Below are 57,671 nucleotides of genomic sequence, written 5' to 3'. Positions count from 1 at the left end.
GTGTGGTCGTGCCCTGCCCGGTGACCGGGGCGCCGCTGGTCGTCCCGACACTGCGCACACCCTCCCTCATGAAAGGTTCCCCATGCGCCGCAGAGTCATCACCCTTGTCGCCGTCGCCGCCCTCGGTGCCGGCCTGACCGGTTGCAGCAGCGACCCGGTCAGCGGGGGAGCCGCCGGAGGTGAGACCCGGACCATCACCCACGCGATGGGCACCACGCAGGTGCCGGCGCATCCGGAGCGGGTGGTGGTGCTGGACACCGACAAGATCGACACGGCGCTGTCCCTCGGCGTGACCCCGGTCGGTGCGGCGAAGGCCAGCGACAGCGAGGCGTTCCCCACCTACTTCGGGGCCGACAAGATCGCCACGATCAAGCCGGTCGGCCTGCTCACCGAGCCTGACCTGGAGGCGATCAGCGCCCTGCACCCGGACCTGATCCTGGGCAGCAAGTTTCGCCAGGAGAAGTTCTACGACGAGCTCTCGGCCATCGCGCCGACGGTCTTCACCGAGCGGGTCGGCATCACCTGGAAGGAGAACTTCCTGCTCGACGGGGACGCGCTCGGCAAGGCACCGGAGGCGAAGGACCTGCTCGCCGGGTACGAGAAGCGGGCCAAGGACCTCGGCACCAAGCTCGGCAACCCGGGGCAGCGGAAGATCTCCGTGGTCCGGTTCCGGCCGACCGAGATCCGGGTGTACGGCCCGGAGTCGTTCTGCGGCATCGTGCTCGGTGACGTCGGGCTGGGCCGGCCGGAGCGGCAGCTGCTGGCGAACAAGGAGGACAAGCGGTTCGACGCGGTCAGCCCGGAGCGGATCTCCGAGGTGGACGGCGACATCATCTTCGTGACCGCGTTCGGCGCCAAGGCCGAGGCGGAGCAGAGCAAGGTGACCGGCGGCAGCCTGTGGAAGAACCTCTCGGCGGTCAAGGCCGGCAGGGCGTACCCGGTCGCCGACGAGACCTGGATGCTCGGCATCGGTGTCACCGCCGCCGGGAAGATCCTCGACGACCTCGAGAAGTACGTGACCGCGGCCTGATCCGCGGCGGCGCGAACCGTACGACGGCCCGGTCTCCCCGCCGGAACTCAGGTGGGGAGACCGGGCCGTCGTCGTGGTCCTGTGCTCGGTGGGCTCAGTCGACGACCGGCGGTGCCGTCCGGGCCGCCTCCCTCAACGCCGCCGCCTCGTTCGCGTACGGGTTGTAGGTGTACGCCCGGGACAGGTTGCCGGGCACGGAGAAGTACTCGGCGGAGAGCTTCGCCGGGTCGGTGGCGATCTCACCCCGGCCGGGCAGGTCGTTACCGTCGTCCCAACCCCACGGCGCGTTCGCTGAGTTGGACGAGCAGGCGTAGGTGCCGACGCCGCAGTCGCCGGAGTTGTCGCCGGCGAAGGTGCCGAGCCCCGCGAAGAGGCTCGGGTTGTCCCGCTGCGCCCACAGGCCGCCACTGGCGAACATGTCGACCAGCGCGTACCGCACGTCCCGGTCGTTGCCGCCGCTCGGCGTCTCGGCGACCGTCGACGGGTAGTACACGATGCCGTCGCCGTCGATGTTGTACTGCGGGTACGCCTTGAGTCCGTGGCCGCCCCGCTCCTGCGCGGTGACCGGGTGCAGGAAGGCGTCGTGCGGTGAACCGTGCATCTCCAGCGTGCCGTCGAGGTTCTCCCGCCCGCTGGACCAGCTGCTGCCACCGGGGACGTACGAGTAGAAGTCGCTGTGCGCCACGGTGACCGCGCCCCGCAGTGTGCCGTACTCGGAACCGTCCCGCTCGATGGCGAGCATCAGGCCCTCGCCGTCGTTCTCGTGCTCGGTCTCGAAGAACGGGTGGTCGATCCAGTCCCGGGGGTGGAAGAACAGGTACGTGATGTACCAGTGGGTGCTGGTCTCCAGCACCGAGTAGTAGGCGTGCGCGGCGAACGAGACGTCGCTGCGGGCGGCGTTGTCCCAGTTGTTCCGGCCGTTCAGGTCACCGTCGAAGTCGACCTTGGTGAGGTAGTCGGATCGGCCGCCGAGGGCGTGTGCCCCGGTGGCGTCGACGTCCTGGTAGTGGATCGGTGCCCAGCGCAGGGCCAGTTGGGCCCGGCTGACCGCCGCGCCCGCCGGGGTGGGCACGCTGATCCCCAGGGTCACCAGTGCCGCCGTCAGGACCGTCGCCAGGGTTCTCCCGGCGGTCCGCTTGTTGTCGGGCATGTGTGCTCCCACGTCCGAAATGGATAGACGGCCGGAAATCTACGTGATCCACCTCGTACGCCGCGTGTCCGGGGGACGACACGTACGTGGATGCCGGTCGACGGCTCGGTCACCGGTGGCCCGGGTGTCGCCGGGCGGCGTGGGCCCCGACCCTCCGGGCGTCGGCGGACGGCTCGGTCACCGGCTGACGCTCGGCCACCGATGACGGCTCGGTCACCGGGTGCCGAGCACGGCGTAGAGGAGCGGGATCCGGGGCGCGCTCTCCGGCAGCCGCCACCAGCCCCGCTCCGTCCGGGTCATCTGCGGCCAGCGGGGCCACGGGATCTCGTCGCTCTCCCGGAGCCGCCGGACGCCGATCCCCGCACCGGCCAGCGCGGTGACCACCTCGCCGAGCCCGTGTGCCCACTCGTAACTGACGGTCGCCTCCCGCAGCGCCGGCCCGTCGGTGTAGGTGTACGTCGCGTCGAGTTCGATCGCACCCCGGCCCCCGAGGTAGTCGTTGCGCAGCAGCAGGTCACGCTCGTCCGGTCCGGCGGGGACCAGGCCGAGCGAGGTCAGCACCGGATGGAACTCGACGACGTACACCCGGCCGCCGGGGCGGAGCAGGCCGGCGATCACCTGGGCCCAGCGGTCCAGGTCGGGCAGGTAACAGAGGGCGCCCTTGCCGGTGTAGACCACGTCGAAGCGCCGGCCGGCCAGGGCCGCCCGGGCGTCGTAGACGTTCGCCCGGACGTACTCGATCTCCAGCCCGGCGTCGGCGGCGATCCGCCGGGCCGTGTCGACCGCCGCGCCGGACAGGTCGAGACCGACGGTACGGGCCCCGCGCCGGGCGAAGGCCGCGGTCTCGGTGCCGAGGTGGCACTGCAGGTGGAGTACGTCGCGTCCGGCGAGGTCGCCGAGGTCCTCCCACTCGTGATCGGCGAACCAGTCCGCCGGGTCGCGGCCGCCGACGTCGTAGAAGCGGCTGGCGGCGTGGATGGGGGTGCGTTCGTCCCAGTTCGCCGCGATCCGGGCCATCCGCTCCCGGGTGACGTCGTCGAAGCCGTGGGTCATCGCCCCATCCAGCCACAGCCCGTCCGGCTGGTCCAGCCGCCACGGCGCGGCACCGTAGTATGCCCGGATGACCGCCACCTGGGAACCGGACGCCCTCGGTGTCCTGCGGCTGCCCTCCGGCCGGCTGGTCCGGGGGCGGGGTCTGCGTCGGCCGCTCCCGGACGGGCAACTGCCGACCTTCGGTCTCTACCTGCTCGGCCGGACACCTCCGCGGACCGACTGGGAGAGCCGGTGGCTGCGCTGGCCCGACTTCCGGCTGCCCGCCGACCGGGCACAGGCGGTGGAACTGCTGCGCGAGAGCTGGGAACGGTCAGCCGAGGAACGGGTCGAGATCGCCTGCGGCGGAGGTCGCGGCCGGACCGGCACCGCACTGGCCTGCATCGCGATCCTCGACGGTGTGCCGCCCGGCGACGCGGTGGCGTACGTCCGCCAGCACTACGACCGGCACGCGGTGGAGACGCCCTGGCAGCGGCGTTACGTCAGCCGGTTCACGGTTCGCTGACCGGCCGTCCGCCCGACTCGGGGCGGAAATGTCGGTGCCGGCCGGCACAATCACGTCGACGAGGTGGCCGACGTGGGTTCGTCCGCCTGTGGTGAACCGGGAGCCGTGCCGTGGCGACGGCGAATTCCCCTGTCGTGCCGCCGGCGTATGACATCATCGCCACGGTCGCGGGCTGAGGGGAACGGACATGGGCAGCACCACGGGGGAGCGCGCGGACGGCTGGCTGCGTGGCCCGCTCCGACCGTTCCGCAGCGGGCAGTACCGGCTGCTGGCCGGCTCGTTGACGATGTCGTTGTTCGCCGCCGGCGTCTGGATGATCGCCATCGTCTGGCAGGTCATCGCCATGGACGGCGGGCCGGGTGAACTCTCCTTCGTCTCCGCCTCGATGGCCGGCGGCATGCTCGTCAGCACGCTGCTCGGCGGGGTGCTGGCGGACCGGGTCCCGCAGCGTCAGATCCTGATCGCCGTCGCCGCCACCCGGACCGGAGGCGTCGGCCTGGTCACGTTGCTGGCGGTGGCGGACTGGCTGACCCTGTGGCACCTGGCGGCGGTCGCGCTGCTGATCGGGGTCGGAAACGGCTTCACCTACCCGGCGTACTCGGCCCTGCTGCCGTCGATCCTGCGCCCCGAGGAGTTGATGGCCGCCAACGGGGTCGAGGGGATGCTGCGGCCGACCATCATGCAGGCTGCCGGTCCCGCGGTGGCGAGTGCGATGATCGCCGCCTCGTCGCCGGCCGCCGCACTGGTCGTGGTGACCGTGCTGGAGGCGGCCGGGGTCGTGTTCCTGCTCGCCATGCGGCCGATGCCGCTGCGGCACGACCGCGTCGGAGCGCCGACCCATCCGGTCCGGTCCACCCTGGTCGACCTGCGGGACGGCTTCGTCTACATGGCCCGCACCCCGTGGTTGCTCGCCACGCTGCTCTTCGCCTCCGTGCTGATCCTGCTGATCATGGGCCCGATCGAGGTGCTGATCCCGTTCGTGATCAAGGACAGCGCCGGTGGCGGTCCCGGCGACCACGCCCTGGTGATGGCGGCGTTCGGGGTCGGCGGCGCGATCGGTTCGCTCGGGATGGCCTCGCTGCGGATGCCCCGGCGCTACCTGACCATCATGAACCTGTTCTGGGGGTTCGGCTGTCTGCCGCTGGTGCTCGTCGGCATCGCGACCGACATCTGGCTGATCGCCGTCGGCGTCTTCCTCGTCGGGATCTGCTTCTCCGCGCCGATGGTCATCTGGGGCACCCTGCTGCAACGACGCGTCCCGCCGCACATGCTGGGTCGGGTCTCCAGCCTCGACTTCTTCGTCTCCCTCGTCTTCATGCCGCTTTCGATGGCCATCGCCGGTCCGGTCAGCGCCGCCGTCGGGCTCGGTACGACGTTCGCGATCGCCGGCCTGCTGCCCGCGGCCATCGCCGTACTGGCGATCGTGCTGGCCCGGATGCCGCGCGACGAGTTGGCGCACCCACTCGACCCTCCGGCGGAACAGGCGGAACCGGAGGAGCCGCGACCGGACGACCTGGCCGGGTCCGCCGTCCCAGTCGGTCGCACCTGAGTCGCCTCCCCGTCCCGGGGCTGGGGTCGGTCAGACCTGGTCGCGGAACGGGTCGTGTCCGACGTCGGCTATCCCTCCCGGGACTGACGTCCGTCAGACCTGGTCGCGGAACGGGTCGTGTCCGATCAGTTCGAGGAACGCCTCCCGGACGTCGACCCGGATCGGCTCGTCCCGGTCGAGGTGCGCCCGGACCCGCTCGAACAGCGGCATCAGCAGCCGGATCTCGTCGGCGGAGACGACCGCGACCAGCGGAACCGAACCACCCCGGTCGATCTCGATGCCGACGATGGTGGTGCCGGGAATGGCGGAGAACCGGAACGGCCCCAGGCGTTCCACCGCCACCGCCGGTGCCTGTTCCACATCGGACAGCCCTCCGCTGGCGCGAAGCGCCGCGATGCGTTCGAGTTGGTACTGTGCCAGCGCGCGCAGGGTCGTCGACTTCTCGGGATTGTCGCGTATGGCCCGCAGGCGGCGCTCCACGTCGTTGAGGCCGGTCGGGTCGTCAGCGTCGGATGAGCCGGGCATGACCGAACCCTATCGACGTCGATCGGTCCGGATCGCACACCTGGTGCGAGGCCGAGACGCGTGTCGGCCGGACCTGTACGGCGCCGACCGGGTGCCGGACCGGACGGCGGCCCCTCGACGTCCACCGACGCGGTCGCCGCCGGGTGCCCGGGGGACTTGTCAACCCTCGAGTTCGGCCCGGATCCGCTCGGTGGTGATGGGCAGGTCGCGGACCCGTACCGACAGTGCGTCGGCGACCGCGTTGGCGATGGCCGCCGCCGTCGGACCCTGGGCCGCCTCGCCGGCGCCGACCGAGGGCTCGTCGGGTCGGTCCAGCAGTTCCACGTCCACTTCGGGCACCTCGGTGAAGCGCAGGATCGGATAACTCTCCCAGTCGGTGCTGGTGACCCGCCAACGGTCGAACCGGACCCGTTCCCGCAGCGTCCAGCTGGCCGCCTGGACGGCTCCGCCCTCGATCTGGTTGCGGACACCGTCCGGGTTGACCACCCGACCCACGTCCACGACCACCGCCAACCGTCGGATCCGGACCTCGTGTACGGCCACCACCTCCGCGACCACCGCACAGTACGCGCCCCGGTCCTTGTACCGGGCGAAACCCAGGCCGTATCCGACGCCCTCCTCCGTACCGCGCCGTGCCCAGCGGCCGGAGCGGGCGGCGGCGGTCACCACCGCCCGGGCCCGGGGGTCGGCGAGCTGGGCCAGCCGGTACTCCACCGGGTCCACGCCGGCGGACAGGGCGAGTTCGTCCATGAAGGACTCGATCGCGAAGACGTTGGTGAACGCGCCCAACGAGCGCAGCGACGACGACCGCAGCGGCGTCCGGAGCACCCGGTGGCCGTGTACCCGTACGCCGGGGAAGGTGTAGCCGGGTCGGGCGTTGCGGGTGATCCCGCCGCCTGCCTCCGGAGGTGGGTCGGCCGCCGGAGGTACCGGTCGGGACCGGTCCCGGTGCGCCGCACCGAGCAGGCCCGGGCTGCCGGCGTAACCGGGACGGGCCACGTGTCCCTGGCTCCACACGTCGTAGGACCAGGAGACCACCGTCCCGTCGGCGTCCACGCCGGCCTCGACGTCGGCCACCATCGCCGGACCGAACGGTGCCCAGGACAGCTCGTCCCGTCGGCTCCAGCACACCCGTACCGGTCGGCCCGGCACGGCCCGGGCCAGCAGCACCGCGTCGAAAGCCGCGTCGTCGGCGGCGTTGTGCCCGTAACTCCCGGCGCTCTCCACGTGCTGTACGACGATCCGCTCCGGATCGAGGTCGAGCGCCGCCGCGACGGCGTCCCGGAGCCGGTGGATGCCCTGACTGTGGCTCCAGACCCGGAGCGTCCCCTCCTCCCAGCGGGCCACCCCGCAGCTCGGTGCCACCGACGCGTGCGCCAGGTACGGGCGGCTGTAGCTGGCCCGGAGCCGCCGCACGACGCGGTCGGCCGGTGCGGTCGGCGTCGACTCGGCCGCCACGAACGACTCCACCGGGCTGCTCCGCAGGAAACGGGGCAGGTCGTCCTCGTCCGGCAGGGTCGGCTCCTCGTGCCAGCGCGCGGCGTCGGTCAACCCCCGGGCGGCCCGCTCGGCGCTCGGCTCGTCCTCGGCGACCACACCGAGGAAGTCACCGTCCCGGAGGACGGCGACAACACCCGGCAGTACGCGGACCGCAGCGGTGTCGACGGTGCTCAGGGTCGCCCCCGGTGACGGCGGTCGGACCACCCGGCCGACGAGCTGGTCCGGCAGGACCAGGTCCTGGATGAACCGGGGACGGCCGGTGACCTTGTCGGGCAGGTCCAGGCGGGGGACGCTGGTCCCGACCAGTCGCGCCGCGCCGACCGCCTTCGGCCGGGCCGAACCGTTCGCGTCCCGGTCGAGGCTGACCCGGTCGGCCAGTTCGGCGTAGCTGGTCCACCGGTCCCCGGCCGCGTCGGTGATCACCCCGCCGGCCACCCGGACGGTCTGCGGGTCCAGCGCCAGCGCGCGTACGGCCTCGGCGAGGAACCGGGCCCGGACCTCGGCGCAGACCTGGGCGACGGCGGCACCGGAGTCGGCCACCGACCGGCTGCCCGCGGTCAACCCCTCGTCCGGCCCGTCGGCGGTGTTCGCCGCGGCCACCCGGACCGCGGCGAGGTCGACGTCGAGCTCGTCGGCGGCGATCTGGGCGAGCGCGGTGAGGATGCCCTGCCCGAGTTCGACCTTGCCGATCCGCAGCGTGACGCCGCCGTCCCGGTGGATCTCCACCCAGCGGTCGAGCCGGGGATTGGCGAGCAGCCCGGGTGGCAGCGGTACGGCGGACGGCGGAACCGCCGTCCGGTCGTCCACCGGCTCGGCTCCGGCCTGGTGTCCCGCCGGCTCGGCTCCGGCCTGGTGTCCCGCCGGCTCGGCTCCGGCCTGGTGCGCCGCCGGCCCGGCCGTGTGGTGGGCCCGTTTCGGGTCAGGCATCGGTGTCGCCGTCCGGTCGACCGGTCGGATCGATGTCCCGGCCGGCGCGGACGACGGCCCGGACCATCCGGGGCTGCGCTCCGCAGCGACAGAGGTGCCGGTCGAGCGCGGCGGCCACGGTCGCCTCGTCCGGCTGCGGATGTTCGGCGAGCAGCGCGGCGGCCCGGACCAGGATCCCGGAGAGGCAGTAGCCGCACTGCGCGGCCTGCTCCGTCAGGAACGCCCGCTGGACCGGATGTGGTGTGTCGCCGTCGGCGAGCCCCTCGACGGTGGTCACCGTCCGGTCGGCAGCCGACCGGGCCGGCGTGTCGCAGGCGGACACCGGACGGCCGTCCAGCAGCACGACACACGCCCCGCACTGGCCGAGGCCGCAGCCGAACCGGCTGCCCCGCAGGCCGAGGTCGTCCCGGAGCAGGTGCAGCAGGGTGGCGTCAGGATCAGTGGCGAGCTGGTGCCGCTCGCCGTTGACGGTCAGCGTGATGGTCTGCCTCATCGTCCCGGTTCCCGGCGCCCGCCGTACGCATGATCCACAACTGGTCGGGTCAAGCGTCGCGTACCGTCGTCCCACTCGTCAATCCGGCGCGGTCGGATCCTGACCAGTGGTGTCGCCCGGAGCGGGATGCTCGACTGCGGTGGCGCGGTGGAAGCGTTCGGCCCACTCCCGGATCTGGCTGGCGAGCGCGGGCGGGGAGACGACCTCGAACTCCGCGCCCAGCGCACCGAGCATCATGACCGGCCAGTCCAGGTTGTCGGTGGACATCCGCAGTCGGCACCGGTCCGGATCGACCTCCTCGACGGTGCCCCACCGGTCGAACTCGGTCCGGACCCGGGCCGCCGGGGCGTGCACCAGCACCTCGACCTGGTACGGCCCCGGGATGTTCTCGATGCCGGCCCGGACGAACGCGGCGGCGTCCTCGGCCGGCAGCGCCCGGGGACGGAACCGGGCACCGGTGCCGCGCGGGTCGGCGAGCCGGTCGAGTCGGAAGCTGCGCCAGTCCTGCCGGTCGAGGTCGTAGCCGACCAGGTACCAGCGCCGGCCGAGCGAGACCAGCCGGTGCGGCTCCACGTACCGATCGGTCCGCTCACCGCCCCGGGCGGTGTAGCCGAACCGGAGCCGCTCGGTGTCCCGACAGGTCTGGGCGACGGTGGTGAGGACGGCCGCCTCGACGGTCGGTCCGCCGCCGCCCCAGACCGCCGGTACGGTCACCGCGCGCAGCGCGTCGACCCGGTGTCGCAGTCGCGCCGGCATCACCTGCACCACCTTGGCGAACGCCCGGATCGACGCCTCCGCGATCCCGGCCACCGCGCCCTGGGCGGCGGCCTGCAACCCGACCGCGAGGGCGACCGCCTCCTCGTCGTCGACGACCAGCGGCGGCAGCACGGCGCCCGGGGACAACTGGTAGCCGCCGTCCACGCCACGGTGTGCCTGTACCGGATAGCCCAGCTCCCGGAGTCGGTCGACGTCGCGCCGCAGGGTACGGACCGAGACGCCGAGCCGGTGCGCCAGTTCGCCGCCCGGCCAGTAGCGGTGGGTCTGCAGCAGGGAGAGCAGCTGCAGCGTGCGCGAGCTGGTGTTCGCCATGCCGCCATCTTGCCCGGAATTCCGGTCAGGAAGTGACCGCTGATCTCCCTACCGTGTTGACATGACCTCAGGGACAAACGTTCGGCGCGAGGTGGACGAATGATTCACACTCACGCCTTGACCAGGGATTTTGTGCTGGGACGCGGCCAGACCGTGCACGCCGTGCGGGGCATCGGCCTGCACGTCGATGCGGGTGAGCTGGTTGCCGTACTCGGTCCGAACGGTGCCGGCAAGACGACCACGATGCGGATGCTGACGACGCTGATCACACCGACCTCCGGCACCGCCACGGTCGCCGGACACGACGTGGTACGCGAGCCCGGCCAGGTCCGCCGGCGGATCGGGTACGTCGGCCAGGGCAACGGCGCCGGCCACGCCCAGCGGGTCCGTGACGAGCTGACCACCCAGGGCCGGATCTACGGCCTGGACCGTCGGGACGCGCGTCGTCGGGCCGACGAGCTGCTCGATGCGCTCGACCTCGGCGACCTCGCCACCCGCAAGGTCTCCGACCTCTCCGGCGGCCAGCGGCGTCGGCTGGACGTGGCGATGGGACTCGTGCACCGTCCTCCGCTGCTCTTCCTCGACGAGCCCTCCACCGGGCTGGATCCGCAGAACCGGGCCAACCTGTGGGACCACGTGCTGCGGATGCGCGCGGCCGCCGACATGACGATCGTGCTGACCACGCACTACATGGACGAGGCCGACTCGATGGCGGAGCGGGTCGTCATCGTCGACCACGGCGAGATCATCGCCGACGACTCGGCCGCCGCGTTGAAGGCGAAACTCGCGGGTGACCGGATCGTGCTGACCGTCGAAGGTGCGGACGCCGCCCGGCTCGCCGGGCTTCTCGAACGACTGCCGGGCGCCCGGGACGTGGTGGTCGACGGTGGCCGGGTGGCGGCACACGTCGGGAACGGGCCCGCCGCGCTCCCCGAGCTGCTGCGCGCCGCGGTGGCGGCCGACGTACGGGTCGGCACCGCGTTGCTGCACCAGCCGACCCTGGACGACGTTTTCCTCGCTCTCACCGGCCGCAGCCTCCGCGAGGGGGAGCCCGGCGGTGCCGCGGACCCGCAGGACCGGAAGGTGGCCGCATGACCACGGTTGGCGTCTCCGACCTGTCGCCCGCTCCGGTGTCGGTCCGCCCCGGCCGACTCGGTCCGCTCCGGGACATCGGCATCGTGCTGGTCCGGGAGTTGCGCCCGTTGCTGCACGACCCGTTCTCGGTGATCTTCGGCATGGTGCAGCCGATCGTCTTCCTCGCCCTGTTCGGTCCGCTGCTGGTCGGCTCGCTCGGTGCCCAGGCCGGCGTGGCCCTCGGGCAGGGCGGGGTCTGGCAGTGGTTCGTCCCGGCGATCCTGGTCATGACCGCGCTGTTCGGCACCTCGGCCACCGGGGCCAACCTGCTGTTCGAGTTCCAGACCGGTGCGCACGAAAGAATGTTGGTCACCCCGCTGTCCCGGTCGTCGTTGCTGATCGGGCGGGCGCTCAAGGAGATGGTGCCGCTGGCCGGGCAGGCGCTGATCATCGTTGTGGTGATGCTGCCGTTCGGCTTCCGGCTGTATCCGGTGGGCGCCCTGGTCGGGCTGGCCCTGCTCGCGCTCTTCGGGGTCGGGCTCGGTGCGCTCAGTTACGCGTTGGCGATCGCGGTACGCAAGCAGGACTGGATGTTCTGGGGCGTCCAGCAGACCCTGATCTTCCCGCTCATGCTGCTGTCCGGGATGTTGCTGCCGCTGGAGACCGGTCCCGACTGGATGCGGACGGCGGCCCGGTTCAATCCGCTCGCGTACCTGGTCGACGCGGAGCGCGCACTCTTCGCCGGCCAGCTCGGGTCCACGACCGTCCTGTGGGGATGGGTCGCGGCCCTGGTCACCGCCGTGCTCGGACTGACGGTCGGGGTACGGACGATGGCCCGTAGCGCGGGCTGACCGGCTTCGGAGCCGGTCAGCCCCGCAGGCTATCTTCCTAGGATGCCGTAGCCGGGGTGGGACGCACCACTGCGGTCCACCCCGGCACCTCGTCGAACCGACTGTGGCCAGGCGGCCCCGGGCCAACACCACCGACGGGCGGCTCGACGGCAGACGGGCACCGCCGGATCCTGCGGTACCCGGGTTGTCTCAGGACCGGCGCAAGTGGACGATCAGCTCTGCCGCCGGTGCGTGCCCTGGTGGTGGTACCGGTTCGCCGGTACGCGCGGTGTGGCCCCGAAAATGTCGTCCGCGCGTTCTATGTTCTCCCGGCATCGGACGGGAGGACGAGATCGTGGACGCGGTCAGACTCGGGTGGGAACGGCGGAGCGCGGTGCGGGTGTTGCCGCCCGTGCAGCCCCGCAAACTGGCGAAGGTGCCGTTCGTCGAACTGGCGGAGGGACGGCTGCAGGGCGTCGTGTCGAGCGGGTCGGACGTCGAGCGGGTGTACGTCTCGTCGATCTCCGCCGGATCACACGCCTACAACTGCAGCACCAACAACAACCGGCCCTGCGGCGGGCTGCGCGGTACGCCCTGCAAGCACCTGCACGCGCTGGCCGACGAGGCCGTGCTGCAGTACGGCCTCGACCGGGTGACCCGCTACCTGCGGGTCGACCCGGGGACCGGGGTGTCGTCCGGGGCCGAGCTGGTGGCCCGGCTGCGGGGCAGTCACGAGTCGGTGCCGGCGGCGGTGGTGTTCAGCCGTTTCCTGCGGCACCTGGCCTACCTGGAGCTGCCGGAGAGCACCGAGCCCATCCCCGAGCTGCACTGGTTTCCGGCGACGGGAGCGGCCCGCTGATGCACGCGACACACCTTGCCGCGCTGCTCGACGGTGTCGAGCCCGGTGTTCCGGAAACCCTCGACCTGGTGGCCGGGTTCGACGACGCGCTTGTGCCCGGCTTCGCCCGGCTGACCGGGGAGCAGCGGACGGCCCTGTCCGCGCTGGCCGGCGCGGTGGCGTCGACCCCGCTCGCCGACCGGGTCCGGGAGGCGGTGGAGAAGGTCAACGCCGGTTCGATCGCCGACGAGCACCTGACCGGACTGGCCGGCGCCCGGACGGCCCTGCTCGGCGCGGTCCACGATGCGCTGTCGAGCCGGTTGGACAGTGCACTCGGCCGGTCGCGGGACGGTTGGGCACCGGCTGCGGGCGCCCCGGACGGATCGGTGCCGGGGCCGGTGCCGGACAACCTGCTCGCCGGTTCCCGGGCCTGGCTGCGGGAGCTGGCCATCGCGGGGTGGCACGGGGTGGACCACGACGTTGTCGCCTTGGCGGCCCGGACCGTCGAGACGTTGCTGAAGGCGCCGGGCCTACGCCGGCTCGCGGTGCTGCTCGACGGGCTGGCGGCCGAGCTGGGGGCCTCGTGCCCGGTGGGGACGACGGGCCGGGTGCCGGTGCGGCGCTGGGCGGACCTCTGGTCGCGCGCCCTGCTGCTCACCCACGCCGCCGGCCGCCCCGACGGCGGGCCCGCCGTCGCCGTGTCGGGTCGTCTCCTGGTTCTCGGCGTGGACGTGCACGAACACGGTACGGCGGTGCAGATGCAGGTCCACGGTGTGTTCGAACCGGTCGGCGCGGACCCGCCGCGACTGGTCCGGACGAGTGTGTCCGCCGCGAAGGTGGACACGATCGTCGGGCCGGCGGTGTGGCGGTTGCTGCTGCGGAGCTGCCCCGTGCTGCTCGGCGCGCTCGCCGAGCGTCGTGTTCTGGAGGTCACGGACCTGCCGCTGCTGCCCGGCGGTGATCTGGTCTGGCGGGACGAGCAGGCCCGTCCGGGCGAACCCGTCGATCCGTTCGCGACGGCGCGACTGCGGCTCGCCGAGGCGCTGGCCCCGCCGGTGCCGCCGCTGGAGCGGCATCCGGTCCGGATCGCCGAACCCGTGCTGCTGGAGGGTTATCAGATCAGCGTGCGGGACGACGGTGAACTGGTCCTCGACCTGGGCGGCGCCGGGCTGCCGCTCGATGTCGCCCGGCTGCCGACCTGTGGTCCGCTCACCCCGGAGCTGGTGCGCGCCTCGTCCGCCTGCCTCGGACTGGTCCGCTGGGAGGACGGCCGCTGGTTGCTGCAACCGTTCGCGGTGCAGGTCAGTGGCAAGCGGGGGATCACGCAGGCGCACACTGGGGACTGGGCGCTCGGCCCCACGGACCCGAAGGTGGCCAAGGCCGAGGCCAGGGCCGGTGACGCCGTCGCCGTGCTGCGTGAGCGGGCCGGCAGGTTGCTGCGGCGATGAGCGAGCGGAACGATCAGACCGGCGCCGGGACCGCCGGGGACCACAGCGGCCGGCGCGCGACCGGCGGCGGCGGCGACGTTACGCGTCGGAACGGCTCCGACGGTGTGGCCGGGCAGGGCGGCGACGCCAACCGCCGGCAGGTGCTCTACTGGCGGCTGCTCGCCCGCCTCTTCGACCCGGACGAGCAGCCGAGGTTGGAGTCCGCGAGCGTGGCGATCGTCGACGACCTGGGTCTACCGGCGGCGCTGCTCGACCCGACCGTGTCGGCGGACACCGTCGTGCAGCGTTTTCCCGAGCTCGCCGACGAGTTTCGAGGGCTGATGGTGACGTCGGCCGGCGACGAGAGCTCGGCGCCGCCGGCCGAGGTCGCGGCGGTGGAGCGGGTCGGCAGCACGGAGGTCCGTCGAGCCGCCCTGGTGTCAAAACTGCTGCTGAACGTCTTCGCGACCGGCTCGGGCAACGTCACCGCCACCCAGTTGGCCCGCTGGCAGGCCGACGCCGGCTGGTTCGAGCAGGCGCTCGGCATGGAGCCGGGGGAGCTGCGGGGCCGCCCCGCCGCGAGTGAGCTGGGTGGTGTGCTGGCCGGGCTGGAGGGTGACCTCGTCGGGCGGATGCGGCTGCGCGAGGTGCTCGCCGATCCGGCGCTGGCCCGGCAGCTGACGCCGAGCATGTCGCTGATCGAGCAGTTGCTGCGGGACAAGGCCAACCTGTCGGGGGTGGCGTTGGCCAACGCCAAGGCGCTGATCCGGCGGTTCGTCGACGAGGTGGCCGAGGTGCTGCGTACCCAGGTCGAGAAGACGAGTGTCGGCGCGCTCGACCGTTCGGTGCCGCCGAAGCGGGTGTTCCGCAATCTCGACCTCGACCGCACCATCTGGAAGAACCTGACCAACTGGAGCCCGGAGGACCAGCGGCTCTACGTGGACCGGCTCTACTACCGGCACACCGCCCGGCGTACCACACCGGCCCGGTTGATCGTGGTGGTCGACCAGTCGGGGTCGATGGTCGACGCGATGGTGAACTGCACCATCCTCGCCTCGATCTTCGCCGGCCTGCCGAAGGTCGACGTGCACCTGGTCGCGTACGACACCCGGGCGCTGGACCTGACCCCATGGGTGCACGACCCGTTCGAGGTGCTGCTGCGTACCCGGTTGGGTGGCGGGACGGACGGCACGGCGGCGCTGAACCTGGTCCGGCCGAAGGTCGCGGAGCCGAAGAACACGGTCATCGTCTGGATCTCGGACTACTACGAGTCGAACCCGCAGGGTGTCTTCGACGGCCTGGAGGCCGCGCACCGTTCCGGGGTCCGGGTCATTCCGGTCGGCTCGGTGAGCAGCGGCGGCCAGCAGAGTGTGAACCCGTGGTTCCGGCAGCGGTTCAAGGACCTGGGTACGCCGGTGATCTCCGGCCACATCCGCAAACTCGTCTTCGAACTCAAGAGTTTCCTCAGCTAGGAGAGCCTTCTGATGACCAACGACATGCTGCGTGCCCCCGCCGAGGTGAAGTACGCCGAGGAACTCGACTGGCTGGAGTCGGTCGACGACGGGCCGAAGCCGTTCTCCTGGCGGCTGAGTCCGCGGATGGTGCGGTTGTTCGTGCTCGGCTCCGAACGGGCCGACGGGCTCGACCGGCAGATCTCCCAGAAGTGGTTCGGTGACCGCAGCTTCGTCGAGCGCAGCATCGTGACCCTCGCGTCAGACCGTGGGCTGCTGCTGATCGGCGACCCGGGCACCGGCAAGAGCTGGCTCGCCGAGCTGCTCGCCGCCGCGATCTGCCGTAACTCGACGCTGGTGGTCCAGGGCACCGCCGGCACCACCGAGGACCACATCAAGTACTCCTGGAACGTCTCGATGGTCATCGCCCGGGGCCAGTCCCGGGAGTCGATGATCCCGTCGCCGATCATGACGGCGATGGAACGGGGCGTGATCGGCCGGTTCGAGGAGCTGACCCGCTCGACCAGCGACGTGCAGGACGCGCTGATCTCGATCCTCTCCGAGAAGTACGTCTCCATTCCGGAACTCGACGACGACAACATCGTCTTCGCCCAGCCCGGTTTCTCGATCATCGCGACCGCCAACAGCCGGGACCGGGGCGTGAACGACCTCTCCTCGGCGCTGAAGCGGCGCTTCAACTTCGTCCGGATCCCGGTGGTGACGAACAGGCGCAGCGAGGCGGAGATCGTCCGGTTCCGGACCACGGAACTGCTCCGCCGGCACCGGATCGAACTGGACGTCCCACCCACGCTGTTGGACATCCTGTTGCAGAGTTTCGCCGACCTGCGGGCGGCGGCCGCCTCGGCGGGCAGCGACGACGAGAAGTTGGAGTCGGCGCTCTCCACCGCCGAACAGATCGGCGTGCTGGAGGACGCGATTCTGCACAGTCACTTCTTCGGCGACCGGACGCTGCGGGCGGCGACGCTGGCCGGTTCGCTGGTCGGTTCGCTCGCCCGGCGCACTCCGGAGGACCTGGCGATCCTGAACAAGTACTGGCACGGTGTGGTGGAACCACGCAGCAAGTCCGACGGTGGCCCGTGGCCGGAGTTCCTCGAGGGTGGCCGGCAGGCGATCGCGACCCTGTCATGAGCGACACCGCGATGACGGGCACCACGACCGGCGGCGGGGTGTCGACCGACGGTGTCGCCACGGACGTGTCGACAGGTGTCCCGGCGACCGACGGCGGTGCCACCCGCGACCTCGGCCCGGGCCGGTTGACCTTCACGCCGCTGCGTGACCAGTTGCGGGACGCCGCCGCCGCGTTCTCCGACGGGCCGGGGACGTTCGCCGACATCCTCACCGGCATGGTCGACGACGTCGACCGGGCGCTCGGTGAGGAACTGGAGGTCTTCCCGGTGTGCCACCACTCGCCGGCCTCGGCGCTGGCGATGGCGCGGCGGCTGCGGGAGAAGCAACCCGAGGTGATCTATCTCGAGTTGTGTGAGGACCTCCGACCGCTGTTGGACGAGTTGCGCAACTGCCGGCTTCCGGTCGCGTTGCAGGCGTTCGCCTCCGAACTCGAGGGCTTTCCGCCGGCCTGGGGCCCGCTCAGCGTCGTCGCGCCGATCACCGAGGCGTCGGCCGAGTACCAGGCGATCGCGTACGCGCTGGACACCCCGGGCGTCGAGATCGTCCTGGTCGACCGGTCGGCGGACCACGTCTTCCAGTGGCAGCCCGCCGAGCCGGGCGCCCCGTCCGGTGACGGCACCGGGTCCGGCGAGCCCGACGAGGACGCCGACCCGCCGGGCGAGACGGCGGCGTTGCACGGGGAGGCGGTCGGCATCGGTATCGGCGACCTGCGGCCGCGCTTCGCCGAACTGCGGTCGTACCTGCTGCACCACGGCAAGGTGCGGCACTGGTCGGAGTGGTGGGATCAGTACGTCGAGCAGCCGCTGGCCGGTGCCGACTACGACACCTACCGGCAGGTGATGGTCATGGTCGGCAGCCTGTTCCGGCGGCTGCGACCCGACGGCGACGACACCGACCGGGACGCCGATCGCGAGCGGTACATGTGGACCCGGGTGCGTCAGCACCTCGCCGCCTCCGGGATCGACCGGTCGCGCTGTCTCTACGTCTGCGGCGCCTTCCACGCTGCCAGCCCGGTGGCCGAGTTCGGGTCGGCGCCGGGCACCCCGGACTGGGAGATCAGCCCGAGGACGGAGACCCGCTGGCGGTACGGGCTGATCCCGTCCAGCCACTCGGCGATCGAGGCGCAGTTCGGCCTCGCCTCCGGTGCGGTGTCGATCGCCCAGGCGACGTGGGCCAAGGCGGTGACCCGGGGCGGTGTCACGCCGTACCGGTTGGTGGGGCAGCAGGCGGGCCGGAAGCGGACGAAACCCAGGGTCGCCCCGCGACCGGTGTCGGCGGCGCCGGCGCCGCCGGTGGCTGACCGGCTGACCGGGTTCCTGTCGCGGCCACCGGTCCTGGACGGTCTGGACGAGGCGGAACTGCTCGGCTGGTGTGTCGAGATCGTGCGGCTGGCCCGCCGCAACGGCTACCTGGCCAGCACGGCCGACGCGATCGCCGTCTTCGAGACCTCGATCCTGCTGGCCGGCATGCGGGGGCGGGCCCGGCCCACGCCGTACGACTTCGCCGACGCCGCGGTCACCTGTATCGAGAAGGACGTGGTGCCGGGGCGGCGGGACGTACGCCGGCTCTGCGAGATCCTGCTGGGCGGCGACCGGATCGGTCAGGTCGGCTACGACGCCCTTCCGCCGTTGGCCCGGGACGTCTTCGACCGGCTCGCGCCGCTCGGTGTCGCCCTGGACAAGCGCACCGTGCAGCGGACGCTGCTCGACCTGACCGCGCAGCCCGAACTGGTGCCCTGCTCGGATTTGTTGTGGGTGCTGCGTCGGCTGCTGCCGCCCGGGGTCGTGCGGCCCATCATGGGTGAGCGGCGGCTCGGCGAACGGTCGATCCAGGAGAGCTGGGATCTGGCGCTCGGCCGGGACCAACGCGCGATCATCGAGCTGGGGTACGAGGGAGTCACCGTCGAGCAGGTGCTGGAACAGCGGCTGCGTCGTGCGGTGTGGGCGCCGGACGCCACGGCGGCGGTCGCGCTGGCTGCGGTCGAGGACGCGATCCTGTTCCTCGGCGGGCGTCGGCTGGTCGACGAACTCGGTACCCGGGCGGTGGAGCTGCTGGCCGCCGAACGTACCGTCGACGACGCTCCGGAGGTGCTCCGCCGGATCCGGCGGCTGCTCGCGTACCACCGGGCCAGCGGGGCGGAGTTGCCGGCCTGGTGTGAGACGTTCGTGACCGCCGGGTACGCGCACTACTGCACGCTGCTGCCGACCGCGTTCGTGGCGGAGGAGAGCGGGGTCCGGCAGGTGGCGGCGATGCTCGGGTTCCTGTTCACGATGGAGAGTCTGGCGTTGGCGCTCGGCTGCGACCGGGCGCAGCTGGAGCTGGCGGTACGACAGTCCCATCCCGAAACGCCGGCCAAGGTGGCACTGCTCTGGGCAGCCCGGTTCCAGCTCGGGCTGCTGTCGCGTGCCGAACTGCGGTCCAGGTGCGCCGAGCTGCTCGCCAACCCGCTGGTCGTCCCGGCGTTCCCGCAGTACCTGAGTGGATTCGTGCAGGCGCTGGAACCGGTGCCGACGCTGGCCACCTTCGTGGTCGAGACGATCTCCGACGCCTTCGCCCGGCTGCCTGATCCGGTGCTGCTGCCCTGGCTGCCGACTCTGATCACGACGTTGCGCAGGGACGCCCCGGACCTGGTGCCGGTGTTGGTACGCGAGGCGGGCCGGACGTTCCCGGGCACCCTTGCCGCTCTCGACACCTGGTCACCGCCCTGGGCGTCGGGCGCGGCGGACCCGGGGCCCGGGACGATCGGAGTGGCGGAGACGGTACCGCCGCCGGTTGCGCCCCTCCGCACACTGCTGGCCGATCATCCGGTGACCTGCGACGCCGTCGCGTCCCTGCTCGGCTGCGCGGATGCCGGCTGGCGTGTGGTCGGGCCGTCGGACGGCGACCCGGCGCGGGTCGACGGGGTGTCGAGTGCCGCCGGGGGTTCCGGGGCGGTGGACGACGGTGCCGGTGCCGCGCTGGCCGGCGCGTTGCTCCGGCGGCATCCCGACACCACGGAGGCGGTGGCGGTGCTGGTCAGCCGATAGGTCAGGGAGTGGAGACGGGACACCCGGCGGAATCCGGAGGGGGGAGCGCGCCGAGGCAGTGCCTCCGGCGGCGAACGGGGATCGCCGTCGCCGCCGGAGGGCACTGCCGCAGACCACCGGGAACCGGCTCAACCTGGGCCGATCCCCGGTCGACCGGGGCAACCCGGTCAACACCGGCCGGCCATGTATGTCGATCTCGACAAGCGAACGATCCGCATGACATCGTCGTGACTCACCACCATCCGGGGAGGAGAAGGATGGCTCCGCTCAGCTCCCTCACTCGACGCTGTCCGGGGAGGGTCCGCCGACCCGGCCTCAGCGCGTTGGTGCGAGTGTCCACATCGGAGTCGCGGCCCAATGTGGTCCGTCGTGGCCGGGGCCCCCGTACCGTCGCCGCCTCGGCTGTTCTCGCGCTGACCACGTTGCTCAGCTTCGGTGTCGCCGTACCGGCTGCGGCCGGCGCCGGTGGCGGATCCGGCCAGCGACTCGGGATCGAGGTGCTGTCCAGCCGGGCGGACCAGGTCAGTGGTGGTGACGCGTTGATCCGGGTCTCGGTCGGCGGCCGGATCGACCCGGGCTCGGTCCGGGTCACCCGCAACGGTGCCGACGTCACCGGATCACTCCGGGCCGACGGGCGCGAGCTGCGGGGTGTGGTCGACGGGCTGCGGGACGGCTCGAACGTACTGCGGGCGACCGCGCGGGGTACCGGTGCCGGCACGCTTGTCATCCGCAACCATCCCGACTCCGGCCCGATCTTCTCCGGCCCGCGGCAGTACCCGTTCCTGTGCCGGACCGAGCAGAACGGCCTCGGCCAGCCCGTCGTGGACAACCAGGACGGCCAGGGCATGCGGGTGCGCGGCCCGGACGGCGGCGTGGTCGGCTGGAGCCGCGACTGCGCCGGGCGTACCGTCGTCGACCGGCTCTACCGGGCCACGGACGGCAGCTTCAAGCCGATGCCCTCCGACGGCTCCCGACCCGTCGACCTCACCACCACCACGACCCTGGACGGCCGGACCGTCGACTACGTGGTACGCCGGGAGCGGGGCACCATCAACCGGTTCGTCTATGCGATCACCCTCCTCGAGGAGGGCTGGAACCGTCGGGTGATCTACCGCTTCGACGGTGGGGTGGCGATCGGTCACGACCAGGGCCGGCTGCCCGGCGGTCACCTCTACCACGACGGTCTCGCCCGGGGCTACGCCGTCCTCTACTCCACCGGCACCCGCACCGCGACGCACTACAACCTCGTGCTCGGCGGCGAAACCGCGCTGATGCTCAAGGAGCACTTCGTCGAGGAGTACGGTGTCCCGCTCTACACCGTCGGGGTGGGTGGCTCCGGCGGCGGCATCCAGCAGTACATCTACGGGCAGAACCACGGCACCCGGGTCATCGACGCGGCGATCCCGCAGTACTCGTACCCGGACATGGCGACCCAGACCACCCATGTCGGCGACTGTGAGCTGCTCGAGTACTACATGGATGTCACCGACGCGGCCAACCCCAAGTGGCGGGACTGGGAGAACCGGACCTGGCTGATCGGTATGAACGCCAGCGCGACGGTGCCGAACCCGTACCGGGGTGGGGCGCCGGGTTCCACCGAGTGTGTCGAGGGCTGGCGTGGTCTCACCCCGCTGGCGCTCAATCCGCGATGGTTCCCCGGGGACCCGCTCTGGGAACAGATGGATCCGCCCGGCGTCACGGAGACGGTGCAGTGGACCCACTGGGCCGACCTGGTGAACATCTACGGCACGGACGCCTCCGGTTACGCCCGCTCGACCTGGGACAACGTCGGTGTCCAGTACGGCCTGTCGGCGCTGACCTCCGGGAAGATCACCCCGGCCGAGTTCCTCGACCTGAACGCCCGGGTCGGTTCGTGGCGACCCCAGTCGGAGATGGTGCCGGAGGGCTGTCCGTTCGTGTCGACGGCGTGTGCCGACCCGGCCCAGTTCGACCCGTGGTCGTCCCGGAACATGCGGCTCTCCTCCGACGGCGGGTCGACCCCGGCTCCGCGTACGACCGGGGACCGGCGGGCGATGCGGGCCGCGTACGACTCGGGGATCGTCTTCACCGGCGACATCGACCTTCCGATCATCGACTGGCGGCACTATCTCGAGGAACAACTCGACATGCACAACGCACACCAGTCGTTCGCGTCCCGGCAACGGATGCGTGACCATGACGGCCGGGCCGGCAACCAGGTCATCTGGTTCACCGACGCGCGTCCGGCGGAGGCGTCCGACCAGACGCCGGAGGCGTTGGCGGTGATCGACGAGTGGATGTCGAACCTGCGTAGCCAGCCGTGGCGGGGAGTGGTCGGCAACCGGCCGGCGCTCGCCGTGGACCGCTGCTTCCGTACCGACGGGGTGGAGATCGCGCGTGGCGACCACGTCTGGGACGGCGTCCTCGACAACCGTCCCGCCGGTCCCTGTACCCGGTACTTCCCCCTCTACGGCACGTCCCGGACGGTCGCCGGGGGACCGCTCGCCGGTGGTGTCTACGCCTGCGACCGGCAGCCGGTGCGGACGGCGATCGCCCGTGGTGTCTACGGCTCGTGGCGGCCCTCCGAGACGGAACGGCGCCGTCTGGAGCAGATCTTCCCGACCGGAGTCTGCGACTACCGCTGACCGACCAGACCGCTGAACGGGTGACGGTCCGACCGGCCCGCCGCTCCGAGAACGCACCCGCGGCCCGACCGGGCCCGCTGACGCACCGACGGACCCGACGACCGCCCGACCGAACCGCCGACCCGATCACCGGGGGCGGCCGACGCTCCGGAAAGGGAGCTTCGTGATGCTGAGCCGACGGACCATCCGGGACGACCAGCCCTCCCGACCGGAGGCCACTCGCGACGCCTCACCGGCCGACAATGACGCTCCGCCGTCGCTGCCACCGGTCGCCTGGCGACCGGTGGGTGCGGTGGCCGCCGTGGTCGCCACGCTGCTGCTGGTGACCAACGGCGGCTACGGCTACCACCGGGACGAGCTCTACTTCCTGATGCTCCGGCCGGCCTGGGGCTACCGGGACCAACCGCCGCTGACCCCGGCGCTCGCCCGGCTCGCCGACGCGGTCTCCGGCGGCTCGCTCTGGGGGCTGCGGGTGCCGGCGACGCTCTGCGTGGTGGGTGTGGTGCTGCTCGTCGCGTTGCTCACCCGCGAACTGGGTGGCCGGGCAACGGCGCAGACCCTGGCCGCGTTCGGCGTCGGCACCGGCGCGGCCACGCTGATCTTCGGTCACGTCCTGCTCACCGCCACGGTCGACCTGGTGGTGTGGCTCGCGCTGCTGCTCTGCGTCACCCGGGCACTGCTGCGCGACCAGCCACGTTGGTGGCTGCTCGCCGGGGCGGTGCTCGGCGTCGGCCTCTACAACAAACTGCTCGTGGTACTCCTCCTCGCCGGCCTCGGGATCGGGCTGCTCACGGTCGGGCCGCGTCGGGTGCTGCGTGACCGCCACCTCTGGGCCGGGGTGGGCATCGCCCTGCTCATCGGCGTGCCCAACCTGGTCTACCAGCTTGGGCACGAAATGCCCCAGGCCGAGATGGCCGGCGCGATCGCCGACGACCGGGGCGCCGAGTCGCGGACCACTTTCGTGCCGTTCCAGATCATCCTCATCGGTCCACCGCTGGCCGCCGTCTGGATCGCCGGTCTGATCGGGCTGCTGCGCCGTCCCCGGTGGCGTCCGGTACGGGCGCTCGCGGTCGCCTACCTGGCGCTCTGCGGGATCGTCCTGGTCACCGGCGGTCAGCCGTACTACAGCTACGGGCTGCTGGTGGTGCTCTTCGCGGCCGGATGTGTGGTCACCGTCGAGTGGTGCGGACGGGGCCGGGGCCGGACGCGGACCGGGCTGGTCGCCACGGCGGCCGTACTCAACGCGGCGGTGAGCGCGTTGATCGCACTGCCGCTGCTGCCGGTCGGCACGCTGGGCGGCACCCCGATCCCGGGAATCAACGTCACCGCCGCGGACTCCGTCGGCTGGCCCCGCTACGTCGACCAGGTGGTCCAGGCGTACGACGGACTCACCGCCGCCGAGCGGACCCGGACGGTGGTGCTGACCGCCAACTACGGCGAGGCGGGCGCACTCACCCGGTTCGGTGCCGACCGGCTGCCGCCGATCTACAGCGGCCACAACGAGCTCGGCTTCTACGGGCCGCCGCCGGAGTCGGCGACGGTGCTGCTCGGCGTGGGGGTGGGCGAGGCAGCCGAACTCGACCGCTTCTTCGGCGGCTGCACCCTGGTCGGCCGGCTCGACAACGAAGTCGACGTCGACAACGAGGAGCAGGAGACGCCGATCGTGGTCTGTCGGGAGCGGAGCCGACCGTGGGCCGAACTCTGGCCCCGGATCCGGCACTTCGACTGAGCGGGTGCCGTCAGCTCGGCCCGGTGTGGAGGGCCCACCGACCGGTCCACCGCGGCGGTCGGCGGAGTGAGGTCCGTCCGCACGGATGGCCGATGCCCGACGCCCGCAGCGTGCCGGCGGCGATGAGGCGGGCGTGCAAGCATAAGGTCGTGACCGAGGAGAGCCGGCCGGTCGGCGCTCGCATCGCCGATGCGGTCGACCTGCTTCGTGGTAGCGGAGTCACTGTCGAAACGTCCGCCCAGGCCGCCGCGACGATCTACACCGTGAAGCGCCCGGCGTACCACTTGGAGATCGTTGTCGATTCGGTGAGGTTCCTTGGACTGTCCTTCGACCTTCTGGGGTGCGACGGCTCCGTCATCGTTGGTTATGAGGTGGACACCGACCTCTACAGGATTTCGTTGCCGCGGCACCGGTGGTTTGCGACCGAGGTCGAGACAGACATCGTTGCCCTCGTGGAGGCGTTGATTCAGGGCAAGGTGTTGGTCGACACCGGTCCACCGCGAGCATCGATGGTGGTACCGACCGGCGACGGCCTCATGCTGGTCCAGCGCCGACGATTCCTCACCACGAGCAATCCATATGGTGGCGACGCATGTTCCGCCTTGGCCGCCGGATTCCGGCCGTTACCACCATGAGGTCCAACGGTCGGCCCACGCGATTTCAGGACGAGGAGGGCCGACGAGCGCGGGACGGACAGGTCGCGGATTGCCGAACGGGGCACATGATCGGCCCGACGCTCTGATTTGATACCGCAGTGACCCGTGCGGACGATCACACGCTGACGCGGACCTGTGCGGACCTCGTCGGAGCGGGACCAGCGGGATACGGAGAACCGGGTGTCGGCGTCCGCCGTCCGGCCGGTTGTCCGTCCGGGCGACGACGGTGGGGAGTAGCGGTGGGAAGACGATCACTACTGGGCACGGCTGCGCTGCTGGTGCTGCTGCCGCTGGCCGGTTGCCAGGAAGCGGCGCCGACACCCGAACCACCGGGCCTCGCCGCCCGCGGTACGACGATGACCACGGTGAAACCGACCCGCCAGGATCTCGACAACCGGCTGAGCCTGGCCGGCACCGTGACGATGAACCCGGTGTTCGGCGTGGCGGCTCCGGTCAGCGGTCAGATTCGGTATTTCGACGTCGATCCGCCGCAGAGCACCTCGACCAGGCCGACGAGGGTGGCGAACATCTGGAAGTCGGGGCAGGCACACCGGGTCGACGTGCCGTCCGGCGCGGTCTTCGCCGGCCGGCTGGTGGACGACCGGTCCACGGTGACCGCCGGGATGCCGGTGGTCTCGGCGAAACGGATCGGATACGGGCTCGTCGCCGACATCGACGGCGCACAGGCGTACCAGATCTCGGATGCCGTCGCGACGGTGCAGGCCCAGATCACGAACGGCCCGGGGCCGTTCGCCTGCAAGGTCCTCGGCACCATCGCGGCGCTGCCCGCCGGCACCCTCCCGGAACCACCGGTTGTCGAGCCCCCGGCGGCCGACCCGTCCGCGCCGCCGGTGGTCGTGCCGCCGCTCGATCCGAGGGAGCGGGTGGAGCCGTCGGAGCCGACCGGCATGCGCCTGGTCTGCACCGCCCCCGCCAAGGTGAAGCTGATCAACGGGGCCAGCGCCACCCTCCAGGTGGTGACCGCGCGGGCCAGCGACGCGCTGGTACTTCCGGTCGAGGCGGTGGCCGGGGGGCAGGGCAGCGGGAAGGTGGACGTGGTCGGGCCGGACGGCACCCGGGAGACCCGGGACGTCGTGCTGGGACTCAGTGACGGCAAGGTCGTGCAGATCAAGTCGGGGCTCACCGGCGACGAGAACGTCGCGGTGCCGGGCCCCGACCTGCCGGCGGCGCCGCCCGGCGAGCCGGGTGGCCCCGGCGACCCGAAGGGTGGGAAATGACGGCGCTGCTGGAACTCACCGGCATCACGAAGACGCTCCGGGGCCAGCGGGCTCCCCGCACCATCCTCGACGGTGTGGACCTGACGGTCGACCCGGGCGAGAGCCTCGCCATCCTCGGCCGCTCCGGCTCGGGCAAGAGCACCCTGCTGAGCCTGATCGGTCTCTTCGACCGGCCGGACAGTGGGCGCTACCTGTTGGGCGGTCGGGACATCAGCCGAATCCCCGAGCGCCGCGCGGCAGCCCTGCGCAGCGCCGAATTCGGTTTCGTCTTTCAACGGTTCTTCCTGCTCAAGCACCTCACCGCAGCGCAGAACGTCGCGATGGCACTGGTCAACGGGCAGGGCTGGCTGCCCCGGCGCAAACGGCGGGCCCGGACGATGGCGGCCCTCGACCAGGTCGGCATCGCGCACCTCGCCAGACACCGGCCGGCCCGACTCTCCGGCGGTGAGCAGCAGCGGGTGGCGGTCGCCCGCGCCCTGGTACGGGAACCTCGGCTGCTGCTGGCCGATGAGCCGACCGGCGCGCTGGACACCGAGACCGGCAACCTGGTGATCGAGGTGATGCGGGCGGCCACCGACCGGGGCTGTGGTCTCATCCTGGTCACCCACGACCAGGACCACGCGGACAAGATGCAACGGGTGTTGCGGCTGCAGGACGGGGTGCTCGCCCCGGCGACCGAGGCGGCGGGGTGATCCGACTCTCCGGGCGCTTCCGGTCGGCGCTGATCATCGGGATCCAGGGCATCCGGGCCCGCAAGATGCGCACCTTCCTGTCCATGGTGAGCCTGTTCCTGGGCGTACTGGCGGTGGTGGTCGTCCAGGCCGGTGCCGAGACCCTCGAACGGGCCCGGCTGGCCAACCTGGAACTACAGGTCGGCAAGGACGGGACCAGGGAGGCGTACCTGCCGGGCAACGGGGACACCCTGCCGATCGTGCACGACACGCTGACCGGCCGACCGGACGCGGTGGCTGTCGCCACCTACCAGGCGATCGTCGGCGAGCCGGGCGTCATGCCGATCAACCCCGGCGGGTCACCCTTCGACCAGCCCGGTGGCGGCTCGTACCCGGGGATGGGCGCACCGGTGTACTGCGACCCGTACGGCAACTGCCGGGTGGCCGAGTCTGCCGGTGGTGACACCCCCGAAGCACCCGTGCCCGGCCAGGCGATCGAGTTGACCCTGAACACGCTGACCGGCGACATCCGTCAGTTCAAACCGTTCCGGTTGATCTCCGGGGAATGGTTGGACTTCTCCTCTGTGCCCTCGCTCGCCCCCGGGCTGGTGCTCAACCGGGAGGCGGCCAAGGGGTTCGCCCGACACGAGGTACCCGCCGAACTCCGGCTCACCGGTGCGGCCACCAACCCGACACCACGCGTCGTCGGGGTGATTGACGACGGCAACTCTCAGCCGGTGGCGTACACCAGGGCCGACGAGGTGGCGAACTGGATGCCGAGCCCGGCGGGCGACCCGGCCTACGGGCCCGGGCTCCAGGTGCTGCTGGCACCGAGCGCGGGTGACCTGGAACGGCTGCTGCAGTTGCGGCTGGCGGCGCGTGGTACGCCGGCTGACCAGGTCCAGTTCCACACCATCCAGGCCCGCCAGGACATCGCCGGCGAGCTGGCTCTGATCCGCTGGGTCTTCCTCGGCATGGCGGCGCTGGTCCTGCTGATCGGGGTGGCCGGCATCCTCAACGTCGGGCTCGCCACCGTCGGTGAACGGGTCGAGGAGTTCGCACTGCGTCGCGCGGTCGGCACGTCACGGCTCCTGCTGGCCGGCATCGTCCTCGCCGAGACGCTGCTGACCGGTCTCCTGACCGCGGCGGCGGCCATCGGGGTGTCGGCGCTCGCCCTGAGCACGGCCGGTGCGGTGCTCGGCGACCGGGTGGGCGCGTTGCAGGATGTCGTGTTTCCGTGGCAGGCCGGGGTGGCCGGCGTCATCGCGGGTCTGGTCGCCGGACTGCTCGGTGGACTGATCCCGGCCATCCGGGCCGCCCGGATCCCCATCGCGGCCGTGATGCGCGCCTGAGCCGGGGTCGCCGGACCGTCCCGGATCGGTGCGGGCTGGCCGGTCACCACCCTGATCCGGCGGGTGACCGCTCTCGTCCCCTCCGGGTGCCTCCGGATCCCCAGTACCGGTTCGTGCCTGGCGTCCGTCATGTCCTGGCCACGGTCGGTCGCTGCGGCGGTGCTGTCCCTGTCATCGGCGCCTTTTCGAGCTTCGGCCGGTGGCCGGTGGCCGGTGGCGTTCCTGGCTGTCCTGGCCACGGTGGGTCGCTGCGGCGGTGCTGTCCCTGCCATCGGCGCCTTCTCGAGCTTTGGCCGATCGTCGGCCGGTGGCCGGCATGTCCGCCGAGTGGTGGGGAAACGGATACCGACCGGACGGATCACGAACGGACGTCCGATGACCCGGGCCGCCGGTGGCGCGGCGCGGACGACTCGGCACGGAGGTGGGGCGATGGGGGCGAGCGGACGTCCGACGGACGACGACGGGACCGGAGTCGGTCAGGAGCGTGGTCCCCAGTCGGTCCAACCGTGGGGGACCACCGGCGGGACGCAGGATCGGGACGCGCCCTGGGGCGCTGGCGAGGACTCCCCGCTGGACGAGGGGAGCGAGCAGGCCGGACTGCCGCCCGCCCGCCGTGGCGAGCGGCGGGCCGGCCCGGACCAGGTCGGTACACCGGAGGTCGACGAGGAGGCACCGGACGCTCCGCTGCCGTGGTCACCGGCCGCCGGCCGGCACGGCTTCGGATCGGTCGAACCGAGCAGGATTCCGGAGGCCGGTCCCGGTGGCGCCCCCTCCGAGCCGGCACCGGGGCGCAACCCGTTCCCGGACGACAGTGGGCTCGACGACCTGCGGGGCAGCCCACTCGAGGAACAGACCGGGATGCGTTCCGAAGGCGTGTCCCGACGGGAGTAGGCGGCACCCTGCCAGCGACCCGGCTGCCGGTTCGCGACGGGAGTAGCCGGTTCTCCGTCAGCACTACCGAGGCGGGAGGAGTCGACGGGGCAGGTGCCCGGGAGCCGACGCGTTGCCGGCGTCTGCCATGCTCGGGACGGTGACGACCGGCCACTCGACCAGAATCCGTACCCGCCGCCGTGTGCGTAGTCGCGGGGCACGGGTGATACTCGCGCTCATCGCGGCCGTCGTCGTCCTCGTGGTCCTCGGTGTCACCGTGGTGCTGGTGCAACTGCTCCGGCCGGCGGGACCGCGCCCACTCTTCCAGATGCCCGTCGCCTGCGGCGAGACCTGGCAGCTCGGCACCTATCCGGGTCACGACGACTACGACGTCGACCTGTTTCCGACCAAGGGCGAGGCGTGGGGCCGGCCTGTGCTCGCGTCCTACGCCGGCGAGGTCACCGTGGCCGGGATCAACGGCTCGCTGGGTGGCCGTACCCCTGACAACCCGGACGGTCCGCGCGGCCGGGGCGGTGGCTACTGGGTGAAAATCGACCACGGTGGCCGGTGGGAGACGCAGTACCTGCACCTGCTCGAACCGCCGCTGGTCCGGGTTGGCCAGCGGGTCGAGCAGGGCGAGCAGATCGGAAAGGTCGGCAGCACCGGCAACTCGGGTGCGCCGCACCTGCACTACGAGCAGCGTCGGGGCTGGGAGAAGGTGGAGGCCCACTTCGACGGGGAACCGTCCGGCATCACCCTCGACGACCGGGAGTACACGGTCACCCGCAAGAGCAACAACTGCGCCGCCGAGGGGACGTGACCACGGTCAGCGGTACGCTCCGTCCACCGTACGTGGTGCCGGTGCCAGCCCCGACCAGCTCCGCTCGTCCGCCCAGATCGAGTACGGGTCGACGTACGCCCGCAGCAGCGTGACGAGTTCGGGATCACCGTGACCGTGCAGCGCGTTCTCGGCGATTTTGCGCGCCGTCCCGGCGAGGAAGTCGGCGACCTGGACCCGGGGATCCAGGTGTGACTCGACAAACGTCAACGCGGCCAGCCGACCCCGGGGGACCGGGCCGACCAGCGTCGGGTCCGGCCCACCGAGCACCTCCTGGAGCTGCCGGACGTGCACTCCGGTGAGCGCGCTCTGTCTGTCGTGGACGATCGAGACCGGCCGGCCGTCGGCACCCCAGTGGGACACCGCCGAGACGATGGCCGGGATGATCGGATTGAGCGCCGGTACCGCCTCCGGATTGTCCAGCAGGGTCGTCAGCAGCGCCTCGATCCGGGGTCGGGCCGGGCGCAGCCGGGCCAGGACCGCACCGAGCGGTCCCGTCGGCTCGCCGTGGAGGTCGTCGACCACCCGCTGGAAGTCGTCGACCGACAGCCACACACCCTGGCGGTTCCTCGGCCGCAGCAGATAGTTGAAGGCGGTCAGGAAGCCCTGCCACCGGGCCCGTGGGAGGCCACTCCGGCCCTCGCGGTAGAGAGTCTCCGCGACCGCCCGCGCTTCCGTTCCCTGGCACAGGCCGAGACTGGCGGCGTAACCGCCGTCGTCGACCAGCAGGTCGGCAACCTTGCGTACGACGAAGAACTCCTTGTCGGTGAGGTGCACCCGGGCCCGCCCGAGGATCGGACCCGTCGCTCCGAGCAGCCAGACGAGGGTCGAGCGGTTCTTCTCCCGGAGCAGGTGGTTGGCCTTGTACTCGGTTGCCGGGGAGCGGATCCGCCGACGCAGCTCCTGGACGCATTCCGTCGCGGCGTCACTCGTCAGCCGTACGCTGGCGTGCGCGAACACGTCGGTGACGCCGCCGACGAGCCGTTCGCCCTCCGAGCCGGACTCATCGCAGGCCAGGTCCACCGGTCAAGACTCGTACCGTCGGCACGCCGGGGCAAGCCCAATTCACCCACCGGGGGAGTCGGAAGCGGCTCGTCGCGGGACCGCGGAGCGGGAAGAGCGTGGACAGGGCCCTGGTCCCGGCCAGGTCAGGCGTGCCGCTCCGGCAGCGGGTGGGTGGTGTAGACGGTGATCCCGTAGCCGGTGGCGTGCCGTAGCCAACCGGCGGCGTCGTAGAACGCCGTGGTGCCGGGCACGTCGGGGACGGTGAGCAGCCAGGCCGGCCGGTCCGTCACCAACGCGCCGAGCAGTCGGCGACCGAGGCCGGACCGCCGTGCCTCCGGGCGTACGGCCAGCTCGGCGACCTCAAGCCAACCGGAGAGCGCCTCGGCGGCCGGGCCCAGGAGCCGGCGAACCTGCCGGTAGGCACGATCGACGGGAAACGGGGCCGGGGTGGTCAGGCCGAGCGCGAAACCGGCGAGCCGGTCGCCGGTGTCCGGTGCGGCCTCGCCGGCCGGTGGTCCGCCGGCCAGGACGGCGGCGAAGCCGGGCTGCTCCACCCAGCCCGTCAGCAGTTCGGCGAACCGGGCGGCCCGGGCCGGCGACTCGTTCCACGGCGGCGCGCAGAACACCGCCGCGTACGTCTCGGTCAGCTGGTCGCGTACCGCCCAGGCCGCCACGCCGTCGACCCTCCGGATCGGGGTCACCGAACCGGCCGGTGGGCCCGGACCAGCGGGTCGACCGCCTCGCGGGCAGCCCGGGCGACCGTGCGGCGCACCCGGTCGACGCGGGCGACGCGGGTGACCCGCAGCGGAGCGCTCCGGCCGGGTCCCTGGTGGACGTCCGCCTCGGGCAACCCGGCGGCGACCCACCGGTCGGGTTCCGCGCTGCGGAGCGGTTCGGAGTCGGCGTGGCGCGGGTCCCAGTCCGAGGCGTCCATGAGCGGGCAGCCTACCGGCCCGCTCACCGGCGGCTCCGGGGCAACGACCGGTACGCCCGTCAGCTGTACCGGGCGACGGCGTCCTTGACGCTCTCGGCGTTCCTGCGCAGTTCCTCGGCGACCGCCGTGAAGACCTGCTGGGCCGGCTGGTTGTCGGCGTAGATCTTCTGCAACCCGCCGTAGATCGCCTTGTTGGCGTTCGGCACCAGCAGTCGTACCTGGTCCTGTGCCTGGGTCTTGGGCAACTGTTCGACCGCGACCCGGTAGCCGGGCCGCTCGGCGAAGAGCTTCTGCATCTCCGGGGTCTGCTGCGCCGCCTTGGTGGACGGCAGGTATCCGGTGTCGATGGACCACTGCGCGACGTTCTCCGGTCGGGCGGCGAACCGGACGAACTCGAACGCCGCCTCCTTGCGTTCCTTCGGCGCGCCGGCCAGCATCGCCAGCCCGCCGCCGCCGGTCGGGCAGCCGAACGCCTTCTGCTCGGGCAGGAACGCGGCGCCGAAGGAGAACTTCGCCTCCTTGGTCAGCGTCGTCATCACCCCGGTGGACTCCTGCAGCGTCGCGATCAGCTGGTTGGTGAAGTCGACCCGTGGGCTCTCCGCCATGTAGGCGAGCTTGTCCTGGTGGATCAGCCGCCGCTGCCACTCGCCGGCCTCGACCGCGCCGCCGGTGTCGATCGCGACCTCCATCCCCCTGGAATAGTTTCCGCCCCACTGCCACACCGCGCCCTGGAACATCCAGTCGCCGTCCACCCGGGGGTACGCGTGCAGTCGTGGCGCTCGGCCCCCGACGGTCAGTTTCTGCAGCTCCGGCGCCCATTCGCGGAGCTCGTCCCAGGTCTTCGGCCCCCGGTCCGGCAGCCCGGCCTTCGCGAACATGTCCCGGTTGTAGTAGAACAGCGGCGTGCTGCGGCCGAACGGCACCCACCACACCTCGTTGCGGACCGTGCCCTCGCTGATCAGCGAGTCGACGTACTCGGTGGGGGAGAAGCCGTTGGTGAAGTAGCCGGTCATCGGTTCCAGGGTCTGGTTCAGGTGGAACCGGTGCCAGGACACCTCGGAGAAGACGCACAGTTCCGGGATCTGCCGGGCCTGCAGACCGGCGGCGAGCTTCTGGGCCACCTCGTCGTACGTGCCCTGGAACTGCGCCTCCAGGTAGATGTCCTGCTGGGACTCGTTGAACCTGCCGACCAGCCGGGTGAACGCCTCACCGGTCACCCCGGTGTACGGGTACCAGATCACCACCCGCTGGCGCTTGCTGTACTGCTGCGGGACGTCGCCCTTCGGCTGGCTGTACTGACCGCTGCCGCCGCCACCGCCGCAGCCGAGCGGGGTCAGCGCGAGTGCGGCACCACCGGCCAGGCCGAGCAGCCGACGGCGGGACAGGGGAAGGGACATGGTTTCCTCCGGGCTCGAAATGATCGGGATGTCAGCCCTTGACGGCGCCCTGGGTGAGGCCGGCGACGATGTGTCGCTGGGCGACGAAGAAGACGGCGAGTACGGGCAGGACGACAAAGACGGTGGCGGCCATGACCGCGCCCCAGTTGACGTAGCCGTCGGCCTGTTTGAGCATCAGCAGCCCGACCGGCAGGGTCCGCATCGTCTCGGTGTTGGTGACGATGAGCGGCCAGATGAAGTCGTTCCACTTGCCGACCAGCGACACGATGGTCACGGTGATCAGCATCGGCCGGGACAGCGGCAGGACGACCCGGTAGAGGATCCGCAGGTGGCCGGCACCGTCGGCACGGGCCGCCTCGATGATCTCGGTGGGGATGGTCAGCATGTGCTGGCGGAGCAGGAACGCGCCGAACGCGCTGGCCGCGCCGGGGATGACGATGCCCTGGTAGGTGTTGATCCAGCCGAGGTCGGCCACGGTCAGGTAGTTGGCCAGCAGGGTGACGTGCCCGGGCACCATCAGCGCGCTGAGCAGCACCGCGAACAGCACCCGCTTGCCGGGGAAACGCAGGTACACGAAGGCGTACGCGGTGAGGACCGCGTTCGCCACCTCCAGCAGGGTGCCGGCCCCGGTGGTGACCGCCGAGTTGACGAAAAAATCCGCGAACGGCGCGGCCCGCCACGCCTCGGGGTAGTTGCCCCACTGCAGGCTGCCGGGCCACCAGACCGGTGGGAAGGTGTAGATGTCGGCGGACTGCTTCAACGACGAGGTGAACAGCCAGTACAGCGGCCCTACCATGATCACCCCGAGCAGGGCGAGCAGGAGGTGGAGGCCGAACCGGCGCAGCCGAGTGGTCACCGGTAGTGCACCTTCCGTTCGACGTAGCGGGTCTGCAGCAGGGTGACCACGAGCAGGATTGCGAACATCACCATCGCGCCGGAGGCGGCCGGACCGGCCTGGAAGTCGCTGAACCCCTTGTCGTAGACGTACCAGGAGAGGATCGTGGTCGCCCCGCCCGGGCCACCGTCGGTCATCACCGCGATCACGTCGAACGCCTGGAACGACGAGATGATCGTGGTCACCGTCAGGAAGAACGTCACCGGTGACAGCAGCGGCAGGGTGATCCGGCGGAACACCCGCCACGGGCCGGCGCCGTCCAGCGCCGCCGACTCGTACAGGTACTTCGGCAGGTTCTGCAGGCCGGCGAGGTAGACGATCGCGCAGAAGCCGATGTTCTTCCACAGGTAGACGACCATCACGGCGGGCAGGGCGCGGTCGGAGTCGGTGAGCCAGGCCGGTGAGTCCACGCCGACCAGCTCGAACAGGAACCGGGACAGCCCGTAGTTGGGGTCGAAGATGAACAACCAGGCCAACCCGACCGCCGCGCCGGAGAGCACGTGCGGGGCGAAGACCATGGTCCGGACCAGCCCTCGGCCGCGTAGCCGCTGGTTGAGCAGGACCGCCACGGCCAGGCCGAGCAGCAGGCTGCCGCCGACCACCCCGACCATGAAGTACGCCGTGGTGCGGAGCACCGCGGGAAACTCACCGCCGGTGAACAGGTTGACGTAGTTGTCCAACCCGACGAACCGCTTCACCGGCGCGATCATGTCCCACTCGGTCAGGCTCAGGTAGGCGTTGTAGACCACCGGCCAGTACGAGAAGACACCGAGCAGCAGGAAGTTCGGCGTCACGAAGGCGAGAAAGAGGGCGTACTCCCGCAGTCGTCGACGGTGCCGGCTGCCGCGTCCGGTCCGGGCGGTGGTGACCGGCGTCGTCCCGGCCACGTCCGGACCGGCGGAGCCGGCGCCCGGCGCCACGGTCGCGTAGGCGGTCCCGCCGCCCGTAACCGCCGTCCCCCTGGCTGGCACCCCGGTCACCGCCCTGGTGCCCGTCGGCTCACTCACCGGCCGCGACGGGTGAGGCCAGCCGGAGCAGGGCGGTGATGTCGTCGCTGACGATGCCGTCCACGCCGTAGGCGTACGCGGCGGCCAGGTCCGCCTCGGCGGCGAGCGGACCGACCCAGACCCGGTAGCCGCGCTCCCGCATCGCCGGCACCCCGCACGCGTCGGCGACCCGCCAACGGGGACCGAAGTACTGCGGGCGCATGGCGTCGAGCAGGTCCTGCGGCGGCGGGACCGGCTCGGTCCAGTCCAGCCCGATCCGCGCCCCGGGCTCGGCGGTACGCAGCCGGACCAGTGCCTCCCGGCCGCCCTGCCGGGCCGCGACGAAGATGGCCCGGTCGAAGGCGTCGCCGTGCCGGCGCAGTTCCCGCACCGCCGGTTCGACCACGTCGTCGGTCTTCAGGTCGACCAGCAACGTGGTCTCCGGGAAGGCGACGAGCAGTTCGTCCAGAGTGGGCACCCGTTGGTCGTCGGTGCCGGCCGCCCGGACCTCGTCGAGGGTCAGGTCGGCGATCGCCGCCGGTACGCCCCAGAGCCGGTCGAGGCGGGCGTCGTGCAGCAGGGCGATCCGCCCGTCCCGGGTGAGCCGCAGGTCGAACTCGAGGGTGTTCGCTCCCTTGTCCACCGCCGACCGGAAGGCCGGCATGGTGTTCTCGCGGTGGGCGAGCGGATCGCCGCGGTGCGCGATGGTCAGGAACATGCCGCCTCCTTGTGCGAACGGCGACGGCCCCGCGTTCTTAACGCCCAGGACCGTTGCTATCACGAGCACAGTTAACACAGACAGCCGGTAGTTAACACGATCCATCCGGGTGGGGCAAGTGCTCCGGCCGGGCGCAGAGCAGGGGAAAGCGGCGAGAGCGCGGCGGTCTGTCCAGGGCAACGGGGGTGATACGCGGGCCGGAGACCGACAGGTTGCGACACAGCAATGTTAAGAAACGGCCATCGGGCGTTAAGAGCGGATCGCGATGCGGCACCGACATCCCGGACCGGCCAGCCCCCGCTGCGGTCAACCGCCGCGCGGGCGGATCGGCTGGGCCGGGCTACCCGCCGGACCGGGTGTCCCTCGGCAGCCGGCCGGCGTACCGGCCACTGGGGCGGAAGCGGCTGGGCTGGTCCCCGTACTCCTCCAGCGCGTGGGCGAGCCAGCCGGCCGTCCGGGCGACCGCGAACATCGCCTCCCCCGCCTCCGCGTCCATCTGGTTGACCAGAGCGAACGCGGCGATCGCGAAGTCCATGTTGGGCGCGTTGCCGGACCGGCGGGCCACCGTCGTGGTCACCTCCGCGATGACCTCCCTGGTCGACGTTCCGTCGTCCGGGACGGCCCGGAGGAGTTCCAGCAGGGTGGCCGCCCGTGGGTCGCCCGCCGGATAGAGCGGATGTCCGAAGCCGGGGACCCAGCCGTCGCCGCGCAGCCGGTCGGAGATCGTGCCGATCGGATCGCCGGAACGCACCGCCTCGGCCAGCATGCCGTGGACCAGGCCGCTGGCGCCGCCGTGCAGTGGCCCGTCCATCGCGGCCAGGCCGGCGCCGACGACGGCGTACGGATGTGCCCGGGTCGACGCCGCCACCCGCGCCGCGAGCGTCGAGGCGGCGATGTCGTGGTCGGCCAGGAGGACGAGGGCGGCGTTGAGCGCGGCGATCCCGGCCGGAGCGGGCTCGACGGTGCTGAGCCGCCGCCAGAGCGCGGTGGCGAGCGGGAACTCCGGCGCCCGGTCGATCCCCGGCGCCCGCACCGGCAACGCCGCGACCATCGTGCCGAGCATCGTGCGGCCGGTCGCGACGACCGCGGCATCGGTGGTGTCGAACCGCAGCCGGTCCGCCGCGGCGGCGGCCGCCACGATCAGGCGCAGTCGGTCGGTCAGGCGGGCGCTCGGCGGCAACGGCCCGGTCACCGCCGTGGCGAGCAGCCGCAGTTCGTCGTCGGGTGGCACCGGAACGTGCCGCAACTCCCCGGTCCACAACAGCGTGGCCACGGCTTCGTACGACTCCGTCCGGGCCAGGACACGCACGTCATGGCCCCGGTAGAAGAGGGTGTCCCCGGCGATCAGGGTGATCCCGGTGGAGATCGCGGGGGCGTCGGGGACGGCCCGGGACCGGCGTCGTCCCGCCGCGAAGGCCAGCACGTCCGACTCGGCGAAGAGGCTCTCCTTGCCGTCGCCGTTGCGGTGGCTGCTCAGCAGCCCACGGCTGACGTAGGCGTACACCGTCTCTTTCTTGACGCCCAGTCGGCGGGCGACCTCCTCGGTGGTCAGTCGCCGGTCCTCCGTCATGTGGCCATGCTCCCATATTGACTGAATCAACGTTGACAGTGTTGATCCTGCCGCCGGACATTGGCTCCATGCTGAACGTGAATCCCGGACTCGCCGGTGTCGTGGCCTTCGACACCGAGATCGCCGAGCCCGACCGAGACGGTGGTTCCCTGCGCTACCGCGGCGTCGACGTCGAGGAGTTGATCGGTCAGGCCACCTTCGCCGACGTGTGGGGGCTGCTGGTCGACGGCGACTTCGCGCGCGGCCTGCCCGCCGCCGAACCGTTCCCGGTACCCGTGCACTCCGGCGACATCAGGGTGGACGTGCAGGCGGCGACAGCCATGATGTCGCCGTACTGGGGGCTGCGGCCGCTGATCGACATCGACGACGCGCAGGCCCGGGAGGACCTGGCGCGTACCTCGGTCATGATGCTGTCGTTCGTTGCCCAGGCTGCGCGCGGAGCGCGGTTGCCGGCGGTACCGCAGCGGGTGATAGACGAGGGCCGGAACGTCACCGAGCGTTTCATGATCCGGTGGCAGGGCGAGCCGGACCCGCGTCAGGTCGAGGCGATCGACCGGTACTGGATCTGCGCGGCGGAGCACGGCATGAACGCGTCGACGTTCACCGGCCGGGTCGTCGCCAGCACCGGCGCGGACGTCGCCGCCTGCCTCTCCGCCGCGGTCGCGTCGATGTCGGGTCCGCTGCACGGCGGCGCCCCGTCCCGCGCGCTCGGCATGGTCGAGGCGGTGGAGCGGTCCGGCGACGCCCTCGGCTACGTCCGGCAGGTGCTGGACAGCGGACGCCGCCTGATGGGCTTCGGACATCCGATCTACCGGGCCGAGGACCCCCGGGCGCGGGTGCTGCGGACGGCGGCCCGGGAGCTCGGCGCGCCCCGCTACGAGGCGGCCCGGGCGCTGGAGGAGGCGGCCCTGGCCGAGTTGCGGGAGCGCAAGCCGGACCGGGTGCTCGAAACCAACGTCGAGTTCTGGGCCGCGGTCGTGCTGGACTTCGCCGGCGTGCCGGCGGAACTCTTCACCCCGTTGTTCACCTGTGCCCGGACCGCCGGCTGGAGTGCGCACGTGCTGGAACAGAAGCGGCTCGGGAAGATCATCCGACCGTCCGCCGACTACGTCGGGGTGACCGACCGGAAGCCCACGGAACTCGCCGGCTGGGACCGGGTCCTGGCCGCTCGCTGACCCGGCCACGGTTGCCGGCCCGGGGCGACCGGGCCGGCACCGACCGGGCGGGGAATCACGCCCGGGTGATCCGTACCGCGTCGGCTATGACGTAACCGGTGCCGCTGGTCCACCGGCTCACGCCCACCCGGTCGCCGTCACCGGCGGGCAGGGTGAAGACGCCGAGCGGGACCCAGCGTCCGCCGTTGACCCGCTGGTTCACCCGCACCGTCTGGTTGCCGCTGGTGGTGGCGACGAGGTACGGCGTGGAGTCGTTGTAGCCGGCGTCGGCCGGGTACCAGACCGAGACCTGGTAGCTGGCGGTCTCCGGGATGGTGACCCGGTACCAGGCGACGTCGCTGGAGGCGACCGGGTCGGCGAACCGGTAGTCGGCACCGTGCCGCTGGTCGGAGTAGGCCGAGGTGCCCCAGCTCGTACTGGCGGTGAACCGGCCGGTGGTGCTGTTGTCGACGGTGGCGCTCCAGGTCGGGGGCGGCTCCTCCCCGGTGTCGGTGGCGACGTCGAGGTAGTTGCGGTCGATGCGCATCCGCACCCCGCCCCAGGTCTCGTAGACGTCACCGGCGTACTGGTGCAGCCGCTGGTGGTTGGCGTAGTAGCCGGCCGGGCAGTACGGGCCGGCGTCGACGTCCGCCGCGTCGTTCCACCAGGCGAACCAGAGGTGGTCGACGCGGGTGTAGGCGGGGTCGTGGTACGCCCCGCACAGGTCCGTGACCCCGGACGACCCACTGGAGTACATGCCCGAGAGGTAGCCGAGGGTGTGCAGCCGTTCCGTCCAGCCGGACAGGTACGACAGCACGGCGGCCCGGCAGGACGCGTTCGACGGGTAGTGCTCGATGTCGTTGTAGATCGTGCTGCCGGCGGGGATGCCGAGTGCCTGGGCGGCGCTCACCGCGCTCGTCGCCCGGCTGGCGCCCTGGGACCGGGCCGTGGCCGGGTCGCCGGACATCTTCGGGGTGCGGGTGCCGCACGGGGCCTGCCGGTCGAGTTCGATGGGGATCAGGCGCCATCCGTTGGTGACCTGGTTGCTGACCCAGGCCGCCGTCAGGTTCGGTTGGGCGCACGAGCGGCTGGCGCCGCTGATGTAGATGCCGACCGCCCGGTACGGCGAGCTGGCCCGCCAGGCGTCCATGGTCGACTGCGGCGGCGCGGCACAGGTGTCGAAGCCCCGGCCGAGGTAGGTGCCGGGTTGTGGGCCGATCGCCGCCGGCGCCGCCGCGGTCAGGGCCGCCGCCGGCACCGACGTGGCGGCGGCCGCCGTGACGGTGACCGCCATGGCCGAACCGGCGACCAGGGTCGCGAGGACGACCACACCCGCCATGATCCCTTTCACCCGAGCCTTGCCCACTTCCACCCGAGCCTCCCAATGAAGGTAATCTTCACTCAGCGAGCGTGATTGGGAGTTTTCTACCATGCATCGACGTCTGCCGCTAGCTGTCGCCGTTCGGCGGACGAGTTTCGGCCCGGCCACCCCCCCGCGTACGCGGGCGGTGGCCGGGCCGAAGTCGACGTGGTTCCCGGCCGGCTGAGCTCTAGTGGATCATCACCGGGGTCGGTGCCGGCTCGCCGCCGTCGCCTCGCGCGTCGTCCAGCAGATGCGACACCTCGCGCTTGCGCGGCAGGAAGGCGATCGGGATGAACGTCAGCAGGACCAGCACGAAGCCGACCCAGAACGTGCTGGCGAACGAGTCCGCCACGAATCGCAGGCCCCGCTCCAGCAGCGACGGGTCCAGCGGCGTCGGGGCGCCGTGCTGGTGCGCGATCGCCGCGCCGGCCTCGGTGACCGGCTCACCGGTCTTCGGGTCCGTCACGCCCGGGATCACGGTCGAGCCGTTCAGCTTGCTGGTCAGGATCACCGACATGATCGCGGCGCCGATGGAGCTGCCGATCTGCTGGAGGATGTTCACCAGGGTGGAGCCGCGCGCCGTCTCGTGGGCGGTCAGCGTCCGCAGCGCCGAGGTCATGATCGGCATCATCGTGCCGCCCATGCCGAGACCCATCACGAACAGCGAGCCGCAGAGCAGCAGGTACGAGGTGCCCGTACCGACCTGCGTGAAGGTGAAGAAGCCGGCCGCGATGAGTGCCATCGCGAACGGCACGGTCCGGCCGACCGGCATCTTGTCCGCCAGGGTGCCGGCGATCGGCATGGTCAGCATCGCCCCGATGCCCTGGGGCGCCATCAGCAGCCCGGCGTGCAGCGTCGACTCGCCCCGCACCTGCAGGAAGTAGCTCGGGAAGAGCAGGCCGGCGCCCATGAACGCGATAATGAAGACGAAGAGCGAGATCGACGCGACCGTCAGGTTGCGGTTGCGGAACAGCCGCAGGTCGAGCAGCGGGTGACGCTGCCGGAACGAGTACAGCACGAAGCTGACCAGCAGGATTACGCCGACGAGCATGGTGGCCCAGACCCGGGTGGCGGCGATCGTGCCGGTCTCCGGCAGGGACGAGACGCCGAAGAGGAAGAGCGCCAGACCCGGCGACAGCATCAGCATGCCGACGAAGTCGAACGACTCGGACGGCTCGGGAGCGTCCTTCGGCAGCGCCCGGAGGGCGTAGACGAGCGCGACCGCGCCGATCGGCACGTTGATCAGGAAGATCCAGTGCCAGCTCGCCGCGTCGATCAGCCAGCCGCCGAGGATCGGACCGCCGATCGGGCCGAGCAGCATCGGGATACCGAGGACCGCCATCAGCCGGCCGATCCGGGCCGGGCCGGCCGCCCGGGTCATGATCGTCATGCCGAGCGGCATCAGCATGCCGCCGCCCAGGCCCTGGACCACCCGGTAGGTGATGAGCTGACCGATCGAGTCGGCGGTGGCGCAGAGCGCCGAACCGAGCGTGAACAGCAGCAGCGCGAGCATGTAGAGCCGCTTGGTGCCGAACCGGTCGGCGGCCCACCCGCTCAACGGGATCACCGTGGCCAACGCCAGGGTGTAGCCCGTCATGGTCCAGGCGAGCTCGGCGTACGTCGCGTCGAACTCGGTCTGGAACGTCGGCAGCGCGACGCTGACGACGGTGACGTCGAGGATGGACATGATCGCGCCGAGCACGACCACGCCCGCGATCTTGAGGACAGCGCCGTCGAGCTTGTTCGGCGCCACGGCGGCTTGATTGGTCACGGCTCTCCAAGGTCAGTGGGCCTGTGGAACACTGTCGACCGGTGCGGGGCAAGCTACCTGGGCCGCGCGAGTCTGGCGGCCACCTCTCCGGCCGCCGGTTTCCGCGTTCAGGATGGCAGGACCAACCGGCCGCACGGTCGGCCCTCGACGGAACGTGTGCTGGCTCACCCTCCCGGGCGCATGCCCCTCTTTTTGTCGTCCCTCCGGCCATGAGCGCAGGCCGATTCGGCGATCCGGTGATCCACCGAACGGTGCCCTGTCACGGCTGGAAGGTAGGGCCGTGACGGTGGGCACGGCACCGGCCCGGCTCGGCTCCGGTCACCGGCTCCGACCCGCGAGGTGTTCGGCGACGGCGTCGGCGGCCAACGCGGCCGCCCGTTCGGCGGTCTGCCGGGTGGCGCCGGCCAGGTGCGGGGTGAGCACCACCCGGGGCGCGGTACGCAGCCGCGAGCCGGCCGGCAACGGCTCGGCGTCGAAGACGTCGAGCGCGGCGGCGCCGAGCTGCCCCGACTCCAGGGCGTCCACCACCGCGTCGTAGTCGAGCAGCCCGCCCCGTGCGGTGTTCACCAGGACCGCACCCCGGGGCAGCCGGGACAGCTCCTTCGCCCCGATCATGCCGGCGGTCTCCGCGGTCAGCCGGGCGTGCAGGCTCAGCACCGTGCACCGGTCGAGAAGTTCGGGCAGGTCGGCCGGGATCGCCCCGTCCAGGGTGGCCAAATCGGCGTACGGGTCGTGCACCAGCACCTCGGCGTCGAACGCGCGCAGGATCCGGCCGACCCGCCGCCCGATCGCGCCGTAGCCGACCAGGCCGACCGTACTGCCGCCCAGTTCGGCGCCGACCTCGTCGAGGGCGTACAGGTCACTGCGCCAGGCACCGTCCCGGAGCCCCTCGTGTCGCTGCGGGATCTGCCGCAGCGCGGCGAGCAGCAGCGCCACCGTGTGCTCGGCGGCGGCGACCGCGTTGCGGCCCGGTGTGCTGCGCACCTCGACGCCGGCCTCGGCCGCCGCCGCCAGGTTGACGTTGACCGGGCCGCCCCGGCACACCACGAGCAGCCGCAGCGCGTCCGCCGCCGCCAGCACCCGGGCGGTGAACGGTCCCATCTGGGTCACCGCCACCTCGACCCCGGACAGCGCCGCGATCATCTCGTCCTCGGCGTCGGACGCCTCGTCCACCTCGGCGACCGGGCCGAACGGGGTGTACGGCCAGGGCAACGTCACGGTGCGGGCGGTGAACGACGGGCCGATCCGGGCCCGGAGGGCGTCCGCGACCAGGTCAGGTGTCACGAAGTGGTCGCCGGCGATCAGGACGGACAGCGGGGTGGGGACGGGGCTCACGGGTCACCTTTCGGTCCAGCTCGGGCGGGCCTGTGCGAGGTGGTCCAGGTAACGGGCGTACCCGGTCTCGTACCGGTCCCGGACGGTCGGGTCGGGCTCGTACCGCCGCCCGGGCGGGCACCAGCCGGGCGGCGTCGGATCGTCGGGCACCGGTGTCGTCGGACGCACGCCGGTGCCGTCGAGCACCGACAGCGCCGCCAGGGCCGCGCCCCGGGCGCCGATCTCCTCACCGGCCAGCACCCGGACCGGTCGGCCGACCACGTCGGCGAAGATCTGCGCCCACCGCGTCGAACCGACCCCGCCGCCGCAGGCGGTGAGTTCGCCGGACAGGCCCGCGGCGGTCAGACAGTGCCGCGCGCTGTAGGCGACCGCCTCACAGGTGGCCCGGACCAGGTCCGCCGGCCCGGTGCCCAGGTGCAGGCCGTCGATCCGGGCCCGGGCCCGGGGAGCCACGAACGGGGCCCGCTCCCCGGCCTCGGCGAGGAACGGCAGCACGGTCAGTCCGTCGGCCCGGCCCCGTTCCAGCAGGTCCGGCAGGTCGGCGAGGGTGGCGCCGACCAGCCGCAGCACCCAGTCCAGGGCGGCCGTGCCGACCATCGCCGGCAGCGCCCGCAGCCAACGGTCGGACCACCAGGTGCTCAACGTCAGGCCGGCCGGCTCGCCGCTGGTGTCGACCCGGTCCCGCAGCACCTGACAGGCGAGGGTGGTGCCGACGATCAGCAGCCCGGCACCGACCGTGTGGACCCCGGCGCCCCAGGCGGAGGCCGGGAGGTCGTACGGCGCGCCGACCACCGGCAACCCGACGGGCAGCCCGGTCGCCCGGGCGGCCGCGCCGGTCAGCGTGTCGTGCGGAGCGGGTCGGACCGGTGCGAGCAGGTGCCGGCGGTGGGCCAACCCGCAGGCGGCGATCAGCTCCTCGTCGTACCGCCGGGTGTGCGGGTCGAGGAACGGCGCGGAGGCGTCCGACGGGTCGGTGGCGCGCAGCCCGGTCAGCCGCTGCACCACCATGTCCTTGCAGTACGCGGCGGTGGCCGCCCGGTCCAGCGCCGCCGGCTCGTACGCGTCCAGCCAGGCCAGCAGCGGCCCCGAGGCACCCGGGAACGGATGGTTGCCGGTACGTCGGTACACCGTCTCCAGCAGGCCGTCCGCCGCCCACCGCTCCAGGATCGGTGTCGACCGGGCATCCAGCCAGGACAGTGCCGGCCGGACCGGCCGCCCGTCGGTGTCGAGCAGCCACAGCCCGTCGCCCTGCCCGGTGACACCGAGTGCGGTCACCGGGTTCGGCACCCGCTCCCGCAGTTCGCGCAGCACCGCCAGCACCGAGTCGAAGACCCGGTCCGGGTCCTGCTCGTACCGACCGGGGCCGGGCCGGTCCAGCACGGTCGGGCGGGCGGCCCGGGCCAGCGCCGTACCGGCCGGGTCGAAGGCGACCGCCTTGGTGACGGTGGTGCCGACGTCGACGCCGTACACCACCGGTTCACGCGATCTCGTACCGGACACCGTGCTCCCGCATCTCCGACAACGTCTCCTCCGGGGCCTGCCCGTCCGTCAGCACCAGGTCGAAGTCGCGCAGCGGCGCCAGCCGGTGCAGGGCGGCCCGGCCGAGCTTGGTGTGGTCCACCATCAGCACGCTGCGCTGCGCCGAGCGGATCATCGCCCGCTTCACCAGCACGATCTCCTGCTCCTGGTGGTACGCGTAACCCCCGGAGATCGCCGAGGTGGAGGCGAAGAGCAGGTCCACCCGGAGCGCCTCGATCGCCTCCACACACGGCATCCCGAGGAACGAGTCGTGCGTCGGGTAGTACTCGCCGCCCAGCGCCAGCAGGCGGATGCCGGGCACCCCGGAGAGCAGTTTGATCGTCTCCAGGAAGTTGGTGATCACGGTGAGCGGTCCGGCGTCGTCCTCCAACAGCCGGGCCACCTCCAGGGTGGTGGTGGAGTCGTCGAGCATCACCGCCATGCCCGGTTCGATCAACGCCCGGGCCCGGCGGGCCAGCGCCAGTTTCTCCTCGCGGGCGGCCCGCAGCCGGAATGACACGTTGGACTCGAAGACGCTGGACGGCTGGGCGCTGACCCCGCCACGGAACTTGCGGACCACGCCCTGCCGGGCGAGTTCGTCCAGGTCCCGGTGGATCGTCATCAGGCTGACGTGGAACATCTCCGCCAGTTCGGTGGCGGAGACCGAACCGTGCTGGAGCACGTGTTCGGCGATCTCCGCCTGACGCTGGGCGGGCCGGCTGCGCTCCGGAAGGTCGGGGGCGTTCATGCCGGCCCGCCGCTTCGATCGCTCATGGTGTCCTCTGGTTGCTGTCGTCGTGGTCGGGACCGTCCCATCCTCGGCACAACGGCACGTTGTAGGCCAGCAGCGCCACCGGCTCGGCGTCGGCCGGCACCGGAAACCGCAGCGTGGTGGTGGCGACCGGGTCCAGCACCGGCAGCCGGCGGCGGTACTCGGCCAGCGGCACCCCCAGCACCGCGCAGGTGACCAGCCGGATCAACGTGCTGTGCGCGACCACCAGCAGCCGGCCGCCCGGATCCGCGGCGGCGAGCCCGGCGAGCGCGTCCAGCGCCCGGGCGACCGCCGCCGGTGGCGGCTCCCCGTCGGGGAAGTGCCCGGCCGCCGGGTCGGCCTCGAACCGGGCCACCAGTTCGGGGTCGGCGGCGCGCAGCTCGGCCAGGGTACGGCCCTCCGCGACGCCGAAGTCGAGTTCCCGCAACCGGGGCTCGACCGTCGGCACCAGGCCGGTTGCCGCCGCCGTCGGTCCGACCGTGTCCCGGGCCCGGCGCAGCGGTGAGCAGGCCAGACCGGTGAACTCCTGCCGGGCCGCCCAGCGGGCCAGGTCCCGTGCCTGCTCCACACCGACCGGATCCAGCGGCACGTCACTACGGCCCGTGTACCGGTTCGGGTGGTGCCAGGCTGTCCGGCCGTGTCGGGCGAGGACCAGCGTCGTACGGGTCACGACAGCTCCTTGGCGTAGTCGGCGAACTCCTGGTCGAGGTGGCCCCGGTCGACGAGTGCGTCGACGAACCGGGCGAACGGTTCGGCGAACCGGGCAGCGGCCTCCGGCCTGGGCGGGAGTACGCCGGCGACCCGTACCATCCGCCGCGCGGTGCTGGCCAGGTGTCCGTCGCCGGCCGCCGCCAGCACCGCCATGCCGAACGCCGGCTCGGCGGTGGCGGGCAGGGTCACCTCCCGGCCGAGTACGTCGGCCCGCAGCTGTGACCAGTAGCGGCTGCGGGTCCCGCCGCCGGTCAGGGACAGCGGCCCGGTGACGTCGGCGCCGAGTCGCCGCAGGTGCGCGTAGCAGAGCCGTTCGACGTACGCGACGCCCTGCAGCACGGCGGCGTACCGGTCCGCGTCGTCGACGAAGGTGCCCAGCTCGAACGGCTCGGCGTCGGGCCGGACGAACGGGAACCGCTCGCCCCGTGAGCGCAGGGGGTAGACCAGTCCGCCGGCCGGCTCGTACCGGGCGGCGGCGCGGTCCATCGCCGCCCGGTCCACGCCGGGGAACCGGCTCTCCAGGACGCCCGCGCCGACGTTCGACGCCCCGCCCGGCAGCCAGCCGCCGTCCGGATGCTGGTGGGAGTAGACCGCACCGGCCGGATCGGTCAGCCGGGCCGCGCTGACGCCCTTGAGTACCAGGGTGGTGCCGAGGACCGAGTTCCAACTGCCGGCCTCCAGCGCGCCGGCCGCGATCTGGGCGGCGCAGCCGTCGGTCATGCCGGCCCGTACCGGCACGCCGACCGGCAGACCGGTGTGTGCGGCACCGGCCGGCCCGACCACCCCGATCCGGGTGCCCGGCCGGACGACCCGGGGCAGCGCGCCGGCCGGTACGTCGAGCTGGTCCAGCAGTGCGGTCGGCCAGCCGGCGGTGTCCGGGTCGTACCCGGTCTTCAGCGCGCTGCTCCAGTCGGTGGCCACCGGGGTGCCGGTCAACCGGGTGGCCAGGTGGTCGCCGCAGTGTCGGAGCGCGACGCGGCCGGCGCGCAGGTCCGCGCGTAGCCCGGCGTGCCCGTGTCGGAGCAGCCAGAGCAGTTTGGGCAGTGCCCAGGACGGCTGGGTGGCGTACCCGAGTCGGGCCCACAGGTCGGCGCCGGTCGCCGCGACCTCCTCGGCCTCGCGTTGTGCCCGCGCGTCGTCGTACATCAGCGCCGGAGTGCGGGCCGTGCCGTCGACGTCGGTGAGCAGGAAGGTGCCGGAGGTGCCGCAGATCGCCACCGCGCCGACCCGGGCCGGGTCGACGTCGCGTAGGGCCCGCCGGAACGCCACGCCGAGCGCCGCCCACCAGCCGGCCGGGTCCTGCTCGTGCCGATCGCCGGTCCGTCTGCTGGCCAGGGCCTCTGCGCCCTGTCCGGCGACGGCGCCGTCGCCGTCGACGACCAGCACCCGCAGGCTCTGGGTGCCGACGTCGACGCCCGCCCACAGCCGCCCGGCACCCGGCTGGTGTTTTCGCATCGAGGGTTACCGCCTCCACGGCGAGAGCAACTGAACAGGCGTAGACGTTAACTTAACATCACGCTTGCCCATCAGTCACCCTGACGGCTCCGGGTGCGATCCTCGTTGAGCGGCGATTTCGGCGGCACGTCCCCCGCTCTGCGGCGACTGGCTGCGGTACTGGCCCCTGAGAAGTTAACGTGCTCAGTGTTAAGTAACACGGGCTCGTGACGCGCGGCGGTTGGCGCTCGGACGGCCCCGGCGGTGGGTGTGCTCCTCGGTGTGACCGCCCCGGCCGAGGCCGGGTCGGCCGCGACCGGGGTCGGTGGCAGGGTCAGCTCACCTCACGCAGCTTGCCGGTCTCCACCTCGTAGACGAAGCCGCGTACCGAGTCCTTGGCCGGGATGAAGGGGTCGGCCAAGATTCGGCCGATCGACTGCCGTACGTCCGCCTCGAGGTCGGTGAACGCCTCCGCTGCCCAGGCCGGTTTGACGCCGACCTCGGCCTCGATCGCCGTCTTGAACCCGTCGTCGGTGAAGGTGAGCATGCCGCAGTCGGTGTGGTGGATCAGAATGATCTCCCTGGTCCCGAGCAGTCGCTGGCTGATGGCGAGACTCCGCAGTTCGTCGGCGGTGACCACGCCGCCGGCGTTGCGGATCACGTGGGCGTCCCCCTCGGTCAGTCCGAGCAGGCCGTACGGGTTCAGGCGGGCGTCCATGCAGGCCAGGACGGCGACCTGCCGGGCGGGCGGCAGGGGCAGGTCTGCCTTGTCGAAGGTGGCGGCGTAACGCTCGGCGTTGCCGAGTAGTTCGTCGGTGACACTCATCGTGCTGCTCCTTCGTCGGCGTGTACGGGGAACACGAACGCGTGAAGCATATATAACAGATAGGATCGGTAGGGAATTTGCCATCCAGATCCTTGGATGGAGCCTCCGGTCCTGGAGTGCCTCCTACCGGCCCCCGGCGGTCAGTCCGCCGCCGGTACGTCGAACGTGGCGACGGCCGTCCCGTGCAGGCTGCCGAGCCACACCCTGCCCCGGTGTTCCCGTACCCCGGTCACCATCGAGAAGCCGGGAACCCGCGTCTGCAGGTCGTGGACCAGCCGCCCGTCCACGTCGAGCGCCTGGACCCACGCGGTGTCCGCCGGTTTCGGCTGGAGGCGTTCCGGCAACGCCCAGACCGCCCGGCGCAGTGCCGGATGTCGCGGCGACAGCAGGTCCAGCAGGGTGTTACGGGGTGAACCCAACGCGATCCAGAGCAGCCCGTCGGTGCCCCGGGACAGGTTGTCGGGAAAGCCCGGCAGGTTGTCCGCGAGCCGGTCGACACCGCCGGCGCGTGGACCCGCCAGCCAGATCCGGATCAGCCGGTACGCCCCGGTCTCGGCCACCACGACGAACGACTCGTCGGCGGCCAGGGCCACGCCGTTGGCGAAGTGCAGTCCGTCGCGCACCACCCCGGTACGTCCGTCGGGGTCACGTCGCAGCAACCGCCCGGTGCCGGAGTGCTCCAGCAGGTCAGCCTTCCAGTGTGCGAGGGTGAACCGCTGTGAGGAGTCACTGAAGAAGATCGTGCCGTCGGTGGCCACCGCTGCGTTGTTGCACAACCGCAAGGGTGCCCCGTCGACGGGGGTACCGGCCGCCACCAGGGTCTCCAGCCGTCCGGTGATCGGGTCGACCCGGAGCAGTCCACGTACCGCGTCACAGACCACCAGCCGTCCGTCCCGCTGTACCTCGACGCCGAGCGGCCGGCCGCCGGTCTCCGCCACCGTCTCGGTGTGGTCGTCCGTGACCAGGACGATCCGACCGTCGGCCAGTCCGGTGTAGACCCTTCCCCGGGAGTCGACGGCGACATCCTCCGGGCCCTGGCCGGAGAGGGTCCGCAGCCGCACCGGCGGCATCGGCCGTCCGCCGCTGCCCTGGCGTGCCCGGTGGGGCGCCCGGTCCGGCTGCCACACGACGGGGTCGATGCGTGGTCTGGCCATGGTCCATGCTACCCGGCGGGTCCGGTGCCGACCCCGCCGTCGAGCTCCGATCCGGGCCGCCGTCCCTGCTGGACGGTGCCCGGGCGAGAGTGGATCCCAGCGGTGACCGTGCCTGTTGACAGTCGGCCCGAACAAGGATATAAACCATCAGGTTATATAACCGCACGGTATGAAGCGGGAGGGGACGGGTGAGATGACGCCCGATCAACTGGACGCGACCTTCGCCGCCCTGGCCGATCCGACCCGACGGGCGATCCTGGCCCGGCTCGCGGCCGGTGAGGCCACCGTGACCGAGCTGGCCGCGCCGTTCCGGATGAGCCAGCCGGCCGTGTCGAAACACCTCAAGGTGCTGGAACGCGCCGGTCTGGTCTCCCGGGGCCGGGACGCGCAGCGCCGGCCGTGCCGGCTCGAGGCCCGGCCGCTCAAGGCCGCCGTCGACTGGCTGGCGAACTACCGCGCCTACTGGGAGGAGAGCTACCAGCGCCTCGACGACCTGCTCGGCATGCTCCAGGCCGAGGAAGAGACCGGCCGACCTACCAGCGGCCGGTCGTGAGCGGCGCTCCGAGACCGGTTCGGGTGACCACACCGACCGACCGGGACATCGTGTTGACCCGGGACTTCGACGCACCCCGACGGCTGGTTTTCGACGCACTCACCCGGCCCGAGCTGCTCCGTCGCTGGTTCGGGGCGCAGGGCTGGCAGCTTGTCGTCTGCGAGGTCGACCTGCGGGTTGGTGGGGCCTGGCGGTTCGAGTCCCGTGGCCCGGCCGGAGCGTGGATGGGGCACAGCGGGGTCTACCAGGTGATCCGGCCCGCCGAGCGGCTGGTCTACACCGAGCGGTACGACGACCAGTCGTACCCGGGCGACACCATGATCAGCCACCGACTCGTCGAGAACCATGGCGGCACGACGTTGATCAGCACCATCCGGTACGCCACCCCGGAGGGGCGGGACCGGGTGCTGCGGTACCCCATGGCGCGCGGCGTCACCGAGAGCTACGCCCGCCTCGACCAGGTACTCGCAAAATCGCACATCCATCAGGGCAACCGCCCAGGAGAGGAACCCGCACCATGAACTGGACTCTGGAAGTTGTCGTCGTACCCGTCTCCGACGTGGACCGCGCGAAGGCCTTCTACGCCGACCAGCTCGGCTTTCACGTCGACCACGACACCCGGGGCCACGACGGGCTCCGCATCGTCCAACTCACCCCGCCCGGATCGGGCTGCTCGGTGGTCATCGGACAGGGCATGGGCCCGGGCATGGCACCCGGGTCACTGCGCGGCCTGCAACTGGTCGTCCCGGACATCCACAAGGCACACGCCCAGCTCGTCGAGCGCGGCGTGCAGGTCAGCGACGTCCAGGTACTGGGCGAGAACCCGGGACCGGTCGCGGAACCACTGGACAACGTCGGATTCGTCTTCTTCAACGACCCGGACGGCAACGGCTGGGCCGTACAGCAGATCTCGTTGCGGGGGTAGCCGGCGACAGCCGACGGTTGTCGGGGTGGCGGGATAACATCCGCAGCCGTGACCGCCGTCGCCACCTACCGGTACCTCAGACCCTCCACCCTGCGCCCCGACGGGCTGGCGTTGCAGACCAGCGGCGGACCGGTGGCCAATCCCCGGTTCTTCTCCGGGTTCCTCACCACGCCCAGGCCGGCCGCCGCCGGTCTGCTCGCCGTCGCCGAGGTCGCCCGCACCCGCTACCACCGGCCGGTCGACCGGAGCAGTCTCGACCCGGTGGTGACCGGCAGTCGGGACCGGCTCCGGTTCGAGTCCTTCTCCGGCTGCTGCGGCGTCTACGCCCGGCTCGACGCCCTGCCGGCCGGGATCGACGGTGAGATCGTCGGGCACGGCACCACCAACGTCGACGTGAACCCGCCGCTGCGGGAGGCGCTGGCCCGGGTCGCCGGTATCGACCCGCTGCACCTCGCCGTCGGCCCCGACGACCTCACGGTCTCCACCCTGGACGGCGCGGTGGTGGAGAAGAAGGTGCCGCTTCCCGAGCGCTGGCTGCGCGGCTTCGCCGAGGTGCACGTGATGTCCTCGACCTTCGCGGCACGGGCCGAGGTGTCCGCCACCGAGGCCGCCGGGTTCCTCCGCCGGCTCCCCGCCGCCGGCTCCGACCGCTCGGTGTTCTGGGTGGTGCCGGCCGGCCGTACCCTGCGGCTGACCGCCCGGCCGACCCCGGGGGCGGTCTGCCTCGTCGGTGCCGGCCGGCTCGCCGCGCTGCGCGGTCTGGTCCGGTTCGCCAAGACCCTCCGGCTGTACGGGCCGACCGTCGTCGCCGGCTCACCCGCCATGCCCAGCACCTGGGAGCTGGACACCGGTGAACTGCGGCTGTCGCTCACCCTCTCACCAGAGCCCTACCGTGGCTTCTCCGGCGAGGGAGCGGCGCTGACCTCGCTCGCCGGCGAGCACGTGGTCGAGGACGCCGAGCTGGTCAGCGCGCTGCTCTCGTGGGATCCGACCATCGACGTGGACGCGCTCGCCCGCGTCGCCGCGATCGACACCCACCGGATCCGGGCCGCGCTGGCGCAGCTCGGCACCGCCGGCCGGGTCGGCTACGACGTCTCCGAGGCGGCGTACTTCCACCGGGTGATGCCGTACCACGCGGAGCGCGCCGAGCGGGACAACCCCCGCCTGGTCGCGGCGCGGGCGCTGGTCGCGACAGACGCGGTCGAGCTCGACGGCGCGGCGGCCACCGTCCGTGGCGGCGACGGGCCCTACCGGGTACGCACCCAGCCCGACGGTCGGCAGAGCTGCACCTGCGCCTGGTGGGCCGGCCACCGGGGCCAGCGCGGCCCGTGCAAGCACGCTTTGGCCGTGCTGCTGGTCCGCGCCGCCGCGAACCGCCCGGCGGACGGTCCGGAGGTTCCGGCGTGACCGGCGACCTGTTCGAACTGATCCACAAGGGTGCGGTCGACGACGTGCGGGCCGTGGTCACCGGGCTGACCGAGCCACAGCGGCGACAGCTCGGCGGCGACCTCGTCGCCTGGGTCCGCAAACTCCGGGACAACCGGTGGGGCGGCGCCGAGGCGGCGGCCCTGGCCGTCGCCGTGGTCGGCTGCCTGCCGACCGCGGCGCGGGCCGCCGAGGTCCTCGGCCGCCGGGCGGTCTCCCTCCCCGCGGAGGCCGGGCCGCCCGTCGTCACGGTCGCCCGGCACCGGGGCGTCGACTGGCTGCCCGAGCTGGCCCACCGGCTCGCGGACCGACTGCCCCGGGACCCCTGGTTCAGTTGGTCGTTCATCGCCCACCTGGTCGTCGCCGAGAACGCGGCGGCCCCGACCGGCGACCGGTTCGTCGAGGGATGGATCGCGTCGTTCGCCTGGCCGGGGTACGACCAGTGGGCGCTGTCGCTGCCCGACCGGCTCCGCGCCGACCCGTTCCTCGACGCCCTGGTGCCACGGCTGTTCGAGATCGACGGTCTCGGCACCCGGCTGACGTTCCGGAGCACCACCGGGCAGGAGGAGACCACCCTGCCGGCGGCGCTGGCCCGGCTCGCCGCCGAGGGCCGGCTGGACCGTACGGCACTGCTGGGCGGCTGCCTCGACCGGCTGGTCCGGGGCGACCGGCCGGCGGCCCTGCGCGCGTTTGTCGTACTGCACAACCTGCTCGTGCCGACACCGACCGAGCGTGCGGCACGGGCCGCCGACTATCTGCGGTTGCTCGCCGACGGCCCGGGTCCGGTGGCCACGATGGCCCAGCAGGCACTCCGTGGGCTGCCCGACCTCGAACTGGAGGGCCTGCTCGAGGCGGCCCGATCCGTGCTGGCCCGACCGGAGAAGGGACTGGTCCGGGCCCAACTCGGCTGGCTGGACCAGCTCGCCCGACAGCGTCCGGACCGGGCCGTCGAGATCGCCGCCGTCCTCGCCGAGGGAGCCGATCATGCGGCACCCGAGCTGCGCGACCGGGCCGCCGCGCTGGCGGCGAGACACGGGGTCACGCCGACCGTGGTGACCGCACTCACCGGCCGGGGCGACGAGCTGCCACCTCCGCCGGCCCCGGCCGCCGTACCGGCACCGATCGACGACCCGGACGAGTTGGCCGAGGAGGTCGCCGTCCTGCTCCGCGACGAGTTCGGCACGCTGGCGCTGGAGCGGGTGCTGGAGGGCGTGGTCCGGGTCGCCGGAGCTGACCGGCACCGACTCTCCCGGGCGCTGACCCCGGTGCTGGACCGGCACCCGGACGGCCGGGCCGCACACGGCTGGGATCCATGCTGTCTGCACGGCCACCTGGCCGGTGTACTGCGGTCCGCGGTCGACGCCCCGGAGGCCGGTACGCTGCGGGCCCGCTGGTCGGGTCTGCTCGCCGCGCTCCGCAGGGCGGATCCGCCGGACCCGCGGGTCGCGCCGCCACACTGGCTGCTCCGGCTACGCCTCGCCGAACTCGGCGCCCGGCTCGGCAACCAGCGCGGCGGTGTCGCCCTGCTCGCGACGCCGACGGCGGCGAACGGTTCGCTCGACGGGACGGTGCTGGTCGACCGGGTCGCCGCGCTCGGTGACGCGAGCCCGGGACGCTGGGATCTGCTCCAGGCCCTGCTGCGGCTGCCGCCGGTCGTCGACGAGCGACTGGCCGGGCGGGCGGCGGCGTTGCGTACCCCGGCCGGTGACCGGCTCGCCGGCTGGCTGCGTGGCGGCGGCGTGCCCGAGCCGGTGTGCCGTACGGTCACGGTGCCGTTCCACCGGTTCGTCGGCTACCACCCGGGTTCGTCCGGTGGGCCGACCCAGCGGCGGGTCGTCGAACTCCAACCCCCGCGTACCCCCGGAGCCGAGCGGTTCGAGGATCCGTTGCGGCTGCTCACCGGACGTCGGGCCCGACTCGACGGGCACTGTTCCGCGTGGTCCGTCCTCTGGCCCGCCGTACTCCCGGGTTACCGGGGTCTGGTCGCCGCGTACGCGTTGCCGGACATCGCCGGCGCCGCCGACCTGGACCTCCGGGGCGGGACGGCGGTGCTTCCGCTGCTGGCCGAGAGCACCGGCCGGGGCGGGCCGGCCCTGGACCTCGCCCTGGCGTACGGGCTCGGCGCCCGGCACGCGACGGACCGGGTCGCCGCCCTCGACGCCCTGCTGCTCCTCGCCGCCGCCGGTGACCTCGACGCCGAGGCCGTCGGCCGGCAGGTGGGTGAGCTGGGCGTGGCCGGGATGCTCACCCTGACCCGGGCGGTCGAACCGCTGCGGGACGCGGCGACCGCCGGGGCGCCGCTGACCGTCTGGCGCCTGCTCGCCGCCGCGCTGCCCGTGCTGCTGGCCGGGTCGGCGCCACCACGGGGGACGCCCGACCTGCTCTCGCTGGCCGCCGAGACGGCGACCCTGACCGGGGTCCGGATCGAGGTTCCCGGGCTGGGCGAGGTGGCCGCGCGGCGGGGATCGAGCCGGCTGGTCACCGAGGCGCGCCGGCTGGCCACCGCGGTGGACCGGGTCGAGGTCAGCGGGGAAGGGGTGTGACCGGCAGGACGTCGTGGCCGGCCGTCGGTGGTAACGGGACCCGTTGGAATGCGCCGGTGTGGAGATCCACCCGCAACAGCCGGGTGTCGAGCTGACCGCCGTGGTCGACGCGGACCAGCAACCGGCTCGGGCTCTCCCAGACGGGCGCGGTGGGTACGCCGACCCCCGCGCCGATCGGCAGCCAGACCGTCCGGGGCTCGGACGGCTTCCCGGTCAGATCGTGCAGCACCAGGCCGGGCGGCTGGTGACGTACCTCGTAGAGAAAGTGCCCGCCGGGCCCGAGTCGTACCTCCGGGGCCACCCGGAGCCGGCGGTGTACCCGACCGTCGGCGGCCAGGACGACCAGCGTGCCCGGTTCGTCGTCGGCGGTGGCCAGCGCCGTGCCGGACTGGGGGTCGACCGCCCGTAGTCGTCGGCCGGTCGGCTCCGGGGCCTGACCCGGCCGCCACCGCAGGACCTCGCCGCCGGCCGTACCACCGCTCACCTGGACGACCCCGGCCCGGATGGCCAGCAACCGCAGGTCGGCCCGCCGGTCGTCACCCGGCATCGTGTGCCGGGTGCCGTCGGCCAGGTCGACGAGGTGCAGCCGCTGGTAGGAGTGCCGGCCGACGTGGTGCTCGACGTACCCGAAATGCCGCCCGTCGTCGGCGAGGGCACCGCCGAACAGGCTTTTGGTGCCGACCGGATCGACCCGGCCGTCCGGCCGCACCAGCACCGTCGCGGACGACGCGGCGAGCAGGACGCCGTGCCGGGTCTCGAGGGCCTGGTAGATCCGTTCGTCGGGTCGGGGCGGGCGCCAGCGGGCGAGAACAACCGGTTCACCGTCCCGCCACACCGTCACCCTGCCGTCCTGGGAGACCAGACCGGCGGACGGCGGGTCTCCCCAGGGCGGCAGGTACGGCTCCGGGGCGGACTGCCCGAAGACGGCGAGGGACAGGGTTGACGCCGGTCCTGTCGGTCCGCTCTCCGCTCCCCGTACTCCGTGTTGGACAAACGCCGACGTCCGGTGGGTCCCGCGCGGCGGCGGGATGCCGGGTTCCGGTACCGACGGTGGCGCACCGGGCTCCCCGTGCCGAGGTGGTGGTGTCGACCCGTCCCAGGGCGGGCCCGGCGTCGGCGCGCGCATCGGCGGCCCGGAGTACCGGTGCACGGCGGGCTCGCGGGGCAGTGCCCGCAGTGTCACCAGTTCCGTCGAGAGGTCACCGTCGACCGCGAGTGCGCGACGTCCGACGGCCCAGTCGACGGTCTCCCGGACCTGTGCCACGGAGACGAGCAGGCTCTCGGCCAGGCCGGTCCACGAGGCGGTCACCTCGCCCGAGGTGTTTCCCCAGGTGGCGATGGTGACCAGGTCGGTGGCGAAGACCCGGTACCGGGCGAGCGCGACGCGGGTGTCGAGGGCCGGCGGGGGTGGCCCGACCAGCACCGGCCGGTGCCGGCGCAACCAACGCGGCGGCGCCGGCCACCCGCCGGACCCCGGCCCGGCGTCGTGGTCCGGTCCGGTGCGCGGATCCGGCCCGGTGTTGTCGTCGCGCCCCGCGTAGCGGTCCGGCGCGGGGCCCGCCCCGCGCCCGATGGCGCGGTCGGGCCAGAACTGGAGCCGGAAGACGTCGCCGCCGACCTCGACGGCCGGGCGCCGCGACAGCCGTACCCGGTAGAAGCCGGGCGCTCCGAGCGGGAGAGACGGGTCGACGTGGCTGCCGGTGACCGTCCCCAGGCCGACCCGCCCGCCCCGGCAGCGGTAGGGCAGCTCGACCACGTCCTGCCAGTCGTCGCGGTCGTCGCCCGGCACCGAGTCGTGTGCCTCGAACCGCACCCGGTGGTACTCGTCGGTGGCCCGGGCCTCCAGCCAGCCGTCACCGGAGCAGGCGATGGTCCCGGCCGGTTGGGTGTCGACCGCACCCCGCCGCAGCATCCCGGCCAGCATCGGCAACTCCTCGACCCCGGGGTCCGGCCAGGCGTCGGTCACCACCAGGGTGCCGTACTCCGGCCGGTGCTCGTCGTCCTCGAGAACGTCAACCAGGGCCACCCGCGCACCGTAACAGCCGTCTGTGACACCACCGCCGCTCGATGGCCGGCCCGGTCAGCCGGGTACGACCGGCAGGTTGGCGACCGACGCGCCGAGCTGCTCCGCGGAGATCTCATGGTCGACCAGTTCGCCGGCGAGGTAGGCGCCGTACGCGGCGAGGTCCAGGTGACCGTGTCCACAGAGCGCGGTCAGGATGACCTTCTCCTCACCGGTCTCCCGACACCGCAACGCCTCCTCCACACACGCCGCCAGCGCGTGGGTCGGCTCGGGAGCCGGCACGATCCCCTCGGTACGGGCGAACCGGATCCCGGCCTCGAAACACTCCCGTTGGGTCTTCGCCACCGCCTCGATCAGGCCCAGCTCGTAGATGTGTGAGAGCAGCGGGGACATGCCGTGGTACCGCAACCCGCCGGCGTGGATCGGGTCGGGAATGAAGTCGTGGCCCAGGGTGTGCATCTTCATCAGCGGGGTCAGCCCGGCGGTGTCGCCGAAGTCGTAGGCGTAGACGCCCCTGGTCAGGGATGGGCAACTCGCCGGTTCGACGGCCCGGATCGTCACGTCCAGCCGGCCGGCGAGCTTCTCCCGCAGGAACGGGAACGCCAGCCCGCCGAAGTTGGAGCCGCCGCCGGTGCAGCCGATCACCAGATCCGGGCTGAGTCCGACCTTGGCGAGCTGGGCGATCGCCTCCTCGCCGATCACCGTCTGGTGCAGCAGCACGTGGTTGAGCACGCTGCCCAGCGCGTAGTTGGTGTCCGTCCGCCCGGCGGCCACCTCCACCGCCTCGGAGATGGCGATGCCCAGCGAACCCGGGGAGTCGGGGTGCTCGGCGAGCACGGCGCGGCCGGCCGCGGTGAGTTCCGAGGGGGACGGGTGGATCACACCCCCGAACGTCTCGATCATGATCCGGCGGTACGGCTTCTGGTCGTACGAGGCCCGCACCTGCCACACCTCGCAGTCCAGCCCGTACTGGGAGCAGGCGAAGGCGAGGGCGGTACCCCACTGGCCGGCGCCGGTCTCGGTGGTCAGCCGCCGGATCCCGGCCGCCGCGTTGTAGTGGGCCTGCGG

50 protein-coding genes (2 of these 50 cut by a window edge) are annotated in these 57,671 nt (G+C 72.3%); 25 read left to right on the top strand and 25 right to left on the bottom strand.

The genetic code is table 11. The features are described 5' to 3' along the window. Positions 1-137 carry the 3' end of an ABC transporter ATP-binding protein gene (locus V1633_RS32095; protein WP_331218070.1) on the top strand. The gene continues 715 nt to the left of window position 1, outside the view, so only the last 137 of its 852 coding nucleotides appear in the window; its start codon lies beyond the left edge, outside the window; its stop codon occupies positions 135-137. Continuing rightward, complete coding sequence (locus V1633_RS32090) at positions 83-1,030, top strand: ABC transporter substrate-binding protein (RefSeq protein ID WP_331218069.1); 948 nt, start codon at positions 83-85, stop codon at positions 1,028-1,030. The genes V1633_RS32095 and V1633_RS32090 overlap by 55 nt, the downstream gene beginning before the upstream one ends. A 94-nt stretch (positions 1,031-1,124) precedes the next feature. Here the strand turns inward: V1633_RS32090 and V1633_RS32085 are convergent, their stop codons facing one another. Together V1633_RS32085 and V1633_RS32080 are read right to left on the bottom strand one after the other, a co-directional pair. Then, positions 1,125-2,180 carry a hypothetical protein gene (locus V1633_RS32085; RefSeq protein WP_331218068.1) on the bottom strand — a complete coding sequence of 352 codons (1,056 nt, stop codon included), beginning with the start codon at positions 2,178-2,180 and terminating at the stop codon, positions 1,125-1,127. Positions 2,181-2,393: 213 nt separating this feature from the next. Further along, positions 2,394-3,311: a class I SAM-dependent methyltransferase gene (locus V1633_RS32080; RefSeq protein WP_331218067.1), complete on the bottom strand. Its 918-nt coding sequence runs from the start codon at positions 3,309-3,311 to the stop codon at positions 2,394-2,396. Between V1633_RS32080 and V1633_RS32075 the strand changes: the two genes are divergently transcribed. After that, positions 3,301-3,735, top strand: coding sequence for a protein-tyrosine phosphatase family protein (locus tag V1633_RS32075; protein ID WP_331218066.1), 435 nt, complete (start codon positions 3,301-3,303; stop codon positions 3,733-3,735). The two genes, V1633_RS32080 and V1633_RS32075, sit on opposite strands and share 11 nt — an antisense overlap. A 187-nt stretch (positions 3,736-3,922) precedes the next feature. Next, positions 3,923-5,284 (top strand): MFS transporter, encoded by a 1,362-nt coding sequence (locus V1633_RS32070; protein WP_331218065.1) that lies wholly within the window; start codon positions 3,923-3,925, stop codon positions 5,282-5,284. A 93-nt stretch (positions 5,285-5,377) separates the two neighbouring features. On the opposite strand, the gene V1633_RS32065 is transcribed toward V1633_RS32070, so the two are convergent. The 4 genes from V1633_RS32065 to V1633_RS32050 form a co-directional block, all read right to left on the bottom strand. Continuing rightward, on the bottom strand, positions 5,378-5,809 hold the full coding sequence (locus V1633_RS32065; RefSeq protein WP_331218064.1) for a hypothetical protein: 432 nt from the start codon (positions 5,807-5,809) through the stop codon (positions 5,378-5,380). Between the two features lie 159 nt (positions 5,810-5,968). Continuing rightward, positions 5,969-8,236 (bottom strand): xanthine dehydrogenase family protein molybdopterin-binding subunit, encoded by a 2,268-nt coding sequence (locus V1633_RS32060; protein ID WP_331218063.1) that lies wholly within the window; start codon positions 8,234-8,236, stop codon positions 5,969-5,971. Beyond that, entirely contained in the window at positions 8,229-8,729 is a 501-nt protein-coding gene (locus tag V1633_RS32055) for a (2Fe-2S)-binding protein (RefSeq protein WP_331218062.1), read from the bottom strand. The genes V1633_RS32060 and V1633_RS32055 overlap by 8 nt, the downstream gene beginning before the upstream one ends. A 78-nt stretch (positions 8,730-8,807) precedes the next feature. After that, positions 8,808-9,818, bottom strand: coding sequence for a helix-turn-helix transcriptional regulator (locus V1633_RS32050; protein ID WP_331218061.1), 1,011 nt, complete (start codon positions 9,816-9,818; stop codon positions 8,808-8,810). Positions 9,819-9,935: 117 nt separating this feature from the next. Here V1633_RS32050 and V1633_RS32045 point away from each other — a divergent pair, with 117 nt between their 5' ends. The 15 genes from V1633_RS32045 to V1633_RS31975 all read left to right on the top strand — a co-directional run bounded on the left by V1633_RS32045 (position 9,936) and on the right by V1633_RS31975 (position 29,573). After that, a complete protein-coding gene (locus tag V1633_RS32045; protein ID WP_456238652.1) occupies positions 9,936-10,913 on the top strand; it encodes an ATP-binding cassette domain-containing protein in 978 nt (325 codons plus the stop codon). Further along, positions 10,910-11,743, top strand: coding sequence for an ABC transporter permease (locus V1633_RS32040; RefSeq protein WP_331218059.1), 834 nt, complete (start codon positions 10,910-10,912; stop codon positions 11,741-11,743). The genes V1633_RS32045 and V1633_RS32040 overlap by 4 nt, the downstream gene beginning before the upstream one ends. A 331-nt stretch (positions 11,744-12,074) precedes the next feature. Beyond that, positions 12,075-12,581, top strand: a complete 507-nt coding sequence (locus V1633_RS32035) for a hypothetical protein (RefSeq protein ID WP_407952142.1) — start codon at positions 12,075-12,077, stop codon at positions 12,579-12,581. Beyond that, complete coding sequence (locus V1633_RS32030; RefSeq protein ID WP_331218057.1) at positions 12,581-14,008, top strand: hypothetical protein; 1,428 nt, start codon at positions 12,581-12,583, stop codon at positions 14,006-14,008. The genes V1633_RS32035 and V1633_RS32030 overlap by 1 nt, the downstream gene beginning before the upstream one ends. Beyond that, positions 14,005-15,459, top strand: coding sequence for a VWA domain-containing protein (locus tag V1633_RS32025; RefSeq protein WP_331218056.1), 1,455 nt, complete (start codon positions 14,005-14,007; stop codon positions 15,457-15,459). The genes V1633_RS32030 and V1633_RS32025 overlap by 4 nt, the downstream gene beginning before the upstream one ends. A 12-nt stretch (positions 15,460-15,471) precedes the next feature. Further along, entirely contained in the window at positions 15,472-16,587 is a 1,116-nt protein-coding gene (locus V1633_RS32020) for an ATP-binding protein (protein WP_331218055.1), read from the top strand. Then, positions 16,584-19,613 (top strand): DUF5682 family protein, encoded by a 3,030-nt coding sequence (locus V1633_RS32015; protein WP_331218054.1) that lies wholly within the window; start codon positions 16,584-16,586, stop codon positions 19,611-19,613. Before V1633_RS32020 ends, V1633_RS32015 begins: the two co-directional genes overlap by 4 nt. Before the next feature lie 332 nt (positions 19,614-19,945). Next, positions 19,946-22,237 (top strand): DUF6351 family protein, encoded by a 2,292-nt coding sequence (locus V1633_RS32010; protein WP_331218053.1) that lies wholly within the window; start codon positions 19,946-19,948, stop codon positions 22,235-22,237. 166 nt (positions 22,238-22,403) lie between these two features. Further along, positions 22,404-23,966, top strand: coding sequence for a glycosyltransferase family 39 protein (locus tag V1633_RS32005; protein ID WP_331218052.1), 1,563 nt, complete (start codon positions 22,404-22,406; stop codon positions 23,964-23,966). A 149-nt stretch (positions 23,967-24,115) separates the two neighbouring features. Beyond that, positions 24,116-24,601, top strand: a complete 486-nt coding sequence (locus V1633_RS32000) for a hypothetical protein (protein WP_331218051.1) — start codon at positions 24,116-24,118, stop codon at positions 24,599-24,601. A 260-nt stretch (positions 24,602-24,861) separates the two neighbouring features. Next, the gene (locus V1633_RS31995) at positions 24,862-25,860 is read left to right on the top strand and encodes an efflux RND transporter periplasmic adaptor subunit (protein WP_331218050.1); all 999 of its coding nucleotides are present in this window, start codon (positions 24,862-24,864) and stop codon (positions 25,858-25,860) included. Then, the gene (locus V1633_RS31990; RefSeq protein WP_331218049.1) at positions 25,857-26,552 is read left to right on the top strand and encodes an ABC transporter ATP-binding protein; all 696 of its coding nucleotides are present in this window, start codon (positions 25,857-25,859) and stop codon (positions 26,550-26,552) included. Before V1633_RS31995 ends, V1633_RS31990 begins: the two co-directional genes overlap by 4 nt. Continuing rightward, positions 26,549-27,883, top strand: a complete 1,335-nt coding sequence (locus tag V1633_RS31985; protein WP_331218048.1) for an ABC transporter permease — start codon at positions 26,549-26,551, stop codon at positions 27,881-27,883. The genes V1633_RS31990 and V1633_RS31985 overlap by 4 nt, the downstream gene beginning before the upstream one ends. A 429-nt stretch (positions 27,884-28,312) precedes the next feature. After that, positions 28,313-28,774: a hypothetical protein gene (locus V1633_RS31980; RefSeq protein WP_331218047.1), complete on the top strand. Its 462-nt coding sequence runs from the start codon at positions 28,313-28,315 to the stop codon at positions 28,772-28,774. Positions 28,775-28,901: 127 nt separating this feature from the next. Beyond that, a complete protein-coding gene (locus V1633_RS31975; RefSeq protein WP_331218087.1) occupies positions 28,902-29,573 on the top strand; it encodes a M23 family metallopeptidase in 672 nt (223 codons plus the stop codon). A 6-nt stretch (positions 29,574-29,579) separates the two neighbouring features. Here the strand turns inward: V1633_RS31975 and V1633_RS31970 are convergent, their stop codons facing one another. From V1633_RS31970 to V1633_RS31935, 8 genes are all read right to left on the bottom strand, one after another. Beyond that, the gene (locus V1633_RS31970) at positions 29,580-30,614 is read right to left on the bottom strand and encodes a hypothetical protein (RefSeq protein ID WP_331218046.1); all 1,035 of its coding nucleotides are present in this window, start codon (positions 30,612-30,614) and stop codon (positions 29,580-29,582) included. A gap of 125 nt (positions 30,615-30,739) precedes the next feature. Then, a complete protein-coding gene (locus tag V1633_RS31965) occupies positions 30,740-31,297 on the bottom strand; it encodes a GNAT family N-acetyltransferase (RefSeq protein WP_331218045.1) in 558 nt (185 codons plus the stop codon). After that, on the bottom strand, positions 31,294-31,530 hold the full coding sequence (locus V1633_RS31960) for a hypothetical protein (RefSeq protein WP_331218044.1): 237 nt from the start codon (positions 31,528-31,530) through the stop codon (positions 31,294-31,296). Before V1633_RS31960 ends, V1633_RS31965 begins: the two co-directional genes overlap by 4 nt. Positions 31,531-31,589: 59 nt before the next feature. After that, positions 31,590-32,927, bottom strand: a complete 1,338-nt coding sequence (locus V1633_RS31955; protein WP_331218043.1) for an ABC transporter substrate-binding protein — start codon at positions 32,925-32,927, stop codon at positions 31,590-31,592. A 31-nt stretch (positions 32,928-32,958) separates the two neighbouring features. Continuing rightward, positions 32,959-33,783, bottom strand: a complete 825-nt coding sequence (locus V1633_RS31950; protein ID WP_331218042.1) for a carbohydrate ABC transporter permease — start codon at positions 33,781-33,783, stop codon at positions 32,959-32,961. Continuing rightward, on the bottom strand, positions 33,780-34,829 hold the full coding sequence (locus V1633_RS31945; RefSeq protein ID WP_331218041.1) for a carbohydrate ABC transporter permease: 1,050 nt from the start codon (positions 34,827-34,829) through the stop codon (positions 33,780-33,782). Before V1633_RS31945 ends, V1633_RS31950 begins: the two co-directional genes overlap by 4 nt. Beyond that, positions 34,822-35,526: a glycerophosphodiester phosphodiesterase gene (locus tag V1633_RS31940; protein ID WP_331218040.1), complete on the bottom strand. Its 705-nt coding sequence runs from the start codon at positions 35,524-35,526 to the stop codon at positions 34,822-34,824. The genes V1633_RS31945 and V1633_RS31940 overlap by 8 nt, the downstream gene beginning before the upstream one ends. Positions 35,527-35,866: 340 nt before the next feature. Next, positions 35,867-37,096, bottom strand: a complete 1,230-nt coding sequence (locus V1633_RS31935) for a citrate synthase (RefSeq protein ID WP_331218039.1) — start codon at positions 37,094-37,096, stop codon at positions 35,867-35,869. A 68-nt stretch (positions 37,097-37,164) separates the two neighbouring features. Here V1633_RS31935 and V1633_RS31930 point away from each other — a divergent pair, with 68 nt between their 5' ends. Next, the gene (locus V1633_RS31930) at positions 37,165-38,271 is read left to right on the top strand and encodes a citrate synthase 2 (protein ID WP_331218038.1); all 1,107 of its coding nucleotides are present in this window, start codon (positions 37,165-37,167) and stop codon (positions 38,269-38,271) included. Between the two features lie 55 nt (positions 38,272-38,326). On the opposite strand, the gene V1633_RS31925 is transcribed toward V1633_RS31930, so the two are convergent. From V1633_RS31925 to V1633_RS31885, 9 genes are all read right to left on the bottom strand, one after another. Then, a complete protein-coding gene (locus V1633_RS31925) occupies positions 38,327-39,589 on the bottom strand; it encodes a glycoside hydrolase domain-containing protein (protein WP_331218037.1) in 1,263 nt (420 codons plus the stop codon). Positions 39,590-39,800: 211 nt separating this feature from the next. Then, positions 39,801-41,384, bottom strand: a complete 1,584-nt coding sequence (locus V1633_RS31920; RefSeq protein WP_331218036.1) for a DHA2 family efflux MFS transporter permease subunit — start codon at positions 41,382-41,384, stop codon at positions 39,801-39,803. 318 nt (positions 41,385-41,702) lie between these two features. Next, positions 41,703-42,719: a 2-hydroxyacid dehydrogenase gene (locus tag V1633_RS31915; protein WP_331218035.1), complete on the bottom strand. Its 1,017-nt coding sequence runs from the start codon at positions 42,717-42,719 to the stop codon at positions 41,703-41,705. Positions 42,720-42,722: 3 nt separating this feature from the next. After that, on the bottom strand, positions 42,723-44,219 hold the full coding sequence (locus tag V1633_RS31910) for an FGGY-family carbohydrate kinase (RefSeq protein ID WP_331218034.1): 1,497 nt from the start codon (positions 44,217-44,219) through the stop codon (positions 42,723-42,725). Next, positions 44,197-44,985, bottom strand: coding sequence for a DeoR/GlpR family DNA-binding transcription regulator (locus tag V1633_RS31905; protein WP_331218033.1), 789 nt, complete (start codon positions 44,983-44,985; stop codon positions 44,197-44,199). The genes V1633_RS31910 and V1633_RS31905 overlap by 23 nt, the downstream gene beginning before the upstream one ends. A gap of 22 nt (positions 44,986-45,007) precedes the next feature. Then, positions 45,008-45,679: a histidine phosphatase family protein gene (locus V1633_RS31900; RefSeq protein WP_331218032.1), complete on the bottom strand. Its 672-nt coding sequence runs from the start codon at positions 45,677-45,679 to the stop codon at positions 45,008-45,010. Then, complete coding sequence (locus V1633_RS31895; protein WP_331218031.1) at positions 45,676-47,175, bottom strand: FGGY-family carbohydrate kinase; 1,500 nt, start codon at positions 47,173-47,175, stop codon at positions 45,676-45,678. Before V1633_RS31895 ends, V1633_RS31900 begins: the two co-directional genes overlap by 4 nt. A 313-nt stretch (positions 47,176-47,488) precedes the next feature. Next, a complete protein-coding gene (locus V1633_RS31890) occupies positions 47,489-47,980 on the bottom strand; it encodes a beta-class carbonic anhydrase (RefSeq protein ID WP_331218030.1) in 492 nt (163 codons plus the stop codon). 140 nt (positions 47,981-48,120) lie between these two features. Next, positions 48,121-49,134 (bottom strand): SMP-30/gluconolactonase/LRE family protein, encoded by a 1,014-nt coding sequence (locus tag V1633_RS31885; protein ID WP_331218029.1) that lies wholly within the window; start codon positions 49,132-49,134, stop codon positions 48,121-48,123. A 169-nt stretch (positions 49,135-49,303) separates the two neighbouring features. Between V1633_RS31885 and V1633_RS31880 the strand changes: the two genes are divergently transcribed. The 5 genes from V1633_RS31880 to V1633_RS31860 are packed head-to-tail and all read left to right on the top strand — an operon-like array spanning position 49,304 to position 54,580. Next, positions 49,304-49,687, top strand: coding sequence for an ArsR/SmtB family transcription factor (locus V1633_RS31880; protein WP_407952140.1), 384 nt, complete (start codon positions 49,304-49,306; stop codon positions 49,685-49,687). Then, complete coding sequence (locus V1633_RS31875) at positions 49,684-50,208, top strand: SRPBCC family protein (RefSeq protein WP_331218027.1); 525 nt, start codon at positions 49,684-49,686, stop codon at positions 50,206-50,208. The genes V1633_RS31880 and V1633_RS31875 overlap by 4 nt, the downstream gene beginning before the upstream one ends. Further along, the gene (locus V1633_RS31870) at positions 50,205-50,612 is read left to right on the top strand and encodes a VOC family protein (protein ID WP_331218026.1); all 408 of its coding nucleotides are present in this window, start codon (positions 50,205-50,207) and stop codon (positions 50,610-50,612) included. Before V1633_RS31875 ends, V1633_RS31870 begins: the two co-directional genes overlap by 4 nt. Before the next feature lie 48 nt (positions 50,613-50,660). Then, positions 50,661-52,019: an SWIM zinc finger family protein gene (locus V1633_RS31865; protein WP_331218025.1), complete on the top strand. Its 1,359-nt coding sequence runs from the start codon at positions 50,661-50,663 to the stop codon at positions 52,017-52,019. Further along, complete coding sequence (locus tag V1633_RS31860) at positions 52,016-54,580, top strand: DUF6493 family protein (protein WP_331218024.1); 2,565 nt, start codon at positions 52,016-52,018, stop codon at positions 54,578-54,580. The genes V1633_RS31865 and V1633_RS31860 overlap by 4 nt, the downstream gene beginning before the upstream one ends. On the opposite strand, the gene V1633_RS31855 is transcribed toward V1633_RS31860, so the two are convergent. Both V1633_RS31855 and V1633_RS31850 read right to left on the bottom strand, forming a co-directional pair. Then, entirely contained in the window at positions 54,561-56,606 is a 2,046-nt protein-coding gene (locus tag V1633_RS31855) for a hypothetical protein (RefSeq protein ID WP_331218023.1), read from the bottom strand. The genes V1633_RS31860 and V1633_RS31855 overlap by 20 nt on opposite strands. A gap of 54 nt (positions 56,607-56,660) precedes the next feature. Then, positions 56,661-57,671, bottom strand: partial view of a TrpB-like pyridoxal phosphate-dependent enzyme gene (locus V1633_RS31850; protein WP_331218022.1) — the 3' portion only. It continues 354 nt past the right edge of the window; only the last 1,011 of its 1,365 coding nucleotides appear in the window; its start codon lies off the right edge, out of view; its stop codon occupies positions 56,661-56,663.

Origin of the sequence: Plantactinospora sonchi (genome assembly GCF_036422035.1) — a bacterium.
In the GTDB taxonomy this organism is placed as follows: domain Bacteria; phylum Actinomycetota; class Actinomycetes; order Mycobacteriales; family Micromonosporaceae; genus Plantactinospora; species Plantactinospora sonchi.
This window is presented reverse-complemented; position numbering and strand designations above follow the sequence as displayed.

Coding starts and splice junctions, on each gene's coding strand:
- V1633_RS32030 (WP_331218057.1), top strand. CDS start 12,581: ATGCACGCGACACACCTTGCCGCGCTGCTCGACGGTGTCGAGCCCGGT.
- V1633_RS32085 (WP_331218068.1), bottom strand. CDS start 2,180: ATGCCCGACAACAAGCGGACCGCCGGGAGAACCCTGGCGACGGTCCTG.
- V1633_RS31880 (WP_407952140.1), top strand. CDS start 49,304: ATGAAGCGGGAGGGGACGGGTGAGATGACGCCCGATCAACTGGACGCG.
- V1633_RS31940 (WP_331218040.1), bottom strand. CDS start 35,526: ATGTTCCTGACCATCGCGCACCGCGGCGATCCGCTCGCCCACCGCGAG.
- V1633_RS31955 (WP_331218043.1), bottom strand. CDS start 32,927: ATGTCCCTTCCCCTGTCCCGCCGTCGGCTGCTCGGCCTGGCCGGTGGT.
- V1633_RS31930 (WP_331218038.1), top strand. CDS start 37,165: ATGCTGAACGTGAATCCCGGACTCGCCGGTGTCGTGGCCTTCGACACC.
- V1633_RS31975 (WP_331218087.1), top strand. CDS start 28,902: ATGCTCGGGACGGTGACGACCGGCCACTCGACCAGAATCCGTACCCGC.
- V1633_RS31990 (WP_331218049.1), top strand. CDS start 25,857: ATGACGGCGCTGCTGGAACTCACCGGCATCACGAAGACGCTCCGGGGC.
- V1633_RS31980 (WP_331218047.1), top strand. CDS start 28,313: ATGGGGGCGAGCGGACGTCCGACGGACGACGACGGGACCGGAGTCGGT.
- V1633_RS32005 (WP_331218052.1), top strand. CDS start 22,404: ATGCTGAGCCGACGGACCATCCGGGACGACCAGCCCTCCCGACCGGAG.
- V1633_RS32090 (WP_331218069.1), top strand. CDS start 83: ATGCGCCGCAGAGTCATCACCCTTGTCGCCGTCGCCGCCCTCGGTGCC.
- V1633_RS31895 (WP_331218031.1), bottom strand. CDS start 47,175: ATGCGAAAACACCAGCCGGGTGCCGGGCGGCTGTGGGCGGGCGTCGAC.
- V1633_RS32025 (WP_331218056.1), top strand. CDS start 14,005: ATGAGCGAGCGGAACGATCAGACCGGCGCCGGGACCGCCGGGGACCAC.
- V1633_RS31870 (WP_331218026.1), top strand. CDS start 50,205: ATGAACTGGACTCTGGAAGTTGTCGTCGTACCCGTCTCCGACGTGGAC.
- V1633_RS32015 (WP_331218054.1), top strand. CDS start 16,584: ATGAGCGACACCGCGATGACGGGCACCACGACCGGCGGCGGGGTGTCG.
- V1633_RS31925 (WP_331218037.1), bottom strand. CDS start 39,589: ATGGCGGGTGTGGTCGTCCTCGCGACCCTGGTCGCCGGTTCGGCCATG.
- V1633_RS32075 (WP_331218066.1), top strand. CDS start 3,301: ATGACCGCCACCTGGGAACCGGACGCCCTCGGTGTCCTGCGGCTGCCC.
- V1633_RS32055 (WP_331218062.1), bottom strand. CDS start 8,729: ATGAGGCAGACCATCACGCTGACCGTCAACGGCGAGCGGCACCAGCTC.
- V1633_RS32065 (WP_331218064.1), bottom strand. CDS start 5,809: ATGCCCGGCTCATCCGACGCTGACGACCCGACCGGCCTCAACGACGTG.
- V1633_RS31890 (WP_331218030.1), bottom strand. CDS start 47,980: ATGAGTGTCACCGACGAACTACTCGGCAACGCCGAGCGTTACGCCGCC.
- V1633_RS31935 (WP_331218039.1), bottom strand. CDS start 37,096: ATGACGGAGGACCGGCGACTGACCACCGAGGAGGTCGCCCGCCGACTG.
- V1633_RS32040 (WP_331218059.1), top strand. CDS start 10,910: ATGACCACGGTTGGCGTCTCCGACCTGTCGCCCGCTCCGGTGTCGGTC.
- V1633_RS32060 (WP_331218063.1), bottom strand. CDS start 8,236: ATGCCTGACCCGAAACGGGCCCACCACACGGCCGGGCCGGCGGCGCAC.
- V1633_RS32050 (WP_331218061.1), bottom strand. CDS start 9,818: ATGGCGAACACCAGCTCGCGCACGCTGCAGCTGCTCTCCCTGCTGCAG.
- V1633_RS31905 (WP_331218033.1), bottom strand. CDS start 44,985: ATGAACGCCCCCGACCTTCCGGAGCGCAGCCGGCCCGCCCAGCGTCAG.
- V1633_RS32020 (WP_331218055.1), top strand. CDS start 15,472: ATGACCAACGACATGCTGCGTGCCCCCGCCGAGGTGAAGTACGCCGAG.
- V1633_RS31960 (WP_331218044.1), bottom strand. CDS start 31,530: ATGGACGCCTCGGACTGGGACCCGCGCCACGCCGACTCCGAACCGCTC.
- V1633_RS32070 (WP_331218065.1), top strand. CDS start 3,923: ATGGGCAGCACCACGGGGGAGCGCGCGGACGGCTGGCTGCGTGGCCCG.
- V1633_RS31885 (WP_331218029.1), bottom strand. CDS start 49,134: ATGGCCAGACCACGCATCGACCCCGTCGTGTGGCAGCCGGACCGGGCG.